The 42,350-nt window shown below is 69.4% G+C and carries 42 protein-coding genes and 3 tRNA genes; 27 read left to right on the top strand and 18 right to left on the bottom strand.

From position 1 onward, the window contains the following. The first annotated feature begins 291 nt into the window (after nucleotides 1–291). A complete protein-coding gene (locus ACFQV6_RS41920) occupies nucleotides 292–705 on the top strand; it encodes a DUF3151 domain-containing protein (RefSeq protein ID WP_378033307.1) in 414 nt (137 codons plus the stop codon). 161 nt (nucleotides 706–866) lie between these two features. Here ACFQV6_RS41920 and ACFQV6_RS41925 read toward each other — a convergent pair whose 3' ends face one another. The 3 genes from ACFQV6_RS41925 to ACFQV6_RS41935 all read right to left on the bottom strand — a co-directional run bounded on the left by ACFQV6_RS41925 (nucleotide 867) and on the right by ACFQV6_RS41935 (nucleotide 4,683). After that, nucleotides 867–2,351 (bottom strand): cobalamin biosynthesis protein CobQ, encoded by a 1,485-nt coding sequence (locus tag ACFQV6_RS41925; protein WP_378033308.1) that lies wholly within the window; start codon nucleotides 2,349–2,351, stop codon nucleotides 867–869. A 92-nt stretch (nucleotides 2,352–2,443) separates the two neighbouring features. Then, complete coding sequence (locus ACFQV6_RS41930) at nucleotides 2,444–3,388, bottom strand: diacylglycerol kinase family protein (protein WP_378033309.1); 945 nt, start codon at nucleotides 3,386–3,388, stop codon at nucleotides 2,444–2,446. Between the two features lie 2 nt (nucleotides 3,389–3,390). Beyond that, entirely contained in the window at nucleotides 3,391–4,683 is a 1,293-nt protein-coding gene (locus ACFQV6_RS41935; RefSeq protein ID WP_378033344.1) for an adenylosuccinate synthase, read from the bottom strand. Between the two features lie 92 nt (nucleotides 4,684–4,775). On the opposite strand from ACFQV6_RS41935, the gene purD reads away from it, so the two are divergent. Continuing rightward, a complete protein-coding gene (purD, locus tag ACFQV6_RS41940; protein WP_378033310.1) occupies nucleotides 4,776–6,017 on the top strand; it encodes a phosphoribosylamine--glycine ligase in 1,242 nt (413 codons plus the stop codon). 347 nt (nucleotides 6,018–6,364) lie between these two features. Here the strand turns inward: purD and ACFQV6_RS41945 are convergent, their stop codons facing one another. Beyond that, nucleotides 6,365–6,817 carry an SCP2 sterol-binding domain-containing protein gene (locus tag ACFQV6_RS41945; RefSeq protein ID WP_378033311.1) on the bottom strand — a complete coding sequence of 151 codons (453 nt, stop codon included), beginning with the start codon at nucleotides 6,815–6,817 and terminating at the stop codon, nucleotides 6,365–6,367. A 121-nt stretch (nucleotides 6,818–6,938) separates the two neighbouring features. On the opposite strand from ACFQV6_RS41945, the gene purB reads away from it, so the two are divergent. Continuing rightward, nucleotides 6,939–8,705: an adenylosuccinate lyase gene (purB, locus tag ACFQV6_RS41950; protein ID WP_378033312.1), complete on the top strand. Its 1,767-nt coding sequence runs from the start codon at nucleotides 6,939–6,941 to the stop codon at nucleotides 8,703–8,705. Nucleotides 8,706–8,840: 135 nt separating this feature from the next. On the opposite strand, the gene ACFQV6_RS41955 is transcribed toward purB, so the two are convergent. Then, nucleotides 8,841–9,518, bottom strand: a complete 678-nt coding sequence (locus tag ACFQV6_RS41955; protein ID WP_378033313.1) for a S1 family peptidase — start codon at nucleotides 9,516–9,518, stop codon at nucleotides 8,841–8,843. A gap of 287 nt (nucleotides 9,519–9,805) precedes the next feature. On the opposite strand from ACFQV6_RS41955, the gene purS reads away from it, so the two are divergent. The 3 genes from purS to purL are packed head-to-tail and all read left to right on the top strand — an operon-like array spanning nucleotide 9,806 to nucleotide 13,343. Further along, nucleotides 9,806–10,063, top strand: coding sequence for a phosphoribosylformylglycinamidine synthase subunit PurS (gene purS / locus ACFQV6_RS41960; RefSeq protein ID WP_378033314.1), 258 nt, complete (start codon nucleotides 9,806–9,808; stop codon nucleotides 10,061–10,063). Continuing rightward, nucleotides 10,060–10,773 carry a phosphoribosylformylglycinamidine synthase subunit PurQ gene (gene purQ, locus ACFQV6_RS41965; protein ID WP_378033345.1) on the top strand — a complete coding sequence of 238 codons (714 nt, stop codon included), beginning with the start codon at nucleotides 10,060–10,062 and terminating at the stop codon, nucleotides 10,771–10,773. Before purS ends, purQ begins: the two co-directional genes overlap by 4 nt. Then, the gene (gene purL, locus ACFQV6_RS41970; protein WP_378033315.1) at nucleotides 10,770–13,343 is read left to right on the top strand and encodes a phosphoribosylformylglycinamidine synthase subunit PurL; all 2,574 of its coding nucleotides are present in this window, start codon (nucleotides 10,770–10,772) and stop codon (nucleotides 13,341–13,343) included. Before purQ ends, purL begins: the two co-directional genes overlap by 4 nt. A gap of 183 nt (nucleotides 13,344–13,526) precedes the next feature. On the opposite strand, the gene ACFQV6_RS41975 is transcribed toward purL, so the two are convergent. Beyond that, nucleotides 13,527–15,188: a carboxypeptidase-like regulatory domain-containing protein gene (locus ACFQV6_RS41975; RefSeq protein ID WP_378033316.1), complete on the bottom strand. Its 1,662-nt coding sequence runs from the start codon at nucleotides 15,186–15,188 to the stop codon at nucleotides 13,527–13,529. 313 nt (nucleotides 15,189–15,501) lie between these two features. Between ACFQV6_RS41975 and ACFQV6_RS41980 the strand changes: the two genes are divergently transcribed. The 5 genes from ACFQV6_RS41980 (at nucleotide 15,502) to amcA (ending at nucleotide 20,259) form a co-directional block, all read left to right on the top strand. Further along, entirely contained in the window at nucleotides 15,502–15,861 is a 360-nt protein-coding gene (locus ACFQV6_RS41980; RefSeq protein ID WP_378033317.1) for a sterol carrier family protein, read from the top strand. A 120-nt stretch (nucleotides 15,862–15,981) separates the two neighbouring features. After that, entirely contained in the window at nucleotides 15,982–17,592 is a 1,611-nt protein-coding gene (purF, locus tag ACFQV6_RS41985) for an amidophosphoribosyltransferase (RefSeq protein WP_378033318.1), read from the top strand. 34 nt (nucleotides 17,593–17,626) lie between these two features. Next, a complete protein-coding gene (gene purM, locus ACFQV6_RS41990; protein ID WP_378033319.1) occupies nucleotides 17,627–18,781 on the top strand; it encodes a phosphoribosylformylglycinamidine cyclo-ligase in 1,155 nt (384 codons plus the stop codon). A 178-nt stretch (nucleotides 18,782–18,959) separates the two neighbouring features. Further along, a complete protein-coding gene (gene amcB, locus ACFQV6_RS41995) occupies nucleotides 18,960–20,063 on the top strand; it encodes a cyclophane-forming radical SAM peptide maturase AmcB (RefSeq protein ID WP_378033346.1) in 1,104 nt (367 codons plus the stop codon). Further along, nucleotides 20,032–20,259 (top strand): multiple cyclophane-containing RiPP AmcA, encoded by a 228-nt coding sequence (amcA, locus tag ACFQV6_RS42000; RefSeq protein WP_378033320.1) that lies wholly within the window; start codon nucleotides 20,032–20,034, stop codon nucleotides 20,257–20,259. The genes amcB and amcA overlap by 32 nt, the downstream gene beginning before the upstream one ends. Before the next feature lie 127 nt (nucleotides 20,260–20,386). On the opposite strand, the gene ACFQV6_RS42005 is transcribed toward amcA, so the two are convergent. Further along, complete coding sequence (locus tag ACFQV6_RS42005; protein ID WP_378033321.1) at nucleotides 20,387–20,605, bottom strand: DUF3073 domain-containing protein; 219 nt, start codon at nucleotides 20,603–20,605, stop codon at nucleotides 20,387–20,389. Between the two features lie 190 nt (nucleotides 20,606–20,795). Next, the gene (locus ACFQV6_RS42010; protein ID WP_378033322.1) at nucleotides 20,796–21,875 is read right to left on the bottom strand and encodes a Glu/Leu/Phe/Val dehydrogenase; all 1,080 of its coding nucleotides are present in this window, start codon (nucleotides 21,873–21,875) and stop codon (nucleotides 20,796–20,798) included. A gap of 244 nt (nucleotides 21,876–22,119) precedes the next feature. On the opposite strand from ACFQV6_RS42010, the gene ACFQV6_RS42015 reads away from it, so the two are divergent. Continuing rightward, on the top strand, nucleotides 22,120–22,959 hold the full coding sequence (locus ACFQV6_RS42015; protein WP_378033323.1) for a hypothetical protein: 840 nt from the start codon (nucleotides 22,120–22,122) through the stop codon (nucleotides 22,957–22,959). Between the two features lie 282 nt (nucleotides 22,960–23,241). Next, entirely contained in the window at nucleotides 23,242–23,451 is a 210-nt protein-coding gene (locus tag ACFQV6_RS42020) for a BldC family transcriptional regulator (protein ID WP_014687221.1), read from the top strand. A gap of 196 nt (nucleotides 23,452–23,647) precedes the next feature. Here the strand turns inward: ACFQV6_RS42020 and ACFQV6_RS42025 are convergent, their stop codons facing one another. Next, complete coding sequence (locus tag ACFQV6_RS42025) at nucleotides 23,648–24,019, bottom strand: PPOX class F420-dependent oxidoreductase (protein WP_378033324.1); 372 nt, start codon at nucleotides 24,017–24,019, stop codon at nucleotides 23,648–23,650. 19 nt (nucleotides 24,020–24,038) lie between these two features. Here ACFQV6_RS42025 and ACFQV6_RS42030 point away from each other — a divergent pair, with 19 nt between their 5' ends. From ACFQV6_RS42030 to ACFQV6_RS42045, 4 genes are all read left to right on the top strand, one after another. Then, entirely contained in the window at nucleotides 24,039–24,836 is a 798-nt protein-coding gene (locus ACFQV6_RS42030) for a class I SAM-dependent methyltransferase (RefSeq protein ID WP_378033325.1), read from the top strand. 19 nt (nucleotides 24,837–24,855) lie between these two features. Next, complete coding sequence (locus ACFQV6_RS42035) at nucleotides 24,856–25,422, top strand: RNA 2'-phosphotransferase (RefSeq protein WP_378033326.1); 567 nt, start codon at nucleotides 24,856–24,858, stop codon at nucleotides 25,420–25,422. Nucleotides 25,423–25,504: 82 nt separating this feature from the next. Beyond that, on the top strand, nucleotides 25,505–26,101 hold the full coding sequence (locus ACFQV6_RS42040) for a hypothetical protein (RefSeq protein WP_378033327.1): 597 nt from the start codon (nucleotides 25,505–25,507) through the stop codon (nucleotides 26,099–26,101). 49 nt (nucleotides 26,102–26,150) lie between these two features. Next, nucleotides 26,151–27,404, top strand: coding sequence for a PrsW family intramembrane metalloprotease (locus ACFQV6_RS42045; RefSeq protein ID WP_378033328.1), 1,254 nt, complete (start codon nucleotides 26,151–26,153; stop codon nucleotides 27,402–27,404). On the opposite strand, the gene ACFQV6_RS42050 is transcribed toward ACFQV6_RS42045, so the two are convergent. Further along, the gene (locus tag ACFQV6_RS42050; protein WP_378033329.1) at nucleotides 27,405–27,653 is read right to left on the bottom strand and encodes a hypothetical protein; all 249 of its coding nucleotides are present in this window, start codon (nucleotides 27,651–27,653) and stop codon (nucleotides 27,405–27,407) included. 199 nt (nucleotides 27,654–27,852) lie between these two features. On the opposite strand from ACFQV6_RS42050, the gene ACFQV6_RS42055 reads away from it, so the two are divergent. The 3 genes from ACFQV6_RS42055 to ACFQV6_RS42065 are packed head-to-tail and all read left to right on the top strand — an operon-like array spanning nucleotide 27,853 to nucleotide 29,341. Further along, complete coding sequence (locus ACFQV6_RS42055) at nucleotides 27,853–28,203, top strand: hotdog fold thioesterase (RefSeq protein WP_378033347.1); 351 nt, start codon at nucleotides 27,853–27,855, stop codon at nucleotides 28,201–28,203. Nucleotides 28,204–28,253: 50 nt separating this feature from the next. Then, nucleotides 28,254–28,643, top strand: coding sequence for a hypothetical protein (locus ACFQV6_RS42060; protein WP_378033330.1), 390 nt, complete (start codon nucleotides 28,254–28,256; stop codon nucleotides 28,641–28,643). A 23-nt stretch (nucleotides 28,644–28,666) separates the two neighbouring features. Next, complete coding sequence (locus tag ACFQV6_RS42065) at nucleotides 28,667–29,341, top strand: DUF2786 domain-containing protein (protein WP_378033331.1); 675 nt, start codon at nucleotides 28,667–28,669, stop codon at nucleotides 29,339–29,341. Nucleotides 29,342–29,345: 4 nt separating this feature from the next. On the opposite strand, the gene ACFQV6_RS42070 is transcribed toward ACFQV6_RS42065, so the two are convergent. Then, nucleotides 29,346–29,654, bottom strand: a complete 309-nt coding sequence (locus tag ACFQV6_RS42070) for a hypothetical protein (protein WP_378033332.1) — start codon at nucleotides 29,652–29,654, stop codon at nucleotides 29,346–29,348. Nucleotides 29,655–29,881: 227 nt separating this feature from the next. Between ACFQV6_RS42070 and ACFQV6_RS42075 the strand changes: the two genes are divergently transcribed. From ACFQV6_RS42075 to ACFQV6_RS42085, 3 genes are all read left to right on the top strand, one after another. Next, nucleotides 29,882–30,301, top strand: a complete 420-nt coding sequence (locus tag ACFQV6_RS42075) for a DUF2510 domain-containing protein (protein ID WP_378033333.1) — start codon at nucleotides 29,882–29,884, stop codon at nucleotides 30,299–30,301. 43 nt (nucleotides 30,302–30,344) lie between these two features. After that, on the top strand, nucleotides 30,345–30,839 hold the full coding sequence (locus ACFQV6_RS42080; RefSeq protein ID WP_378033334.1) for a permease-like cell division protein FtsX: 495 nt from the start codon (nucleotides 30,345–30,347) through the stop codon (nucleotides 30,837–30,839). Nucleotides 30,840–31,022: 183 nt separating this feature from the next. After that, a complete protein-coding gene (locus ACFQV6_RS42085) occupies nucleotides 31,023–31,778 on the top strand; it encodes a DUF899 domain-containing protein (RefSeq protein WP_378033335.1) in 756 nt (251 codons plus the stop codon). Nucleotides 31,779–31,939: 161 nt separating this feature from the next. Here the strand turns inward: ACFQV6_RS42085 and ACFQV6_RS42090 are convergent. The 7 genes from ACFQV6_RS42090 to ACFQV6_RS42120 all read right to left on the bottom strand — a co-directional run bounded on the left by ACFQV6_RS42090 (nucleotide 31,940) and on the right by ACFQV6_RS42120 (nucleotide 36,954). Beyond that, nucleotides 31,940–32,016, bottom strand: a tRNA-Phe gene (locus ACFQV6_RS42090). Between the two features lie 14 nt (nucleotides 32,017–32,030). Then, nucleotides 32,031–32,104 (bottom strand) — tRNA-Asp (locus tag ACFQV6_RS42095). A 61-nt stretch (nucleotides 32,105–32,165) separates the two neighbouring features. Then, nucleotides 32,166–32,238, bottom strand: a tRNA-Glu gene (locus tag ACFQV6_RS42100). Between the two features lie 177 nt (nucleotides 32,239–32,415). Continuing rightward, the gene (locus tag ACFQV6_RS42105; RefSeq protein WP_378033336.1) at nucleotides 32,416–33,471 is read right to left on the bottom strand and encodes a MerR family transcriptional regulator; all 1,056 of its coding nucleotides are present in this window, start codon (nucleotides 33,469–33,471) and stop codon (nucleotides 32,416–32,418) included. Beyond that, a complete protein-coding gene (gene idi, locus ACFQV6_RS42110) occupies nucleotides 33,461–34,087 on the bottom strand; it encodes an isopentenyl-diphosphate Delta-isomerase (protein WP_378033337.1) in 627 nt (208 codons plus the stop codon). Before idi ends, ACFQV6_RS42105 begins: the two co-directional genes overlap by 11 nt. A 146-nt stretch (nucleotides 34,088–34,233) precedes the next feature. Beyond that, nucleotides 34,234–35,718, bottom strand: coding sequence for a phytoene desaturase family protein (crtI, locus tag ACFQV6_RS42115; RefSeq protein ID WP_378033338.1), 1,485 nt, complete (start codon nucleotides 35,716–35,718; stop codon nucleotides 34,234–34,236). A 57-nt stretch (nucleotides 35,719–35,775) separates the two neighbouring features. Beyond that, entirely contained in the window at nucleotides 35,776–36,954 is a 1,179-nt protein-coding gene (locus ACFQV6_RS42120) for a polyprenyl synthetase family protein (protein WP_378033339.1), read from the bottom strand. An 82-nt stretch (nucleotides 36,955–37,036) separates the two neighbouring features. Between ACFQV6_RS42120 and ACFQV6_RS42125 the strand changes: the two genes are divergently transcribed. The 4 genes from ACFQV6_RS42125 (at nucleotide 37,037) to ACFQV6_RS42140 (ending at nucleotide 41,958) form a co-directional block, all read left to right on the top strand. Next, nucleotides 37,037–37,924 carry a phytoene/squalene synthase family protein gene (locus tag ACFQV6_RS42125; RefSeq protein WP_378033340.1) on the top strand — a complete coding sequence of 296 codons (888 nt, stop codon included), beginning with the start codon at nucleotides 37,037–37,039 and terminating at the stop codon, nucleotides 37,922–37,924. Continuing rightward, complete coding sequence (locus ACFQV6_RS42130; RefSeq protein ID WP_378033341.1) at nucleotides 37,924–39,246, top strand: cryptochrome/photolyase family protein; 1,323 nt, start codon at nucleotides 37,924–37,926, stop codon at nucleotides 39,244–39,246. The genes ACFQV6_RS42125 and ACFQV6_RS42130 overlap by 1 nt, the downstream gene beginning before the upstream one ends. Before the next feature lie 375 nt (nucleotides 39,247–39,621). Then, nucleotides 39,622–40,983, top strand: coding sequence for a dihydrolipoyl dehydrogenase family protein (locus tag ACFQV6_RS42135; RefSeq protein ID WP_378033342.1), 1,362 nt, complete (start codon nucleotides 39,622–39,624; stop codon nucleotides 40,981–40,983). A 105-nt stretch (nucleotides 40,984–41,088) separates the two neighbouring features. Continuing rightward, a complete protein-coding gene (locus ACFQV6_RS42140) occupies nucleotides 41,089–41,958 on the top strand; it encodes a Rieske 2Fe-2S domain-containing protein (RefSeq protein WP_378033343.1) in 870 nt (289 codons plus the stop codon). Nucleotides 41,959–42,350: the final 392 nt, after the last annotated feature.

Raw genomic sequence — 42,350 nt, forward strand, 5'->3', positions numbered from 1 at the left:
CCCCGCCCCGCCCCCCGCTGCGCCTCGCCCCGCCGCGCCCCCCCGCCGCGCCCTGCCCGCTGCGCCCCGCCGCGATCTTGTGAAGTTGTTCGGCAGCGGTGTGCCCGAACTCCTCAAGGTCGCGGGTGGGGTTGAGCTTGGCGGCGCTCCTCCTGCCCCCACTCCGCGATCTTGAGGAGTTGAGGGTCAGCGGTGCACCACAGGGTCACAAGGTCGAGGGGTGGGAGGCGAGAACGGGCGAAAGGGCGGGCCAATCGGAATGAACGTCGGGTGGGCGGGTTGAATGGGGGCATGCAGAACCTCCTTCCCGAGCCACCGGCCACCCTCCTGCCCGCCGACGCCGGAGCGGACAAGGCGCTCGCCGAGGCCACCACGATCGAGGCCGTCAAGGCTGTGGCCGCCGACTACCCGTCGTACAGCGCGGTCTGGGCGCCTCTGGCCACCGACGCTCTGGCCACGGGTGAGCCGGTCACCGCGTACGCCTACGCCCGCACCGGGTACCACCGCGGCCTGGACGCACTGCGCCGCAACGGCTGGAAGGGACACGGCCCGGTCCCGTGGGCCCACGAGCCCAACCGGGGGTTCCTCCGCTGCCTGCACGCCCTGGCCCTGGCGGCCGCGGCGATCGGTGAGGCCGACGAGGCCGCCCGGTGCACGCAGTTCCTGCGCGACAGCGACCCGGCCGCCGCCGACGCCCTGAGCTGAGCGCAACGCTCAAGCCGAGCGCAACGCTCAAGCCGAAGCGAACGACCGCACCCTGAGCGCACACCACGTGCCCGCCTGACCCGACTCCACGCGCCGGCATGCATTCGTCATCGCGTGGAGTCGGACCGCGCGCCGGAATCACACGTCGGACCCGGTGAGGGTCAGAGTCCCTCGGCCACCGCGGCGGCGATCTTGAGCCAGGCGTCCTTGGTATTGGTGGAGAGCTCGCCGTAGCGGATGGGTTCGCCCGAGTCGATCAGCTTCTCGTACGGGGCGAGGAGCACGGCCCGGGTGCGCGCGGCGAAGTGCTGCTCGATCGCCGGCAGGTCGATGTCCTTGCGGGTCGGTGGGATGGTCACCACCGTGACGGCTTCGCGGACCAGGCGGCGGCGGCCGGACTGTTCCAGGTGGTCGAGCATGCGGGCGGCGGGTTCGGCGGAGTCGTTGCGTGCCGACATGGTGATCACCAGTTGGTCGGTGGCGTCCATGGCGGCCTGCCAGTTCTCGGCGCGGACGTTGTTGCCGGTGTCGACGAAGATGAGCTTGTAGAAGCGGCTCACCACGTCGCGGATCTCGGCGAACGCTCCGGCGGTGAGCATCTCGCCGGCGGTGGCGGACTCGTCCGAGGCGAGGACGTCGAACATGCCTTCGCCCTGTGCGCGTACGTATTGGGAGAGATCGCCGACGCGGCCCTGCGCGCCCTGGAAGAGGTGCAGGTCGCGCATCATGTCGCGGACCGTGCGGGCGTGGAAGTCCTGCTGGGCGCGCATCCCGAGGGTGCCCTGGGTCTCGTTGTTGTCCCAGGCCAGCACGTAGCCGCCGCGCTTCTGGCCGAACGTCATCGCGAGCAGCAGCACGGCGACGGTCTTGCCCGCGCCGCCCTTGGGGTTGACTACGGTCACCTGGCGCAGGCCGCCGAAGTTGCGGCGGACCATCTCGACGTCCTGCTTGTACTCCAGTTCGCGTTTGCCGGGCGCGAGCTTGACCAGGCCGAGGGTGCTCTTCTTCAGGATCGCCCGTGCGCCCATGGTGGCGTTCTGCTGGGCGGGACGGGCCAGCCGGCGCCGAGCGAACTCCTCGGCCGTCGGGGTGCCGTCAGCGATCCAGTCCAGCTCCTTGAACGGGTCCTCCGTGCCGCCGGCCGGAATCGGCTGCTCAGCAGTGGGCGGATCGGAAGGAACCGGAGGAAAAGGAGCAACAGGCGGCGCGACGGGAACGGGAGCAGGAGAAGGCGGCCGCCGCAACGGCTGCGCCCACGGCGAATCAGCCGCGGTGTACCCGGAAGGCTGACCTTGCTCAACAACGGGCCAGGCCTGCGTAGGCGCCTCGAGCGCAACCGGCTCAGGAGACACGGGCGCGGGAGGCGCAACAGGAGCAGCCTGTGCCGGAACATGGACACCCGGCGGCAACCCATGACCAGGATTCCGGAACACCCCCGGCTCGACCTGCACCGGCGAAACCGACGGCGGCGGACCCGGAACCGAGGGCGGAACGGAAGGCGGGAACGGCGCCGGAACCGAAGGCGGAAGCTGCACAGGCCGCCCATGCACCGCAGGCTCATCCTCAGCCCAGAACGGCTCCACATCCCTTACCGGTCCGGAATCGGCCTTCGGGACGTGGACGCCATCAGCGTTCTCGTCCTCCACGGATGCCAAGGATGCGACCTCTCATCAGCAACGGATCATGAGCAAACGGATCGACAAAAAATCAGACAGCCAATCCAGAGTTGCACAGCGGCTCAGCCGGCGTACACCGCCCAAGCCCCCTGCTCGGTCCACCAGCTTCGCTTACGGCTGGTGGAACCCGCCACTCCGTCGTCGAGGAACTGCAACTCGGCCTCGCGGGGCAACACCGACACCGCACGTCCGCGGGCGCGGCGCACTTCCACCCGTACCCTCGTGCCCTTGAAACGCTGCTTGACCACGACCGGGACCGCGACCGCGACCTCGACCCGCCCGTCGGTGGGATCGCCGTCGGCGAGCAGCCGCAGGCCGTCGAACTCGGCGTAACCGGCCGCGTTGCCCACCACGCAGGCCAGGATCGGCTCCTCGCCGTCGGACAGCAGCGCGTTGTCGACCTCGACCCGGCCGCGCCACGGCACCGCCTGGCCCTCGTCGTTGGCGCCGCCCAGCAGCGCGCCGTCGAGGGTGACCGAACCGCCGTCGTTGCGCAGCAGGTCGAGGCGGCGGACCGTGCCGTTCATCACAGCCGCGGCCACGTCGGCGGGAGTGCGCGGGAGGCCCAGCTGAGCGGCCAGGTCCGCCGTGTTGCCCGGGTCCAGCGGCAGGATCGCGAGTGGTGGCAGGTCGGGCACGGTCCGGCTGGCGGCGAGGTCGGCGGGACGTTTGCTGGGCGGTGGCGCGTACCGGCGGACCAGCCGGCGCACGACGGCGCGCAACTGACCGTCGGTGGCCGTCGCCACCACCAGCCTGGTGTCCTCCCGCAGGGACGGCCAGGTCAGGCCGTCCGGCCGGGGCGGGCCGTCGAACCTGGCCAGGGCCGCGTCGATCTCCTGATCGGAAGCGGCCATCACCGTCTCCACCTGCGCACCGGCGGCACGCAGCGCGTCGGCGCAGGCCAGAACCGGGGTGCGCGGGGTGCACGCGGTGTTGCACCCGCCGCAGCCGGAGCCGCACGAGTCGCCCGACCCCTCGGCCAGGCTGAGGAGCACGACGTCGACCACGGTCAGGCCCCGCCGAGCACCGAGTGGCGCTCGATGACCGCCTCGCGGCCCGGTCCGACGCCGACGATCGAGACGCGGGCGCCGATCCGCTGCTCGACGAACTCGACGAAGTTCTGTGCGTCCTTCGGCAGGTCCTCGAACTTGCGGCAGCCGGAGATGTCTTCCTTCCAGCCGGGCAGGGTCTCGTAGACCGGTGTCGCGTGGTGGAAATCGGTCTGGTTGATCGGCATCTCGTCGTGGCGGACGCCGTTCACGTCATACGCCACGCAGACCGGGATCTCGTCGAGACCGTCGTAGTTGTCCAGTTTGGTCAGCGCGAAGTCGGTGACGCCGTTGATGCGCTGCGCGTACCGCCCGATCACCAGGTCGAGCCAGCCGATGCGGCGGGGGCGGCCGGTGGTCGTCCCGTACTCGTGGCCGACCTCGCGCAGGTAGTCGCCGTACTTGTCGTGCAGCTCGGTCGGGAACGGTCCCTCACCGACGCGCGAGGTGAACGCCTTGAGCACCGCGACCACCCGGTCGATGCGGGTCGGCGGGATGCCGGCGCCGGTGCAGGCGCCACCGGACGTCGCGTTCGAGCTGGTCACGAACGGGTAGGTGCCGTGGTCCACGTCGAGCAGGGTGGCCTGGCCGGCCTCGCAGAGCACCACCTTGCCGTTGTCGATGGCCTGGGAGAGCTCCAGGGCGGTGTCCGCCACATAGGGCCGGAGCCGGTCGACGTAGGAGAGCAGCTCCTGAACGACCTCCTCGCCCTTCACCGCGCTGCGGTTGTAGATCTTCGACAGCACCTGGTTCTTGAAGGCCAGCGCCGCCGTCACCTTCTGCCGCAGGATCGACTCGTCGAACAGGTCCTGGACCCGGATGCCGATCCGGTTCATCTTGTCCGCGTAGGTCGGGCCGATGCCGCGACCGGTCGTACCGATCCGCCGCGCGCCCAGGAACCGCTCGCTCACCTTGTCCAGCGATCGGTTGTAGGCCGCGATGACGTGCGCGTTCGCACTGATCCGCAGGCGCGACGTGTCGATGCCGCGCGCCTCAAGACCGTCGATCTCCTGGAACAGCACGTTGAGGTCGACGACCACACCGTTGCCGATCACCGGCACGACACCGGGGGAGAGAATTCCACTCGGAAGGAGGTGCAACGCGTACTTCTCACCGTCGATGACGACGGTGTGCCCCGCGTTGTTGCCGCCGTTGAACTTGACCACGTAGTCCAGCCGGTCACCCAGCAGGTCCGTGGCCTTGCCCTTGCCCTCGTCGCCCCACTGGGCGCCGACCAACACGATCACCGGCACTTCGGTAATGCCTTTCCCGAACGGGTCGTACCTGGAGGAGTCCGGGTACTGCCGAAGTTTACGCGACTGCACCGCAGGTAGGATGGGCCGTCGTGCGCGTACTTCTGATCGGCTCCGGTGGGCGCGAGCACGCGCTTGCCGTCGGCCTCTCCGCCGACCCGTCCGTCGACTTCCTGGCCGCCGCGCCCGGTAACCCGGGCATTGCCCAGGTCGCCGAGCTGCACGAGGTCAAGGTCACCGATCCCGCCGCGGTCGCGGCGCTTGCCGTCGAGCTGAGCGCCGACCTGGTGGTGGTGGGCCCGGAGGCCCCGCTCGTGGCGGGCGTCGCCGACGCCGTGCGCGCCAAGGGCATCGCCTGCTTCGGTCCCAGCGCGGCCGCCGCCAAGCTGGAGGGCTCCAAGGCGTTCGCCAAGGAGGTCATGTCGGCCGCCGGGGTGCCGACCGCCCGCTCCTTCGCCTGCACCGACATGGCCGCCGTCCGCTCCGCGCTCGACGAGCTGGGCACGCCCTACGTGGTCAAGAACGACGGCCTGGCCGCCGGTAAGGGCGTCGTCGTCACCGACGATCTCGAGGAGGCCCTGATCCACGCCGAGGCGTGCGGTTCGGTCGTCATCGAGGAATACCTGTCCGGCCCCGAGGTCTCGCTCTTCGTCGTCACCGACGGCACCGCCGCCGCCCCGCTGATGCCGGCCCAGGACTTCAAGCGCCTCTCGGACGGCGACGAGGGTCCGAACACCGGCGGCATGGGCGCCTACGCGCCGCTGGACTGGGCGCCCGGCGACCTGGTCGAGCGCGTGCTGCGGGAGACCGTCGAGCCCACTCTCGCCGAGATGCGCCGGCGTGGGACCCCGTTCGCGGGTCTGCTCTACGTCGGTCTCGCGCTCACCCCGGACGGCCCCAAGGTCATCGAGTTCAACGCCCGCTTCGGCGACCCCGAGACCCAGGTCGTGCTGGCCCTGCTGGACACGCCACTGGCCGGTCTCCTGAACGCCGCGGCCACCGGCACGCTCGCCTCGCACCCTGCGCTGACCTGGAAGGACGGCTCAGCGATCACGATCGTGATGGCTAGCCACAACTATCCCGGCGTTCCGCGTACCGGCGACGTCATCGAGGGCGCCGAGCGTCCGGGCGTGATCCACGCGGGCACGGCCCGCAACCCCGATGGTGCGCTGATCTCGGCGGGTGGGCGCGTGCTGAGCGTGACCGCCACCGGCGCGGATCTTCCGGGTGCCCGCGAGGCCGCATATGCGCTGGTCAAAGACGTGCGCCTGGACGGTGCCCAATACCGCACGGACATCGCCCTGCGAGCCGTCGAGGGGAAGATCAAAATCTAGATCCAGGGCAAGATCAAGATCCACAGGCGTTTCTTGTACGCGGGACGGCATCTCCGCCGTGATCACGGGTCCCCGCCGTTCGGTCCGAGATCCGGTTGCCCACTCCCGGCCGTAGATCCGCTGCCGGGCCGGTACGCCGGCAGCGGTAGCGGTGGGGGCGCCGGTGGGCCGGCAGCGGTTGCGGTGGGCGCGCCGGTGGGCCGGCAGCGGTTGCGGTGGGCGCGCCGGTGGGCCGGCAGCGGTTGCGGTGGGCGCGCCGCTCACGCCACCCGCGTCCACGCCTGGCCCCGCTGTGAGCTGTTGAGTTCCGCAGCAGGGCCAGGCGTTTCAGACTTCGGGGGTGCGCGTCAGGACTTCGGGATGTCGAAGAGCTTGGCGATGCTCGCGGCGAGGGAGAGGTCGCCCTTCGCCTTGATCTTGCCGGTCATGAACAGCATCATCGGGTTTCCGTCGCCGGCGACGGTCTTGAGGAACGTGACCGCGTCCATGGTCATGGCCAGCTTCGGCTCGCGGGCCGGCTGGTTGGTGACCGTGCAGGCGCCGTTCTCGATGACGGTCTCGTACGTGTCGCTCGCGCCGCCGGCGCCACCCGTGATGATCCAGTGGATGACGGCCGAGGTGTTGCCGGCCCGGTCCGCGCGGAAGAGCGAGGGCATCCGGTTGAAGACCTCGTCGAGGATCTTCGTCCGCGAGTCCGACGCCATGACTTCAGCAATCTTCGAGTCTGGCGTGGACTTGACGAGCTGAGCGAACTCCTTCGGGCCGATCGACGAGAGCGCCTCGGGGTTGAAATCAGTCATCAGTGGACCTTTCGGGATGAGCGTCGAACCTACTCGCCGGTAACGTTAGCGAGAATGCCCCTTCTTCGTGCAGTGTGCCACTCTCAAACAGTTGTTGGACGGTCGGGCTAGGCTCCCCAGCATGTCTTTGACAGGCGCTGATCCGGGCGGCACAGCCGCGTTGCGAGCCCTCGCCCACCCGGTCCGCCTGCGGATCATGTCGCTGCTCACCGGCGCCGACCTGACCGCCGCCGACGTGGCCCGTGCACTCGGCATCACCCACGCGAATGCCAGCTATCACCTGCGCACCCTGCTGGCCGCCGGGCAGATCGTCGCGGCCGGCGAGAAGAAGATCCGAGGTGGGGTCGCCAAGCGCTACCGCCGCGTGGTGGCCGTGAATGACGGGTCGTTCAGCAGCGAGGAGAGCCGGCACCCTGCGTCACCGGCTGCCGGAGGACGACACGGGGACCATGAAAGAATCGGTGCCGTGACCATCCCGAACGTGCTTGCCTCCCGTTACGCCTCCGCCGACCTCGTCACCCTCTGGTCCCCGGAGGAGAAGATCCGGATGGAGCGGCGGCTGTGGCTCGCCGTCCTGAAGGCTCAGCGTGATCTCGGTGTCGCGGTGCCGGGCGGCGTCGTCGAGGCGTACGAGGCGGTGGTGGACCGGGTCGACCTGGAGTCCATCGCGGCCCGTGAGCGGATCACCCGGCACGACGTGAAGGCGCGCATCGAGGAGTTCAGCGAGCTCGCCGGGTTCGAGCAGATCCACAAAGGCATGACCTCGCGCGACCTGACGGAGAACGTCGAGCAGCTCCAGATCCGGGCCTCGCTGGAGCTGGTGCGCAACCGCGTGGTGGCCACGCTGGCCCGGCTCGCGGCGCTCGCCGTGGAGCACTCCGACGTCGTCATGACCGGCCGGTCGCACAACGTCGCGGCGCAGGCGACCACGCTGGGCAAGCGGTTCGCCTCGGCCGCGGAGGAGCTGCTCATCGCGTACGAGCGGCTCGACGACCTGATCGGGCGCTACCCGCTGCGCGGCATCAAGGGCCCGGTCGGCACCGCCGCCGACCAGCTGGACCTGCTGGACGCCTCGTTCGAGCGGCTCGCACAGCTCGAGGCGAAGGTGGCCGAGCACCTCGGCTTCGCCCGCGTGCTGACGAGCGTCGGCCAGGTCTACCCGCGCTCGCTCGACTTCGACGTGGTCTCCGCGCTGGCGCAGGTCGTCGCCGGCCCGTCGTCGCTGGCCACCACGATCCGTCTGATGGTCGGCCAGGAGCTGGTGACCGAGGGCTTCAAGCCGGGCCAGGTCGGCTCGTCGGCGATGCCGCACAAGATGAACACCCGGTCGTCGGAACGGGTCAACGGCCTCGCGGTGATCGTCCGGGGTTACCTGTCGATGGTCGGCGAGCTCGCCGGCGACCAGTGGAACGAGGGTGACGTCTCCTGCTCGGTGGTGCGCCGGGTCGCCCTGCCGGACGCGTTCTTCGCCGCCGACGGCCTGTTCCAGACGTTCCTCACCGTGCTCGACGAGTTCGGGGCGTACCCCGCGGTGATCTCCCGCGAGCTGGACCGCTTCCTGCCGTTCCTGGCCACCACGAAGGTGCTCGTCGCCTCGGTGCGCAAGGGCGTGGGCCGGGAGGTCGCCCACGAGGTGATCAAGGAGCACTCGGTCGCCGTGGCGCTCGCGATGCGGGAGAAGGGCGCGGCCGTCAACGATCTCTTCGACCGGCTCGCGGCCGACGGGCGGCTGCAACTGTCCCGGGCCGAGATCGACACGCTGGTCGCCGACCGGGCCGCCTTCGTCGGTGCGGCACCCGCGCAGGTCACCGCCGTGGCGGACCGGATCGCCCAGATCGTGGCCCGGCATCCGCAGGCCGCGGGTTACTCGCCCGCGCCGATCCTCTGAGAGCCCCGGACAAGGCCGATCCTCTGAGAGCCCCGGACAAGGCCGATCCTCTGAGAGCCCCCGGATCAAGCTCCGGACATGGTGGCGCCCGCCCGTTCCGTGCGAGGGAAGCGGGCGGGCGCTGTACGGCGAGGATCAGACGCCGGCGACTGACGTGATCCAGGCCCGGTTGAAAGCCACGCTGCCGTAGTACTGGCGGCTCGTGCCGTCGGCCGTCGACGCGACGCCGACCTGGGCACCGTTGTAGACCTGCGGGCCACCGGAGTCACCGCGCCAGGCGTTGCCGTTGATCCGGGTGCTGCCGATCGCGCGTCCGCCGTACGCATCGGTCTGGTTCGTCGAAGTGACCTGCACGGTCGCGGTCTTCAGCGTTGTCGACGCCGAGCAGCCCGAGTAACAGGTCATGCCCCAGCCGTAGATCGAGTTGGTCGAGCCCACCGGCGGGTACGCGCTGGACAGCGGCATGTAGCTGGTGCTCACCGACTGGCTCAGGCGCATCAGGGCGAGGTCGTTGCGGGTGGACGTGGACGCCACGGTGCGCGTCACGCCGCCGGAGGTGCGGTTCACGCTACCGACGCGGACCGACATGGTGCCGCTGATGCAGTGCCGTGCGGTCAGCACGTAGTTGGCCGAGATGATCGTCCCGGAGCAGGTGAAGCTGCCGTTGCTGAGGACGGCTGCGGCCCACGGTGCTGAGGAGACCGTGCCTCCGCCGATGATGTAGGGGGTGATGTCGTCGTCGGCTTGGGCGGCGGCCGGCGCAACCAGGGTGGCTGCGAGGCCGGCCAGGGCGGCCAGGAATCGAATCCGCACGTCGGGTCCTTTCTGGGGATGGGTCGACGAGGTGGCGCCTAGTGAATCGAATGCGATGGATGCAACGTAGGGCATCCACGGCGTCCCGCCCACAACTCAATCGACACCTATCACGGTGTGATGACCCCATCGGATGCGGAGTGTCCGAAACGCACTGGTGTGCGAGATCCCGGGGAGATCCCCAGCTCAATGACTGTCGGGTCACCCTGCCGACACCGGGCCGTGGCTTGCCGGAAGGGCCCACCAGGTAGGCTTCGCGTGCTTACACCTATCAGTCAGGAGTGCCCGTGGCTCGCGTCGTGGTCGACGTCATGCTCAAGCCGGAGATCCTGGACCCGCAGGGTCAAGCGGTGGCGAACGCGCTGCCCCGGCTCGGCGTCACCGATGTCTCCTCTGTCCGCATCGGTCGCCGGATCGAGATCGATTTCGCTGGTGAACCCGACCTCGATCGGGCCCGCGAGATCGCCGACAAGCTGCTCGCCAACCCGGTGATCGAGGACTTCGAGGTCCGGATCGCCGAGGACGCCGCGGCGGAGGTCGCCTGACCATGCGGATCGGTGTTGTCACCTTCCCTGGTTCGCTGGATGACGGGGACGCCGCCCGCGCTGCCCGGATCGCCGGTGCGGAGTCGGTCCGGCTCTGGCACGGCGACCCGGACCTGCACGGGGTCGACGCCGTGGTCCTTCCCGGCGGCTTCTCGTACGGCGACTATCTGCGTTGCGGCGCCATCGCCCGGTTCGCCCCGGTGATGGAGTCGATCATCGACGCCGCACGTGGCGGCCTGCCCGTGCTCGGTATCTGCAACGGTTTCCAGGTTCTGTGCGAGGCGCACCTGCTGCCCGGCGCACTGACCCGTAACCAGCACCTGCACTTCCGCAACCGCGACCAGTGGCTGCGGGTCGAGGCCACGAACACTGCCTGGACCAACCGGTTCACCGCGGGCCAGGAGATCCTGATCCCGGTGAAGAACGGCGAGGGTTGTTTCGTCGCCGACCAGAAGACGCTCGACGGCCTGGAGGCCGAGGGCCGCGTGATCGCCCGTTACATCCGCGGCAACCCGAACGGTTCGCAGCGCGACATCGCCGGGATCACCAACGAGGCCGGCAACGTCGTCGGCATCATGCCGCACCCGGAACACGCCGTGGAGGCGCTGACCGGCCCGTCGCTCGACGGCCTCGGCTTCTTCACCTCCGTCCTGCAGGCCCTGGCCGGGGCGTCCGCGGACGGTCAGCTCGCAGGGGGACAACAGCGATGACCACGCAGCCGGAGACGGCCACCGCCGGGGCCGAGTCCCCGCGGGGCGTGCCCAACCAGCCGCCGGCGGCGGGGACCGCGCCGGCGAACAAGCCGAGCGGCTTCGCCGCCACCGACGTGCTGGTCAATGAGTTCGAGGACGGTCCGGACACGGTGCAGCGCGCGGCGTCCTCGCCGGACGAGCTGCAGCCGCACGCCGACCTGGGGCTCAAGGACGACGAGTATGCGAAGATCCGCGAGATCCTCGGCCGCCGTCCGACCGCGTCCGAGCTCGCGATGTACTCGATCATGTGGAGCGAGCACTGCTCCTACAAGTCGAGCAAGGTGCACCTGCGCCAGTTCGGCGAGAAGGTCCCGGCGAACACCCGGATGCTCGCCGGCATCGGTGAGAACGCCGGTGTCGTGCAGATCTCCGAGAAGATCGCGGTGACCTTCAAGGTCGAGTCGCACAACCACCCCAGCTACGTCGAGCCGTATCAGGGCGCGGCAACGGGTGTCGGTGGCATCGTCCGGGACATCCTGGCGATGGGTGCCCGGCCGATCGCGGTGATGGACCCGCTGCGCTTCGGTGCGGCCGACCACCCCGACACCGCCCGGGTGCTGCCCGGCGTCGTCGCCGGCATCGGGGGGTACGGCAACTGTCTCGGCCTGCCGAACATCGGTGGCGAGATCGTCTTCGACCCGTGCTACCAGGGCAACCCGCTGGTCAACGCGCTCAGCATCGGCGTGCTGCCGGTCGAGCGGCTGCAGAAGAAGGAAGCGACAGGCGTCGGCAACGTCGTCGTGCTGCTCGGCGCGCGTACCGGGCGGGACGGCATCGGCGGTGTCTCGGTGCTGGCGTCGGCCACCTTCGACGACGAGGCCGAACAGCGCCGCCCGTCGGTGCAGGTCGGCGACCCCTTCATGGAGAAGCTGCTGATCGAGAGCTGCCTGGAGCTGTACGACGCCGGTCTCGTCTCCGGCATCCAGGACCTCGGCGGCGCCGGCCTCACCTGCGCGCTCACTGAGACCGCCGCGGCCGCCGGCACCGGTATGCGGGTCTGGCTGGAGCGGGTTCCGCTGCGCGAGCCGTCGATGTCGCCCACCGAGATCCTGGCCAGCGAGTCGCAGGAGCGGATGCTCCTGATCGTCACCCCGGAGAACCTGGACAAGGTGCTGGCCGTCGCCGAGAAGTGGGGCGTCTGGGCCACCGCGATCGGCGAGGTCACCCCCGCCGCCGCGGACGGCACCCCGGGCCGCCTGCTGATCACCTGGAACGACCACGTGGTGGTCGACGTGCCGCCGGGGTCGCTCGCCGACGACGGACCGGTCTACTCCCGGCCGCTGCGCGAGCCCGGTGACCTGATCCTGCTCCAGGCCGATCGGGCGGAGACGCTGCCGCGGCCGTCGACCGGTGACGAGCTGCGCGCCACGGTCCTGCGGATGATCGCCTCGCCGAACCTGTGCGACAAGACCTGGGTGACCGAGCAGTACGACAGGTACGTCCTCGGCAACACCGTGCTGGCCCAGCCGGAGGACGCCGGTGTGCTGCGGATCGACGAGGAGACCAACCTCGGCGTGGCGCTCTCGGTCGACGGCAACGGCCGGTTCGCCCGCCTCGACCCGTATGAGGGTGCGAGGCTGGCGCTCGCGGAGGCGTACCGGAACGTGGCCGTCACCGGCGCCGAGCCGGTTGCGGTGACCGACTGCCTGAACTTCGGCTCGCCCGAGGACCCGGCCGTGATGTGGCAGTTCGCCGAGGCCGTGCGCGGTCTCGCGGACGGCTGCCTGCAGCTGGGCACCCCGGTGACCGGCGGCAACGTCAGCTTCTACAACCAGACAGGTGCCGCGGCGATCCACCCCACCCCGGTGGTCGGTGTGCTCGGCATCTTCGACGACGTGACCCGCCGCATCCCGATGGGCTTCGCGCCGCCCGCCACGACCGGCGGCGACCTGCTCCTGCTGCTCGGCGAGACCCGTCAGGAACTGTCCGGTTCGGAGTGGGCCTGGGTGACACACGGCCACCTCGGCGGTCGTCCGCCCAAGGTCGACCTCGCGGCCGAGCAGGCGCTCGGCGCGCTGATGGCCCGGGCCTCGAAGGCCGGTCTGGTCAGCGCCGCCCACGACCTCTCCGACGGCGGCCTGTCCCAGGTCCTGGTGGAGAGCTGCCTGCGGCGTGAGGTCGGCGCCAAGGTGACCTTCCCGGAGGACGGCACCTCGCCGTTCGTCCACCTCTTCAGCGAGTCGGCGGGCCGTGCGCTCGTCGCGGTGCCGCGCGGGCACGAGAAGGCGTTCACCGCTCTCGCGGCGGAGTTCGGCGTCCCGTGCACCGCGATCGGTGTCACCTCCGAGGAGCCGGCGCTGGAGGTGGAGGGCCAGTTCACCATCGCGCTGACCGAACTGCGTGAGGCCTTCTCGGCGACGATGCGCGATCTCTTCGGCGGGACGGCGGAGCTGGTCAACCGGCACGCCGACACCGAAGCTCAGGACGCACCGGCAGCCGGGGGCGGGGTTGTCGCCGACGGCGAGGTCCGCTCGGTGACGCTGGAGCTGACCGACCCGAAGAAGCCGGGTGGCCCGATCGGGTCCTGATCGACAGGTTCTCGAAGCCGGCCGGTGTCCGCACCGGCCGGCTTCAGTCTTTCCACCCACCTGACTCTGACTCACAGGCGAGTTCTGGCTCACAAGCGAGCCTGACTCACAGGCGAAAGCTCCAGACGTGAGAAGGGCCCCGCGCGAACCTTCGCGCGGGGCCCTTCTCAGTGCTGTCGGGGCTCAGTCGTCCCAGTTGTTGCGGTTCGGCCGCTGGCCGGGCTGTCCGTTCGGAGGACCGTAGTACTCGTCCTGGTCGCCGTAACCGCCCTGCTGCTGCTGGTCGTACCCGCCGTACGCCCCGCCCTGCTGCTGGTCGTAGCCACCGGGCGCCGCGGGCTGACCCGGCTGAGCCGGCGGCTGACCGCCGTACCCGTTGCCGTACTGCGGGGCGCCGCCGTAGCCGCCCTGATCGCCGTAGCCCGCCTGCTGCTGGTCGTACCCGCCGTACGCCCCGCCCTGCTGGTCGTAACCACCCTGCGGGCCGTACCCGTCGTTCTGGCCGCCCCAGCCGCCCTGGTCGGCGTAGCCGCCCTGCGGAGCGCCACCGTAACCGGCACCACCCTGCTCGGGCTGGTAGAGGTTGGTGTGCTCGTCGTAGCGCTGCGGCTGCTGTGGTTGCTCCGGCTGGTACAGGTTGGTGTGCTCGTCGTAGCGCTGGTCGTTGCCGTAACCGGCGCCCTGAGCGCCGTAGCCGCCCTGCTGGGGCACGCCACCCTGCTGCACACCGCCGTACGGCGGCTGACCGGCGCCGTAACCGTCCTGGTCGCCCCACTGATCGTTCGCACCGGCGAAGCCGCCCTGTGCGGGGGCGGGAGCACCGTACGGGTCGGGGAACTCGTCCTCGACCGGGCGGTGGATCATCGTCGGAGCGTCGCTGATGCCACCGGGCATCCGGCCGGCCGGGGCGATCATCGTGGCGTCGCCGCCACGGCCCGCACCCACCGGAGAGGCGACCCGCGTGGCGTCGAACTGACCGCCGCCGACGGGCATCGGGCTCGGACCGCCGAAGCCGGTGCTCGCCGCGTCGTCGTCACCGCCGGCCTCGCTGTTGCGGCGGCGCAGCCAGACCAGTGCGAAGGCGCCGATACCGGCCGCGACCAGCAGGACACCCATGATGATCAGGAGCCAGTTGGTGCCGCCCTCGGCGTCGCTCGCCGCGTTGTTCGCGTCCAGCCCGCCGGCGGGCTCGCTGGCCTCGTCGGTGGGCTCAGCTTCGTCGGTCACTTCTTCTTCAGTCGGCGTGGCACTTGCCGATACAGAAGCCGAGGGTGACGCGGAAGGGCTCTCGGAAGCGAGCTTCTTCAGCGTGATCTGTGCGGTCGCCGAACGGCCGGCGGAACCCTGCACGTTCACCGTCTTCGCCTGGAAGCCGTCCTTCACCGCGCCGACGGTGATGTTGCCGGGCGCGATGGGCTGGTTGTCCGAGGAGGTGAAGGCGTAGAGACCCTCGCCGTTGGTCTGCGTGCGGTACTGGTGGCCGGCGCTGTCGGTCATGGCCACGTCGACACCGGACAGCCGGTCGCCGTCGCTGCTCTTGATCCGGCCGGAGACCTGGCGCACCGTCTGCGGCGCGTCCGGGCCCTTGACGGTGACCGTCTCGGTGGCCGTGGCGGTCTCGTTGTTCAGCGTGGCGGTCACCGTGATGGTGACCGACCGGCTCTCGCCCGCGTTCACGTCCGGCGCGGTCAGCGTGGCCGAGAAGTTCTCCGACTGCTGGATCTCGCGGACCGGGCTGCAGTCGCCGCCGGTGCACCGCATACCGGTGACCCGGATGGATGCCCGGTTGTTGCCCTGCTCGCCCTCACCACCGTCAGGCCCGGGGTTACTAACGGTGTATTGCACCGTTACAGTATTTCCAGAGGTAACCTCGGCTGCGGACAGTGAGTTGATGGCTACGTTCGGTGGGGCTGCCAGGGCAGCCGTCTGCACGCCGGCCACCAGGCCGGCGACCAGCGCCAGGAACGCACCGGCCTGAGTCGCCCGGGCTCGTAGGTGCGTCGTCAACGTCCACCGCCTTCCGGTCGCGGTCCCCGGATTCGGCGACCGGTGATCCCGCGACTTTGATACACCGTCGGCCACTATGCCTTGCCACACGTCTTTCGCGCGACCCAGGGCGGTGTGCCGTTGTTGGCAGACCGGGTCGTATCGTCCCGACGTGTCCCCTGCGCACAATAAATCCGAGTCGGTGTCCGAGGCGTTGGACGCGCTGGACCGGGGTGTCGAACCCGAGCGTCCGGTGCTGCGTGACGCCGTCCGAGCCCTGCTGACCGAGTTGTCCCGACGAGCGCCTGGCCGTTCGGTGGAGGTCCGTATTCCACCTTTCGGTGCGATTCAGTGTGTTGCGGGTCCGCGACATACCCGCGGCACACCGGCCAATGTGGTCGAAACGGATCCGATGACCTGGCTGCTGGTGGCCACCGGGCGCCTGGACTGGAACGAGGCGGTCGGCGACGGCCGCATCCGGGCGAGTGGTGTCCGAACCGATCTGAGCGAGTACCTGCCGCTGAGCGGATGACGAGCCAGGGGCCGGTACCCGTGGGCTCGCGTACACTGGGCGATCGGAGCGGACCAGCGAGTTCGAGCAGATCAGCGCTTCGAGCCGTTTATGCAGATCCGACAACGAGGGAGCAACCAGGTGCCCCGAGGCGACGGCCGGTTGACCGACGATCTCGACCCCCAGGAACGTGGCCCCCAGGACGCCTGCGGTGTCTTCGGAGTCTGGGCCCCCGAGGAAGAGGTGTCCAAGCTCACCTACTTCGGGCTCTACGCACTGCAGCACCGCGGCCAGGAGGCCGCCGGTATTGCGGTGAGTGACGGTTCCGGCGTGGTGGTCTACAAGGACATCGGCCTGGTCTCCCAGGTCTTCGACGAGCCGACGCTGGCGAGCCTTCGTGGCCACCTGGCGATCGGCCACGCACGGTATTCCACCACCGGTGGGTCCAACTGGGAGAATGCGCAGCCCACGATCCGGGCCACCCCGGCCGGCACCACGATCGCGCTGGCCCACAACGGCAATCTGGTCAACACTGCCGAGCTGGCCAAGGAGGTCGCCGAGCGCGGCCTCGAGGTGGGCGACTCGACCTCCGACACCGCCCTGGTCACCACGCTGCTCGCCAGCCGGCCCGACCTCTCGGTCGAGGCCGCCGCGCTCGAGCTGCTGCCGACCCTGCGCGGCGCGTTCAGCTTCGTCTTCATGGACGAGAACACGCTTTATGCGGCTCGTGACGCGCAGGGCGTGCGCCCGCTCGTCCTGGGCCGGATGGAGCGTGGCTGGGTGGTCGCCAGCGAGACCGCCGCGCTCGACATCACCGGTGCCAGCTTCGTCCGCGAGGTGGAGCCCGGCGAGATCATCGCCATCGACGAGCACGGCCTGCGCTCCAGCCGGTTCGCCGCGCCGGAGCCCAAGGGCTGCCTCTTCGAGTATGTGTATCTCGCCCGGCCGGACACCACGATCGCCGGCCGCAACATCTACTCCGCTCGGGTCGAGGTCGGCCGCAAGCTGGCCAAGGAGCACCCCGTCGAGGCCGACCTGGTGATCGGTGTGCCCGAGTCGGGCATCCCGGCCGCCATCGGTTACGCCGAGGCCTCCGGGATCCCCTACAGCGCCGGCTTCATGAAGAACGCGTATGTCGGCCGCACCTTCATCCAGCCGTCGCAGACGATCCGGCAGCTCGGCATCCGGCTGAAGCTGAACCCGCTTCGCGAGGTGGTCCGCGGCAAGCGGATCGTGGTGATCGACGACTCGATCGTCCGCGGCAACACCCAGCGGGCCCAGATCCGGATGCTGCGTGAGGCCGGCGCCCTGGAGATCCACGTCCGGATCTCCTCGCCGCCGGTGAAGTGGCCGTGTTTCTACGGCATCGACTTCGCCACCCGCGCCGAGCTGATCGCCAACGGCCTGGAGATCGACGGCATCCGCCGCTCGATCGGGGCCGACAGCCTGGGTTATGTTTCCCTGGACAATCTGGTCCAGGCGACGGAGCAGCCGAAGACCCGGCTCTGCATGGCCTGCTTCGACGGGCAGTACCCGATCGAGTTGCCGGCCGGGGATCTGATCGGTAAGCACGTGCTGGAGGGCGTGGGCCGTCGTGCCGCCATGCCGGGTGCCTCGGCCGAGGCGGCCACGGCGGCGGTCGCCGAGCTCGAGTCCGATTACGAGGCCCGCGAGTATGCGGACGACGACCGGTCCACGCCGGTTCCGCTTGTCGCCAGCCCCGGCGGCGCGGCGGCGCTGCACCACCCGTGACTTTGTTGTTCCAAGAACCGCTAAGGGGAGAACCGTGACGCACGTGTCCGAGCGCAGCAGTGCCGGATCCAACGGCGCCGAAGGCGCTGACCGCCAGCTGTGGACGGCGGGTTCCGGCCGTGGCGCCCCGCGCAAGCGGTCCGCCACGTATGCGGACGCGGGCGTCTCGATCCACGCCGGTGACCGTGCGGTCGAGCTGCTCAAGTCGAAGGTCAAGAAGACCACCCGTCCCGAGGTGATCGGTGACCTGGGCGGCTTCTCCGGCCTGTTCCGGCTGAACACCCAGAAGTACAAGAGCCCGATCCTGGCCTCGTCGACCGACGGCGTCGGCACCAAGCTGGTGATCGCCCAGCAGCTCGACATCCACGACACGATCGGCATCGACCTGGTCGCCATGGTCGTCGACGACCTCGTGGCCTGCGGTGCCGAGCCGCTGTTCCTGCTCGACTACATCGCCTGCGGCGAGGTCGTCCCGGACAAGGTCGCCGAGATCGGCGCCGGCATCGCCGACGGCTGCCGGTACGCGGGTTGTGCCCTGCTCGGTGGCGAGACCGCCGAGCACCCCGGCGTCCTGCGCCCCGACGAGTACGACGTCTCCGCCACCGGTGTCGGTGTGGTGGAGGAGAGCGAGATCCTCGGCCGCGAGCGGGTCGAGGTCGGCGACGCGGTGATCGCGATGCGCTCGTCCGGCCTGCACTCGAACGGATATTCGCTGGTGCGCCACGTGCTGCTCGGCGCCGGCCGGATGCGCCTGGACACCGTTGTCGACGACTTCGGCACCCAGCGGACCCTCGGTGAGGAGCTGCTGACCCCCACCAAGATCTACGCCAAGGACTGCCTCGGCCTGATCGAGGAGACCGACGTCCGGGCGTTCTCGCACGTCACCGGCGGCGGTATCCCCGGCAACCTGGTCCGCATCCTGCCGGACCACGTGGACGCCGTGGTGGACCGTTCCACCTGGCGCCCGCAGCCGATCTTCGACCTGATCCAGGCGAAGGGCCGCATCGAGGACTCCGAGATGGAGGCCACGTTCAACATGGGCGTCGGCATGTTCGCGATCGTCTCGTCGGACGACGCCGACCGTGCCATGGCCTACCTGACCGGCCGTGGCGTCGAGGCCTGGCAGGTCGGCGAGGTCATCGAGGGCTCCGGTGAGGTTCAGATGATGGGTTCCTACACCCGCGGCTGATCCGATGCTCGGCAAAAAGTGATTCTGGTTCGCGATAGAGCCCACGTGAAATGATCCGCGTGTGTCGATGTCCGGCACATGCGGATCTTTCGCATTCCGGGGTGGACCGCGAGGCCTAGCCTGACCTGAGTCACAACCAGGACGGGAGTGTGGTGACATGACGACTGCGTGGAGTGGGATGCGGGGCATCTCGCCGATGCCCAGCTACGTCGTCCTTCAGCCCACTACCCTCTGCAACCTCGCCTGCGAGTACTGCTACCTGCCGTTTCGCCGGGAGAACCGGAAGATGCCGGTGGAGGTGGCCCAGGCTGTCGCGGACGGGGTGGCGGGCTTCAGCCGTACCGGAAGGTTCTCGGTCGTGTGGCACGGAGGCGAGCCGCTCGCCGCGGGTCTCACCCACATGGCCGCGCTCTTCGCGCCGTTCGGCTCCGCCGTCGAGCATCATGTGCAGACGAACGCGACGCTCATCGACGACGCCTGGTGCGAGTTCTTCCTCGCGCACGACGTGCGGGTCAGCGTCAGCGTGGACGGCCCCCGGGCGCGCAACGGCGACCGGGTTGACCGGGGCGGCAAGCCCGCCTACGACCAGATCCTGAAGGGCGTCGAAGCGCTGCGACGACACGGCATACCGTTCTCCACACTCTGCGTGGTGGGCGATCCGCGACCCGGCGTGGCGACCGAGCTGTACGAGTACTTCCTCGAACTCGGTTGTGAGGTGCTCGGTATCAACGTGGAGGAGCTGGAGGGTGTCAACACCCGGCTCAACCGGCACGACCCGGCCGCGGTGAGCGCGTTCTGGGCCGAGCTGGTCGCGGCCTGGCGGCGGGACCCCCGGATCCACCTGCGCGAGGTCGAGTGGACCCTGCGGTACGCGGCAGCGGTCCTCGACGGCACCGCGGACGAGCTGCTGCCCCGGCAGCTGGACCCGATACCGACCGTCGCCCACGACGGCTCGGTGGTGCTGCTCTCACCCGAGCTGGCCGGCTTCCACGACCCCCGCTACGGCGACTTCAGCAGCGGCAACGTCCTCAGCACCCCCCTGCCGGAGATCCTGGCCGGAGCCGCGGACAATGCCTGGATCGGCGAGTTCCTGCGCGGCATCGAGGCCTGCCGCGAGACCTGCCCCTATTTCGGCTTCTGTGGTGGCGCCCACGCGGCAAACCGCTACTTCGAACACGGCCGGTTCGACGTCACCGAGACGGACCACTGCCGTAACAGCAAGATTCGCCTATTGGAGGGAGTGCTGGACCATGCCCGAGATCACGAAGCCACGGCTGTCTGACGGCCTGGAGACGGATCCGGTGACGGCACGGGTGCACGGTGCTCGAGCCGGACTGGCCGCGCTCATCGCGGAGGCCGAGGTGGCCAGGGAGAAACGCGCCGAGCAGGCACCACAGGACGAAGGCTCGGCGGTCTGCGCCTGGAACCACTTCGAGAACATCCCGACGTTCTACAACTGGAACAACCGGCCCCGCTGAAGACGGGGCTCGGTCGAAGCCCACGCGGACAACGCCGCGTGGGCTTCAGTGCAACCGTAGGAATGTTGATGACCACGACGACACACGTGAGCACGCGGGTCAAACCGCGTGCTCTGTGCGAAACGGGTCAGAGCCGCCTTGGTGGCGACCAGGAATCCTGGTCGTCCTCAGCGTCGTCGTCCTCATCATCATCGACGAACTCTTCGTTGTCGTCGGTGAAGTGATGGTCGGACTTACCGGCACCCGCCAGTTCGCGCTGCAAGGCGGTGAGGTCGGTGTTCGGGGAGTGATACTTCAACTCCCGGGCCACCTTCGTCTGCTTGGCCTTAGCACGGCCGCGCCCCATGGCTCGACCCCCTCGCACAGAATTCGGGGCAGCCCGAAGGCGGGCCCCGATGACGTCAGGCATCTCTCGTGGGTCTTACGGTACATGGACGAGGCCGCGTTCGGCACCTCGGGTTGCGTGTGACACTGCCGCGCGTCGCGGTTCGTTCATTCCGAGGCCGCGCGGCAGCTATCAAACCGGCTTAACCGCCTCAGTTGAGGTAGATCGCCCGAAGACGGCCGACCTCGGCCATACGGCGCTCGGCAAGCCGGTCGGCGGCGACCGCCGGTGGCACGCCCTCGTCGCCGGCGAGGTGGAGGATCCGCCCGGTGGTGGCGAAGATCCCCGTCGCCCGCAGCTTGGCCCGCTCGAAGTCGAAGCCCTGGATCTCGTCGGCCACCTGGATCACGCCGCCGGCGTTCAGCACGTAGTCGGGGACGTAGAGGATGCCGCGATCCTGCAGCAGCTTGCCGATGCCGGGGTGGGCGAGCTGGTTGTTGGCGCCGCCGGCCACCACCGTGGCGGTCAGGACCGGCACGGTGTCGTCGTTCAGCGCGCCACCGAGGGCGCACGGCGCGTACACGTCGATGTCGGAAGTGATCAGCGTGTCGGTGTCGGCCACCAGGTGGATCTCGGGGTGGGTGGTGCGTGCCCACTCCAGGGCCACCGGGCTGACGTCGGTGGCGGCCACCGTGGCGCCGTCGGCGAGCAGGTGACCGGCGAGGAACTTGCCCACCTTGCCCAGGCCCGCGATCCCGACGGTGCGGCCACGCAGCGACGGGCTGCCCCAGGTGTGCTCGGCGGCGGCGCGCATGCCCTGGAAGACGCCCCAGGCGGTCAGCTCGGACGAGTCGCCGGCTCCGCCGTTCTGCCGGCTACGGCCTGTCACGTACCGGGTCTCCCGGGCCACCACGTCCATGTCCGGTACGTAGGTGCCGACGTCACAGGCGGTGTAGTAGCGGCCGTTCAGCGACTCGACGAACCGCCCGTACGCCCGCAGGAGCGCCTCGCTCTTGTCCCGGACCGGGTCGCCCCAGATCACCGCTTTGCCGCCGCCCAGGTCAAGCCCCGCGATCGCGTTCTTGTACGCCATGCCGCGGGACAGCTTGAGCACGTCGGCGAGGGCTGCTTCCTCGTTCTCGTACGGGTAGAAACGGGTCCCGCCGAGGGCGGGGCCGAGCGCGGTCGAGTAGATGCCGATGATGGCTTTGAGACCGGTGGCCCGGTCCTGGCAGAAGACGACCTGTTCGTGCCCGTTGGCGTCGTTGCCGTCGGTGTCGAACACACCCATCGTTGCTCTCCTGATCTGCTTGCGTGGCCTTCGTGGGGCCTGCGAACGCCGGCGGGGTGGGCCGGACAAATGAAATCTTTTCAACCTGGCGCCGGGCCGGGAGTTGCCGGCCGTGGGCCGGCGTCAGGCGCTGCCACCCTGGCCACGTTGAAAGACTTCATTGCGAGCGTAGTCGCGCGAATGCCATGGCGATTACGCCCGCGCGGGAAGTTCCACACGGCCGAATTCGTGAAAGGATCGCGCCGTGCCGTCACTGTTCGCGTCGTACCTACGGGTTTACGAACCGCTGACCGCCTTCGACCGCGACAGGCAGCTCTTCTGGCGTCAGTACGCGAGCGAGGGCCGCGATCTGGGCCTCGTCGAAGGACCCGTCCGTCAGCGCACCGCCGTGCTGGAGGCCCTGGGCGCCGGTTGGACCAGGCTGCCCGACCTGCCGGACGAGGCGTATGTGCTGGAGTGGGGCGACTCCGTCCTGGTCTGCCCGTGGAACCTGCGCCTGCGGGTCGCCGAGGCGGCCCTGAACGCTCGCGACGGTGTGCCCGCGGTGCTCGCCGACGCCTTCGTCCCGCCGGTGCTGGCCGGTCAGGCCAAGGCCGTGGTGGAGGACTGGCGCAGCGGCGCCAAGGTTCTGGAGCACGGTGTCCCGCGGGTGCACGAGCAGACCTCCACCTGGGGTGTGCCGCTGCGGTGGTTCGCCTTCGTGGACCTGGAGGAGCGGGAGATCTCCCTGTCCGGCCGGCGCCGCGTCCTGCGCTACCGGACCGAGATCTCCAAGGCCCGGCGGCGGGCCCACCGTGCCGTCTCCGTGCTGCGCAAGGCGCTCGGCGACGCCCCGATCACCGAGGCGGTGGAGGAGGGAACGCGCTGGCTGGAGGAGTTCCACCCGCGTTCGGTGATCGAACTCGACTACGGCGGCCTCGTCAACCTCCTTCCGGAGGACAACCTGACCGAGGACGATTCCCCCGGATTGGTGGCAGCCGGACTTTCGGCACTTTCTCGCGGTGACGCTGAGTCAGCTAGCGAGGCGTACGAGAAGTTGGTCGCGCGGTGGCGTGTTGTCCAGCTTTTGGAGCGAAGCAACTGACCTGGGGAAATGGGACAGACACACACGTATCCCAGCCCGAGAGAGCGCTTCCGAAGCGAACACTCTTCGTAATCGGCGAGGGCCGAAGGGTGATAATCGGACTAAACGCGGCACTATCTGGCGTAGAAAACGCGCAAAAATCGGGCATGCTTCATCCGTCTATCTGGGGACGTTCGTCCGTTCGGCCCATGTCGGACATCGGGGACTAGCCGGACCATGAGAGACGCACCGGCCGGCGGGACCCCGGCCGATGTTTTTTAGGCACCTGTGGAGGAGTGACCGATGGCATCGCGTACGCACGATCCTGAGCCGCTACTAACGCCGGCCGAGGTGGCGTCGATGTTCCGTGTCGACCCGAAGACCGTTACTCGGTGGGCGAAGGCGGGCAAGCTCAGCGCAATTCGCACGCTGGGTGGCCACCGTCGCTACCGGGAGTCGGAGGTCCGCGCCCTGCTGCAGGGGCAGATCCCCACGCAGCGCCAGGGCGACTGACCACGAGTCGACCGCAATATCGTTGCAAGGGGCGAGCGCTGGGGAAGGCGATCGCCCCTTCTTCGTTTCGAACCCACCTACCTATCCGAAGAAACGATCAAGACGGCGCCGGGTGATCCCGGCGCCGTCTTTGTCATCCGAAAGGATCATGCAGGCATCCGAAAGGATCATCCGGGCGCTCGACCGGATCACGCGGTCAGGCAACGAGCACGGCGACGGTGCCGTCGACACCGCGGCGCAGACGGCTGCCGAGCATCGTCAGGTGACCGACCAGCCCGTACTTCTTCTTGATGCCCGCGCCGACGCGCAGCCGGTCGGCGTGATCGCCGATCCGGGCGGTGGCCTCGATCGCCTCGCCGGACGGGGTGCCGCGCATGTCGCACGGTGCCACCGTGACCCGGCCGCTGTTGCGGATCCGCTTGAGCTTTCCGCTCCCGGCGACGGTCCAGAAGGCGAGGCCGGCGCCGTCGGGGACGACCCACAAGGGTGTCGCCACCGCACGGCCGTCCCGGCGGAACGTGGTGAGCAGGACGTACTTCTCCGACCCGAGTTGCTGCAGTGCGGCCATGTACTCAAGAGTAGTGACCATGGGAAATCCGGCGATCGGTGACGCCTTCGGCGAAATGATCAGGGACGCGTACGCGGTGCGCACCGGGATCGGACCGAGGCCATTGGCCGGCGGACGACTGCCCCGCCCCGTGATCGAGGTGATCGAGCGGGACGACGGGCTGATCAACGGAGCGCCCGCCGACCACTACCTGGACGAGCCGGGCGCCTGGCAGCCGTGGGACCGCCGTGCGCTCGCTCTCTGCCGGGGCCGGGTGCTCGACATCGGCGTGGGTGCCGGCCGCGCCGCGATCGAGCTGCAGCGGCGGGGCATCGCGGTGACCGGGCTGGACACCTCGGCCGGCGCGATCGAGGTCTCCCGCAAGCGAGGGCTGCGTGACACCGTGTTGAACACGGTCGACGAGTTCTCCCGGGCCAGCGTCCGGTACGACACATTCCTGCTGCTCGGCAACAACCTCGGCCTGCTGGAGAGCGCGGAGCGGGCACCAGTGTTCCTGGCCGCCCTGGCCGGACTCGCCAACCCGGGTGCCCGGCTGGTGGCGCAGGGCGCGGATCCGTACGGCACGCGGGACCCGCTGCACGTGGCGTACCACGAGCGGAACCGGGAGCGGGGACGGCTCGGTGGGCAGCTGCGGCTGCGGCTGCGGTACCGCGAGCTCGCCACCGACTGGTTCGACTACCTGAACTGTTCGGTGGCCGAGCTGGAAGGCCTGGTGGCGGGCACCGCGTGGCGGTTGAAATCGATCGACGAGCGAGAGCGGCCGTACTACGTTGCGGTCATGGAGTACTCATCCAACCGCCCCACCCACCACCCATGAACGGAATGAAACCAGCCTCATGACCCCACTCACCCGCGACCAGGTGCGCCTCAGCAAGCGGCTCTCCCTGGTTCTGCGGCACCGGCCCGAGGTGGCCGGTCTCTCGCTCGACGCGAACGGCTGGACGCCCGTCGCGACGCTGCTCACCGCCCTCGGCATCAGCCGGGCGGAGCTTGACGTCGTGGTGGCGGGCAACGACAAGGCCAGGTTCGCGGTTTCCACCGCCCCGGACGGCGCGGATCTGATCCGTGCCAGTCAGGGCCACTCCCGGCGGGTCGCTGTCGATCTCGACCTGCCGCCTGTCGATCCGCCCCGTGAGCTCTTCCACGGGACGCCCCGGGCGAACCTGGCATCGATTCAGCGGGACGGTCTTCGCCCGCGGAGCCGGCACCATGTGCACCTCTCGATCGACGTGCCGACCGCGCTCGTGGTGGGCCGCCGCCGATCGACAGATGTCGTCGTTCTCGCGGTGGCTTCGGGGGTGATGGCGGACGAGGGACACGTCTTCCACCGCAGCGACAACGGGGTATGGCTGACCACTGTCGTGCCGTCATCGCATATTTCGGTAAAACGGACAAATCCGTAATCTGCCAGGTTGATCGACCATCCACTGTGGGCGGTGACGGGTTCTCCGGACAGCAGCCCTGAACCGCCGTTAGCTTGGACGGATGGGGAGGGTTACACGGAGTCAGCTCACCGATCTCCCCAGTGCTCTCGGTCTGCCCGTCGCGCTTCTTATCGCACTGATCCTTGCCGGTCTCGCCTTCGGCCTGCCGGTGCTGGATCGGTCCGTGCCGGCCGAGCGTGCTGTGCCGTCCGGTGAGCCGTACGAGGTGGGCGCGGGCGTCACTGTCGTCCCGCCGCCCGGAGCGACGCTCGACCTGACCGGAACCCGGCCGGGGAAGGAGCGGGGCACCGCCCTGTTCCGGTTCGGCCCGGTGCAGTACGCGATCTCCGTACAGCCCTTCGACGGTGACCTGACCGCGGCCGCCGTACGCCTGCGCCAGCGGATCACCGGCACTTCCGGTCACCAGGTCACCGGTACGCAGCTCGCCGCCGCCACCGCGGGAGGGCTGGCCGGTCTACAGGGGGGATATACGGCCGGCGATCGTGACGGCCGGTACACCGTCTTCGTCGCGCACGGCTTCACCATCGAGATCATCGTGAGCGGCGCCGACCAGGACCTCGGGCGGACCCTGCCGGCGATCGACGCGAGCACCCGCACCCTGCGCTTCGACACCCGCCGCCCCGAAGGCCACCGGTGACCGATCAGCCGCCGGTGAGCGGAGGGCCCCCGATGACGGGCAGCCGTCCGTGAGCGACCCGGTGCGCCCCGGCGTCCGCCAGCCCGCCGCGCTCACCCGCCGGCCCGCCTTCTGGGTGGTGGCCGCCCTGCTGGCCGCCGGCGCCGTGCGTATCGCCCAGATCACCGGCCGGTTCCTCGACGTGTACCCGCTCGCCACGATCACCGCGATCCTGCTCTTCGCGCTGCTCGCCGTACCCTTCTGGCTCTTCGTCTCGGAACTCGACTTCCTCGAGCGCGAGCCGGCCAGCCTGCGGGTGGTCGCGTTCGCCTGGGGCGGCCTGGTCGCCACCTCGGTGTCGATTCCGGGCAGCAACGCGCTGGAGAACCTGATCGCGAAGCTCGGTTCGCCGCATCTCGCGGCGGAGTGGGGTGCCGCGCTGGCCGGGCCGACGGTCGAGGAGATCGCCAAGACGCTCGGTGTCATCGCCATCGTGCTGATCGCCCGGCCGCAGGTGAACAGCGTGCTCGACGGCGTGGTCTACGGCGCGCTCGTCGGCCTCGGCTTCCAGATCGTCGAGGACGTGGTCTTCGCCGTCGGCGCGGTGTCGCTGGCCGGGGGAGGTGATCAGATTCAGCCGGTGGTCACCACGTTCCTGGTACGCGGCTTCCTGGCCGGGGTGTGGAGCCACACCCTCTTCGGTGCCCTGGCCGGCGCCGGAATCGGTTACCTCGTGGTCAACCCGGACCGCACCCGGCGGCACCGGATCGCGATGGCCGGGCTCGCCCTCGCCGGTGCGTGGGCCTCGCACGTGCTGTGGAACTCGCCGCTCTTCCGCGACGGCTTGGGCAACGGTGCGCTCGCGCTGCTCGCGGTGCTGGTCTTCAAGGGCCTGCCGCCACTGCTCCTGATCCTGTACCTGGTCCGGCGGGCGCACGACCGGGAGGCCGCCTACTACGTGGGGAAGCTGGCGGAGCTGCGTGACCCGGCGCTGATCACCGACGGCGAACTGCTGGTGCTCGGCTCGGGATCACGCCGCGCCGCGGCCCGGCGGCATGCCGCGGCGAGGGCGGGCCGGCGTGCCCGGTCGGCGGTACGCCGTCTGCAACGTGCACAGGCCCGGCTCGCGGTCGAACTGAGCCGGGCCACGGAACCGGAGGTCCGGCACCATGCGGAGGTGCGCAAGCACCGTGCCGTGCTGGAACAACTCGGACATCCGGAGGCGGTGGAGGGCGACCGGACCTGGCGGCACACCGTCTCCACCGTCGGTACGACAGCCGTGGCGATCGGCGTCCTCTGGGTCGCCCTATCTCTTATCAACTAACTACACGGTCGGCGGCAGCCCGCCGTCACCGTCGACGATCAGGTCCGGCGTACCGTCCTCGTCCAGGTCGACCATGGTGATGTCGACCTTGCCGTCGCCGTCGGTGTCGAACTGGTACAGGTCGGGCTTGCCGTCGCCGTCGGTGTCCGAGACCCAGACATCCGGCTTGCCGTCACCGTTCGCGTCGCTGGTCACCAGGTCGACACGGTCGGACCCGCGAGTCTCGATGATCTCCTGCGGCTCGCTCACGATGCCTCCTTCTCCGGCCGGTCGATCCGGCCCGACAGTCCGTCAGTACCCGAATGATCGCCCGGTCAGTCAATAGAGCTGTGACGGTTGTCGCTGGTCCGGACGCGAGGCGCCGGTAACGTACGCCGACGTGGATATCGCGGAAGACGGTACTCAGCACCTGTTCACCAGCAGCGGTGGCGGTGCGCTCGCCGAACGGATGGGCATCGTGATCACCGAGGCCTCCGACGAGCGGGTGGTCGGCACGATGCCGGTCGAGGGCAACACCCAGCCGTACGGGCTGCTGCACGGCGGTGCCTCCTGCGTGCTCGCCGAGACGCTCGGTTCGGTGGGCGCGGTCCTGCACGGTCAGACCGTGGACCGGCCGTTCGCGGTCGGCGTCGACATCAACGCCACCCACCACAAGGCCGCCCGATCGGGTCTGGTGACCGGAATCGCAGTGCCGGTGCACCGGGGGCGTGCGGTGGCGACGTACGAGGTGGTCATCGAGGACGAGAGCGGCGATCGGGTCTGCACCGCACGGATCACCTGTCTACTCCGTGGTGCTTGAATTCCCTCGTCGGTGAGCGTTCCTTGACGGTTGGACGTACCTTTTCTGACGTGACCGAAGTACCACAGGACGCGTTCGAAGACGCGGCGCAGATCCTGCGCTCCGCCCTCACCGGCGACAGCGCCGCCGTCGCCGACACCTTCGACGCGGTCGTCGACAGGGACGGCGTCGTCGGCGCGTGGGACGTTGCCTGGTGCCTCGCGGCGACCATGGTCGGTCAGATTCCGCCCGGCGGCGCCTGGACGCTGGAGTTCCCGGGCATCGACGACGCTCGTTACGACAAGCGCTGGGTCGCCCGGTTCGTCAGCGCCTACGTCAACGGGGACTTCCCCACCGGCGAGGCGCTCTTCGGAGCCGCGATCGCCGACGGCCGGCTCCCCGACTGCCTGCTCGCGCTCGCCGGCTCCACGGTCGCGACCCTGCGCCATCGGGCAGCGTGACACGGCTTTGCGCGTACCCCCTCATGTCTGACGCCCTGCTGGCCCGCGTGCGTAAGTTGCTCGCTATGGCCGAGGACCCGGCCTGCACGCCCGGCGAAGCCGAGGCGTTCACCGCGAAGGCCGCCGACCTGATCGCGAAATACGGCGTCGACCAGGCGATGCTCGCCGCCCTCGACCCGGCGGCCGACCCGGTCGGGGACCGGGTCGTCACGATCGACCCGCCCTACTCCCGCGACAAGGCCGGGCTGCTCGCTGCCGTCGCCGCGCCGATGCGCTGCCGGGTGGTGCACCTCGAACGCCGCAGCCTCGCCCGCAGCCACCTTTTCGGACATGCCGCCGACCTGGAGCGGGTCGAGCTGCTCTTCACCTCACTGCTCGTCCAAGTGGCACACGGCCTGGTGGCGAGCCCCGTGCCGGCGGGCGAGCACCCCGCTGCCTATCGGCGTTCCTGGCTGGTCGGTTACAGCCAGGCGGTCAGCGCCCGTCTGTGGGCGGCCGAACGAACCGCCGCCGCGGAGACCCCCGGCGCCGAACTGGTCCTGGTGGATCGCACCGACCTCGTCGAGCGCCGGCGGGACGACACCTACCCACAATTGGCCAAGATGCCGCCGCGCCGGTTGCGGGGCAGCGGCCGGACACGCGGTTACCGCGCGGGTCAGGTCGCCGATCTGGGCGGCTCCGCGGTCACCGGCTCGTGAGCGGTCATTGGTGCTTGAGGTAGAGCGCCTTCGTGTACTGCGCGGCTGCGGCATTGTTGTACATCACTGCCTGCGACATGAAGAACCCGTTGTCGGCGATCGCCCGGGTCGCCTGCGAGGTGCCTGACCAGCGGATGTCCGCCTCCGCTTCGGAAAGTCCCCGCGCCTTGAACTGCCGGCGCATCGCAATCCGGCCGCCGCGGAAAGCATCTGCCGCCTCCTCGGCGTGACGCATGCAGAACATCGCTTTGTCCATCAGCGCCTCCCCAAGGGTGTAGGCCGCCTGCTCCGCCTCGTTCGTGAAGGTCTGCACGACTCGCCTCCTCGATTTCCAGAGGTCAAAGGTTTCCAGAGGTCAAAAGGATTCCCGGGCCAGTGACCGATCCCGATAACACTCTGATAGACCGGGCGGCGGCCTACAAGAGGTGGGCGCTGTCGCAGAACGGCAGTCTGCCGGGTGGGCACATTCAAAACCCTTTCGGCGTACGAGTGAAGCGTTTTTACTCAACCGAGCCGGACGGCACCCGATCAAACGCCACGATGAGCGAGACGACAGTCCCGGCCGGCTGGTACGCCGACCCGGCGGGCAATCGAGGGCAGCGCTGGTGGGACGGCTTGCGGTGGACGGGACATGTCCTGCCGGCGGCTGTGGTTTCCGCGTACCCCGAGCCCTTTGGTATGTCGATCGCACCGCAACCGTTGCCGGAGCGCAACCGAACCTGGGGTTTCTCCGGGCCGAACCCGGCCGCCTTCCTCGCGCTGATCCTCGGCCTTGCCGGCCTGGTCGCGAATCCGCTGCTGCTGCCGTCAGCGGGTGCCCTGATCTGGGGCGTTGTCGGCGTGCGGCGCGCCTCCGGCCCGGCGACCGGGCGTGCCATGGCGGTGAGCGGCATCGTGCTGGGCCTGGTGGGTCTGGCCGCCTTCTATTCAGGACTGATCGTCGTCCAACTCGGACATTGAAGCGGATCCCGGCGTTGCCAGTCGCTGATATAGCTTTTGGATCATGACTCACGGGGACCCGGACGGCGACGCGCCACCACCATCGGAGCCGTCGCGACGTCTGCGAATGATGCTGGCGGTGACCGCGGCGGCGCTCGTGATCGGTGCTGCCGCGTCCACCTCGGTGCTGCTTCTTGCCGGATATCGGTACGTTCCGGACCGGAAGTTCGAAGTCGCGGTCTTCTTGGAGCCGGACATCTCGGCCGAGGACAAGGCGGTCATCCGGGCGGAGCTCGACGAGTTCCCGGACGGGGGTGCTGTTCGGCTGGAAACTCGCGACGAGGCGCTGGCCAGGGTGAAGGAGACTTGGAAGCATCAGCCGGATCGGGTCGAGGGCATCCAGTTGGAAAGCATGTCCGAGTCGTTTCGCCTGATTTCGGTGGCTCGTGAGTTCGACTGCGGTCCCGTTCCGGAGATTCGTGAGCTTGCCGGTGTGGAGCGGGTGTGGATCGCGATGCGGCCTGCCGGGGGCCGGTACGGGGCGGAGCTCAGCTGCTGAGTTCGGCGTTTCCGCGCCTCCGGGCCTCCGCCTTTGCGTTTTCGCCTTGGTAGCTGCACACGTTGGCGTTGTGTGCGCTTTCACCCACGTCAGTGGCCCTCTCCGCGCACACGGAACGCCAACGTGTGCGCTCGTGGTGGGGTCGGCCGATGATTTTTCGGGGGCGTGTGGGTCCTTAGTGGTATGACGGAGAGCAATCTGCCTGAGATCGTGTCGCGTGAGCAGTGGCTGGCCGCGCGACGAGAGCTGCTGACCAGCGAGAAAGAGGCGGTGCGCGCCAAGGACGCGCTGAACGCCGAGCGCCGGCGGCTGCCGATGACGCGCGTCGACGAGGAGTACCGGTTCGAGGGTCCGGACGGTTCCGTGAGCCTGCTGGACCTGTTCGACGGCCGGCGCCAGCTGATCGTGCAGCACTTCATGTTCAACCCGGAGTGGGAGGACGGCTGCGGCAGCTGCACGGCCGCCGTCGACGAACTCTCCGACGGCCTGCTGCGAAACCTGCGAGCGCGCAGCACCGTGTACGCCGTCGTGGCCCGTGCCCCGCTGCCGAAGCTGGAGGCGTACCGGGCGAAGCGCGGCTGGACGATCCCGTTCTACTCGTCGTACGGCTCACGCTTCAACTACGACTTTCACGTCACCCTGGACGAGTCGGTGACACCGGTCCAGTTCAACTATCGCGGCCCGGACGAGCTGCGCGAGGCCGGCTTCGCATGGATCCTCGACTCCGACTCGCAGCCGATGGAACAGCCGGGCATGAGTTGCTTCCTCCGGGACGGCGACCAGGTCTTCCACACGTATTCGACGTTCGCCCGGGGAACCGAACAGGTCGGCGGCGCGTACGGGCTCCTGGACATGACGGCCCTGGGCCGCCAGGAGGACTGGGAGGAACCGAAGGGCCGCTCAGACACTTCCCGCGACGCCATCCCCGACTTCAGCTGACGCCATCCGCGCACCGATCGGCGCTTTCGCGCGACGGGTCCGATGCGGGCGTAACGAACCTTGCGTGTGGTTAACGTCGAGGCGGCGAAACAGGCCCGGAAAGCAGAACGCCCACCGTGCTTTTCAGCAGGTGGACGACGCTCAAAGCCCGGCGAGAGGCTTGGTGGCCAGGGGCGGGGTCGAACCGCCGACCTTCCGATTTTCAGTCGGACGCTCGTACCAACTGAGCTACCTGGCCGTGAGACTTTCTTGCGGTCCTGACGGGACTTGAACCCGCGACCTCCGCCTTGACAGGGCGGCGAGCACTCCAACTGCTCCACAGGACCTTGCTTGTAACTGTCGTACCTTACTCCGGCTCGCCAGCAACTCTAGCTGCTAACTTACCAGTACCCCCAACGGGATTCGAACCCGTGCTACCGCCTTGAAAGGGCGGCGTCCTAGGCCACTAGACGATGAGGGCAAGAACTCCGCCATCATTGCACATCCCGCTGGCTGCGTGATCGGCAACGTTTGGTGGCCTTCGCCCCAACCGCGCCCCGTTGAGGCCTGCAAAGCATATGTGATCCACCGAGCGGTCTCCAAATCGGTACCCCTCTTTTGGGTGCCGAGTCTGTGAGCTGCGAAAACGCGGACTCGCTCATCCGGCGGCGCCGGCGGTGGCCACGCGGACTGCGTCGGCCAGACCGGCGAGGGGGGTCACCTCGGGGGGCAGTCCGTGGAGGGGCCAGCCAGGACCGGCTGCGGCGACTACGAGAGGGGGATGAGGTACGCGGAGCAGCCGCTCCAACTGACCGACGTCCCCGGTGGCCGGCAGCTGTGACCAGAGCACCACCACTGCCGGGCCGGTACGGTCGACCGCGTCCAGCAGCGCCCGGACCGGCACCCGCGCCCCGAACAGCCTGGTCGGTACCCCGCCTTCGGCCAGCGCCGCGGCCAGCGCCTCGAGCGGCAGGGTGTGCTGCTCCTCGTCGGCTGCGGCGAGCAGGACGCGGGGGACCCGGTCCCGTGGTGGGCGGGGCACCGTGGCGAGGACCTCGGTGACGGTGCGCGAGAGCAGGTGTTCGACCTCGATGAAGCGCTCGGTGACCTCGTACCGCTCCCCGATACCGATCAGCACCGGCATGATCACTTGGTTCCAGGTGGGGATCACGCCCCGCTCGGTGATCGCTTCCGAGGTGATGTGCCGCATGGACGGTGCGTCCAACCGCATGGCGGCGCGGGCGAGCCCACGGGCCGCCGGATCCGCTCGCACACCGAGCGCGATGGTCTGCCCTCCGCCTGCCGGAGCATCCCCCGCGAAGACGAAGCCCTCCGAGCCCGCAGAAACAGCCGAGCCCGCAGAAACAGCCGAGCCCGCGGAAACAGCCGAGCCCACGGGAGCAGCGGAATCGGCCGTAGCAGCCGAGCCCAGAGAATCGGCGGAACCGTCAGAGGCGGCCGGTTCGGGCGAAGCGGCAGTGGCCTCAGGCGTCCGGCGTGCCCAAGCAGCAGCCTCCGCCGGCGCCACCCCCTGCGCGGTGAGGCGCTGCATCACCTGCAGCCGAACCATGTCCTCGACGGTGTATCGCCGGTGGTGTCCCGGCTCGTGGCGGCTGGGGCCGAGCCCGTACCGCTGATGCCATGTGCGCAACGTGGTCACCGCGACGCCGAGACGGCGTGCTGCGGCGCCGGCGCTCAGGCCGTCATCTGCCACCCGACCGCTCCGGAACAGAAGAACCGGAACGCTCCAGAGCAGCGGAACCAGAAGGTGGGGAGGGCAAAGGGGATGGGGAAGAAAGGTACGAGCTGAGCCGCTCCGCCACACCGGAGAGCCAGGGCGCGTACGTCTCCGGCTCACTCTCCAACCGCTGCCGCAAATCCGGCAGTCCCGTCCACCGCAGCCGTGCCACCTCGGCCGGATCCGGCTGGAACTCGGTGCCGGTCGCGATCTGCCCGAGCAGCACGTGGTCGTACTCCCGCTCGACCCGCCCGGTCATCGGGTCCTCGGCGAAGTACGTGTAGACCCCGACCTCGACCAGCCCCATCCCGGCCACGCCGAGTTCCTCCTTCAGGCGCCGCTGGGCAGCGACCGTCAGGTCCTCTCCCGGCCCGGGATGCCCGCAGCAGGTGTTACCCCAGCGCAGCGGGAAGCGGGTCTTCGTCGCCGCCCGCTGCTGGAGCAGCACCCGGCCCCGGTCGTCGCGGAGGAACACCGAGAAGGCACGGTGCAGCTGCCCGGGCGCCTCGTGCGCCTCCTGCACGGTGGCCGACCCGGCCGGCGTGCCGTCCTCGCCGACAAGCTCGACCAGGTGTGATTCGCGTGCCGTCACTCGGTGCCTCCGGCGATGCGGGAAACGAGGTGTGATTCGCGGGCGGTCACTGGGTGCCTCCGGCGATGCGGGAAACGAGGTGTGATTCGCGGGCGGTCACTGGGTGCCTCCGGCGATGCGGGGAACGAGGTGTGATTCGCGCGTGGTCACTGGGTGCCCCCGGTGATGCGGGAAGCGGCGAGCTTGCCGGAGATCAGAACCATCGGTACGCCTACGCCGGGCTGTGTCCCGGACCCGGTGAACACGACGTTGCCCAGGCTCGGGTGCAGGTTCGACGGCCGGAACGGGCCGGTCTGCGAGAAGCTGTGCGCCGCCGCGAACGGGGTGCCGGCCGCCATCCCGTCGTCGGCCCAGTCGGCCGGCGTGATGATCCGCTGCACTTCGACGCCGTCCCGGAAGCCGATGTATCCACGCTTTTCGAGAACCTGGAGCAGCTCGTCGGCGTAACGCTTGCCCAGGCCGCCGCGCCAGTTCATCGGTCCGGACTCCAGGTTCGGGGTGGGCGCCAGCACGTAGTACGTCTGTTTGCCGTCGGGTGCCGCCGTCGGGTCGGTGTGCGTCGGGTTCGTGACGAGCAGGGACGGATCGCTCATCAGCAGGCCCTTGTTGATCACCTCGTCGAAGGTGCCCTTCCACGCGTGCCCGAAGTGGATGTTGTGGTGGGCGATCTTCGAATAGCTCCGGTCCGATCCGATGTGAAGGACCACGCATGACGGTGAGTAGCTCAGCGGCCGTTGCCAGCGGCGCGGCGGAAGCAGGTCGCGGTAGGCAACAGGAAGGTCCGGGTTGAGTACGACCACGTCAGCCGGGATGTGCTCGCCGTCGGCCGTCATCACGCCGGTGGCGCGGCCGTGTGCCGTGGTCACCCGGTCGACGGTGGTGTCATAACGGAAGGTGACACCGTGTTTCTCGGCGGCGCCCGCCATCGCTTTCGGGACGGCGTGCATGCCGCCGACCGGGAAGTACACCCCGGCCACCGAGTCGAGGTACGCGATGACCGCGTAGATGGCCAGCGCGTCGTGCGGTGCCAGTCCCGCGTACATCGCCTGGAACGAGAAGATCCGCTGGGTTCGGGGGTCCCGAAAGAACTGGTTGATCTTCGGTTGGAGCCGCCGGAACCCGCCCATGCCGAGCAGCTTCAGCAGGCTCAGGTTCATCAGGTCGACCGGGGTGTCCAGGTTCTTGTCGATGAAGTTGGCGCGCTCCAGCTGCCAGAGCCGCCGGGTGTAGTCGACGAACCGCAGGTAGCCGTCGGCCTCGCGGGGGCCGCAGACCCGGGCGACCTCGGCCGCCATCCGGGTGGTGTCGGTACGCACGTCGAGCGTCGACCCGTCCGGGTAGTACGCGCGGTAGGCGGGGTCGAGCGGGGTGAGCTCGAGCCAGTCGCTGAGTTTCTCGCCGACCGCGGCGAGTGGTTCGGCGATCAGTTCCGGCATGGTCAGCACTGTCGGCCCGGTGTCGAACTCGAAGCCGCCGGCCGACAGCCGACCGGCACGGCCGCCGGGTATCGGCTCCCGTTCGACGACGGTGACCTGGCGTCCGGCCGCGGCCAGGTGCAGCGCGCAGGCCAGGCCGCCGAGGCCGGCACCGACCACGACGACTCGGTCGGTGGATCCGGTCACGGTACGCACGTCAGGGCTCCAAAAATCGGGGGGTGATGGAGAAGATCGGGGGGTGGTGGAGGCTCATCATGCCGGGCGCTGTGTCGCGGTGGTCGCCAGCTCGGTGAGGGCGGCCCGCGCGTCCGGGCGGATCGGGGCGTCGGCCAGGGCGGCGACGCCTTCGTCGACCCGGGCCCGGATCATCTCCTCGACCCGGGCCGGCGCACCCGTCTCGGCGATGAGCCGGGCGCGCCGGGCGTAGGGGTTCAGCTCGCCGGAGCCCTCGGCGGGGTTGACGGCTCCGGCGAGGCCTGTGGTGGCGCCATCCTCAGACGAAATCGACGCAACTGATGCAACCGACGCGCCCGGCGCAATCGGCGCCGCCAGCTCCGCGAGCTGCGCCTCGCTCGCCATCTGCTGCGCCAGCATCATCAAGGTCGTCGGCTTCCCGGTACGCAGGTCGTCCGCCGCCGGCTTCCCGGTCACCGCCGGGTCCCCGTAGACCCCGAGCAGGTCGTCGCGCAGCTGGAAGGCCTCGCCGACCGCCAGCCCGTACGTCCGGAACGCCTCCTCCAGCCGGGAGTCGCCGCCGGCCAGGGCGAGCCCGAACCCGAGCGGCCACTGCACCGTGTAGCTGGCGGTCTTGTGCCGGGCCACGAGCAGCGCCCGCTCCACCGACCAGGACCGCGGGTCGGTCTCGCCGAGCACGTCGAGATATTGCCCGGCGATCGCCTCGATCCGCATCCGGTCGTAGCGGCCGCGGACCTCGAGCAGGACCGACGGCGACAGCGGGGTGCGTGCCAGCAGCTGGTCGGCCCAGACCAGGCAGAGGTCGCCGACCAGGATCGCCGCCGAGTCACCGAACCGGGTGCCGTGATGGGCGGCGAAGAGCCGGTGTGCGGTGGGCCGGCCGCGCCGGGTGGCGGAGCCGTCCATCAGGTCGTCGTGCACCAGCGCGAACGTGTGCATGAGTTCGAGCGCGCCGAGAGCGGGTAGAACCTGTTCGACCGGCTCGGCGGAGCCGGCGACACCGCGCCAGCCCCAGTAGGCGAAGGTCGGCCGGATCCGCTTGCCACCGGCCATGACCAGGTCGCGTGCGGTGCGCGCGAAGCCACCGAGGGCGGGGTCGACGGCGTCGAGGGCGGCGATCTGACAGGCGAGGAAGTCGGCCAGCGTCCCCTCGACAGCGCCGATCAGGGCTCGCTGCGAGACCAGCTGGCGGGGGATCGTTTCAACACGATTTCCCTCGAGGGTGTGATTGGCCACGCTGAGTACCGTACCCTAACTTCTTGAAGTTGCGTCGATTCGTGCGTCGATTTCATCGGCATCGATTTATCGGAGGCCCGGGATGGATACCGATCTAGCAGCCGCTTATGCGCGCTGCCGTGAACTACATCGAGAGCACGGGCGGACGTACTACCTCGCGACCCGGTTGCTACCGGCATGGAAGCGACGACATGTGCACGCTCTCTATGGATTCACCCGATATGCGGACGAGATTGTCGATCGCACCGAGTCTCGGCCCGCCGCGGAGCGCGCCGCGCTGCTGACCGCGTGGTCCGAGCAGTTCCTCGCCGGCCTGCGGGGCGAGCCCACCGACGACGAACTGCTGCCCGCGGTGCTGCACACCATCGCGGTCTTCGACCTCGACCTCGAGGACTTCGAGAAGTTCCTGCGCAGCATGGCGATGGACATCACGGTCACCAGCTACCGCACCTACGACGACCTCCTGGACTACATGGAGGGCTCGGCCGCGGTGATCGGCACGATGATGCTGCCCATCCTCGGCACCTCCGACCGGGCCGCGGCCCGCGAGCCGGCCCGTCAGCTCGGCTTCGCCTTCCAGCTGACCAACTTCATCCGCGACGTCGCCGAGGATCTGGAGCGCGGCCGCGTCTACCTGCCCCAGGAGCACCTCGACGAGCACGGTGTCACGGCGGAGATGCTGCGGGCGCGCGTCGCCACGCCCGAGGTGAAAGCGCTGATCAGAGCCGAGACGGACCGGGCCCGCGAGCACTACACGGCCGCCGCTCCCGGCATCCCGCTGCTGGAGCCCGCCTCGCAGGCGTGCATGCGCACCGCATATCAGCTCTACGGCGGCATCCTGGCCGAGATCGAGGCGGCCGACTACGACGTCTTCGCCCGCCGGGCCACCGTGCCGAACCGCCGCCGCGCCGCCGTCGCCGTGCGCAGCCTGCTCACCCGGCCGGGCACACCGATCGAACTGGCGGCCTGATGCGCACCTCGGTGGTCCTGCTCACCCGTGACCTCCGGGTGCACGACAACCCGGCGCTCGCGGCCGCCTGCACCGCCGACCGGGTCGTCCCGCTCTACGTGCTCGATCCGAAACTGGCGAACCTCTCCCCGAACCGGTCGCGCTTCCTGCACCAGAGCCTCGCCGACCTCCGTGGTGAGCTGCGCGGCCGCGGCGGCGATCTGGTGGTGCGCACCGGTGACCCGGTGGCCGAGGCGATCCGGGTGGCGCGGGAGACGGGCGCGGAGACGATCGGTGCCGCCGCGGACGTCAGTGGATACGCCCGCCGGCGCGAGGGCCGCCTGCGGGACGAGTGTGAGCAGCACCGGATCGGGTTCGGCCTCTTCCCGGGCGTGACGGTGGTCGAGCCCGGGACTGTGCGACCGGGTGGGGGCGGCGAGTCGTACCGCGTCTTCTCGCCCTATCACCGGGCCTGGGCGGCGGCGACCTGGCGGCAGCAGGCAGCCACCCCGGAGAGGATCACCCTGCCGGACGGCATCGAGCCCGGGCAGCTGCCGGCCATTCCCGACGGGGAGTCACCGCACGCCGCCGAGGGGGGCGAAAGCATCGGCAAGCGCCGGCTGGCTGCCTGGTTGCGGCAGATTCAGGGGTACGAGGACGCGCACAACGACATGCCCGGCGACGGAACGAGCAGGCTCAGCCCGTACCTCAGATGGGGTTGTCTCTCGCCCTTGACCGTCGCCGAAGCAGCCAAGTCTCAGGACGCCGGCGCCTTCGTCCGGCAACTCTGCTGGCGCGACTTCTACTACCAGGTGACGAACGTCTTCCCGAAGCTGTCGACCGAGGCCTACCGATCGTCGGGCGACCGGGACTGGCGTTACGACTACGACGCGCTCGAGCACTGGCAGGACGGACTCACCGGGGTGCCGGTCGTCGACGCCGGCATGCGGCAACTGCGCGCCGAGGGGTGGATGCACAACCGGGCCCGGCTGATCACCGCCGCGTTCCTCACCAAACACCTCGGTGTGGACTGGCGGCTCGGCGTGAAGTGGTTCTTCCGCTGGCTGCTCGACGGCGACGTGCCGAACAACTCCGGCAACTGGCAGTGGGTGGCCGGCACCGGCAACGACACCCGGCCCTACCGCCGTTTCAACCCTATTAGGCAAGCGCTCCGCTTCGATCCCGAAGGCGTGTACGTTCGGCGCTACGTACCGGAATTGAAAGGCGTCGACGGTGCCGCCGTGCACCAGCCTTGGCGTCTGCCCGATCCGGTGCGCCGTGGCCTCGATTACCCCGCACCGCTGGAATCGCACCGGGACGAGGCGGTCTGGCTGCGGCCGTGAACTCCGCCCGGGCATGCCTCGTGCCCGGTCCGGACGGGGAGGGAGCGGGACCCGCCGGCGGTTGCGTCCGTCAAAACGTCAACCGGCGGGTTCCGCGTACCTCACGAAAGTGAGCCTTTGTCAACGTGGTGAGGGCCTCGGTGGCCGGGGCCGCACAACGGCCCGGCAGCTTCAGGCCCGATGCCAGGTTGAAAATTGCTCAGTGAAGGTGCGGTGGCGGCCATGAGGATGGAGGGGGCACCAGCCATGCCCCCGCCATCGCCCCCTCATGGCCGCCCTTCCTGGGTGTACCCGCTTACCGCACCGTCAGGAATCGTCCGCGGCGCACGCCACATGAGACTTTCTCGGCCGCGACTCAGTGGTTAGCTGAACCCCATGGGTGATACACGGCAAGTGGACGTGGTGGTCGTCGGCCTCGGTGTCGGCGGCGAGGAGGTCGCGGGCCGGCTGGCAGCGGCCGGATTGAACGTGGTCGGCATCGAGCACACCCTGGTCGGCGGCGAATGTCCGTACTGGGGCTGCATTCCCACCAAGATCATGGTCCGCGCGGGCAGTGCGCTCGCCGAGGCGCGGCGCATCCCCGGCTTGGCCGGCACCTCGACGGTGACCCCGGATTGGTCACCGGTCGCCAAACGCGTCCGGGACGAGGCAACCGACGACTGGAACGACAAGGTCGCCGTGGATCGCTTCACCAGCAAGGGCGGGACCTTCGTGCGTGGCCGGGCTGCGATCACCGGACCGGGCCGGGTGCGGGTGGGAGAGCAGGGGTACGAGGCAACGCGCGCGATCGTTCTCGGAACAGGCACCGTGGCCGTGATCCCGCCGATCGACGGTCTCGCCGGCACGCCGTACTGGACCAACCGCGACGCGGTCGAGGTGGCCACCCTGCCGGAGTCGCTGCTCGTGCTCGGCGGCGGGGCGATCGGCTGTGAGTTCGCGCAGGTCTTCGCCCGGTTCGGCGTCCAGGTGACGATCATCGAGGGCTCGGACCGGGTGCTCGCCATGGAGGAGCCGGAATCCTCCGAGGTCGCCGCGAAGGTGATGACCGCCGACGGCGTGCGGATCCACACCGGCGTCCGCGCCACGAACGTCACCCACGATGGCGGCTTCACCGTCACCCTCTCCGACGGCACCAGCCTCACCGGCGAGAAGCTGCTCGTCGCCACCGGCCGGGCCGCCCGCCTCCAGGACCTCGGCGTCGAGCACCTCGGTCTCGACCCGAAGGCGCGCTTCGTCACCACGGACGAGCGGATGCGCGCGGCGGACGGCGTGTGGGCGGTCGGTGACGTGACCGGAAACGGCAACTTCACCCACATGGCCATGTACGAGGCCGACATCGCGGTGCGCGACATCCTCGGCCAGGGCGGTCCCGGTGCCGACTACCGGGCCCGGCCGCGGGTCACCTTCCTCGACCCGGAGATCGGCGCCGTCGGACTCACCGAGCAGCAGGCCAGGGACGCCGGTCTGAACGTACGGGTGGGTCACGTGCCGCTGTCGTCCACGTCGCGGGGCTTCATCCACGGGCCCGGGAACGAGGGGTTCATCAAGGTGGTCGCCGATCAGGAACGCGGAGTGCTCGTGGGTGCCACCACTGCTGGTCCGGCCGGCGGGGAGATGATCGGTGCGCTGTCGGTCGCTGTGCACGCCGAGGTGCCGCTCGGCACTCTGCTCAGCACGATCTGGGCTTACCCGACGTTCCATCGCGGGATCGGGGACGCGCTCAAAGCCCTGGCCTGACCCTTCTGGGCTGACACCCCTGCTATCCGGTACGTGGAGCCTCGGTTCCGCGTACCGGAAAAGGGGTTGGGGTTTGGGGTGCACCTGGGTGGGAAACGCCCACCTATGTTGCGGCAGACAATCACACGTATCGAGCAGGCCGGTGCGCTCGACGGCGCCGGCGACAAAATTCAGGCGGCGGTCACCAGCGCGATCCGGCCGCGAACACTGCGCGACCTCCTACACGGCACCTGGATGGGGCACCCGCTCCACCCGGTCCTCGTGCAGGTGCCGGTCGGCGCCTTCATCTCCGCTGCGGTCCTCGATTTGATGCCCGAGCAGTTCGTGCCGGGTGCCAAGAAAGCCGCCACCGTGCTGATCGCTACCGGAGTCGCCGCGGTACCGCCGGCTGCGCTCGCCGGCTGGGTCGACTGGTCGGAGATGACCAAGGACCGGCGGCGGGTCGGACTCGTTCATGCCGCTACCAACCTGCTCGCGACCGGCCTCTACGCGAGCTCGCTGGTGGCACGGCTGTCGGGGCGGCACGCGCGGGGACGGGCGCTGGCCCTGGCCGGACTCTCGGTTGCCGGAGCTGGTGCCTATCTCGGGGGACATCTTTCGTACGCACAAGGCGGTGGCATCAGCCACGCGGCTCCGCAGGTGGCGCTGGTTCCTGAGGAGTGGACCGAGGTCGGCTCGCTGGCCAGCCTTCCGGAGGGCAAGCCCGCTGTGCGGAAGGCGGGGGATGTGCCGGTCCTGCTGTATCGGCAGGGGGATCGAGTCAGCGCCATGATCGAGCGGTGCTCGCACGAGGCCGGGCCCCTCGGTGAAGGGGACGTGGTCGGTACCGGTTCGGAGGCTTGTGTGGTGTGTCCCTGGCACGGGAGCACGTTCAGCCTGATCGACGGGCACGCCGTGCACGGGCCGGCCGCCAATGATCAGCCGGTCCTGCCGGTACGAGTCCGCGAGGGCTCGGTCGAGGTCCGCCGCCCATAGTCTGATGTTCCCCGCTGTTTCCCAGCGCTGAGCTGGGACGATGCGGAAGACTGGTACCCGGTTTGGAGTACCCGGAAATCAGCGGGTAATGTTTTGCGAGCCGGCAGGGAAACGGGCGAGCTCGCGGAGAGATCCGCAGCGGCCGTCCTGCCAAATCCTCGGAACCGAACCTACGGCCTCGCTGTGGGTGCGCGACGGGGATGTACTGGGCTAGATCGGCACCAACCGGGATCAACCGGTTGACACTGCCAGGAAGGCCAAGTAATGTAGAGCGAGTGCCCCGGCAAGACGGGCCGCGAACGCGGATCGTTTGAAGGTGTGTGGTTGTTCTTTGAGAACTCAACAGGGTGCTTGATAAGCCAGTGCCATTTATGGCAATACCCCGGCCTGTC

It is taken from the genome of Actinoplanes sp. GCM10030250 (genome assembly GCF_042666575.1).
In the GTDB taxonomy this organism is placed as follows: Bacteria; Actinomycetota; Actinomycetes; order Mycobacteriales; family Micromonosporaceae; genus Actinoplanes.

Excerpts from the sequence above, each read along its gene's own strand:
- ACFQV6_RS42130 (WP_378033341.1), top strand. The coding sequence starts at position 37,924 with ATGCGCACCTCGGTGGTCCTGCTCACCCGTGACCTCCGGGTGCACGAC.
- ACFQV6_RS42075 (WP_378033333.1), top strand. The coding sequence starts at position 29,882 with ATGAGCGAGACGACAGTCCCGGCCGGCTGGTACGCCGACCCGGCGGGC.
- purL (WP_378033315.1), top strand. The coding sequence starts at position 10,770 with ATGACCACGCAGCCGGAGACGGCCACCGCCGGGGCCGAGTCCCCGCGG.
- ACFQV6_RS42005 (WP_378033321.1), bottom strand. The coding sequence starts at position 20,605 with ATGGGGCGCGGCCGTGCTAAGGCCAAGCAGACGAAGGTGGCCCGGGAG.
- ACFQV6_RS42035 (WP_378033326.1), top strand. The coding sequence starts at position 24,856 with ATGACCCCACTCACCCGCGACCAGGTGCGCCTCAGCAAGCGGCTCTCC.
- ACFQV6_RS42140 (WP_378033343.1), top strand. The coding sequence starts at position 41,089 with ATGTTGCGGCAGACAATCACACGTATCGAGCAGGCCGGTGCGCTCGAC.
- ACFQV6_RS41945 (WP_378033311.1), bottom strand. The coding sequence starts at position 6,817 with ATGACTGATTTCAACCCCGAGGCGCTCTCGTCGATCGGCCCGAAGGAG.
- ACFQV6_RS41920 (WP_378033307.1), top strand. The coding sequence starts at position 292 with ATGCAGAACCTCCTTCCCGAGCCACCGGCCACCCTCCTGCCCGCCGAC.
- ACFQV6_RS42125 (WP_378033340.1), top strand. The coding sequence starts at position 37,037 with ATGGATACCGATCTAGCAGCCGCTTATGCGCGCTGCCGTGAACTACAT.
- ACFQV6_RS42080 (WP_378033334.1), top strand. The coding sequence starts at position 30,345 with ATGACTCACGGGGACCCGGACGGCGACGCGCCACCACCATCGGAGCCG.
- ACFQV6_RS42010 (WP_378033322.1), bottom strand. The coding sequence starts at position 21,875 with ATGGGTGTGTTCGACACCGACGGCAACGACGCCAACGGGCACGAACAG.
- ACFQV6_RS42020 (WP_014687221.1), top strand. The coding sequence starts at position 23,242 with ATGGCATCGCGTACGCACGATCCTGAGCCGCTACTAACGCCGGCCGAG.
- ACFQV6_RS42030 (WP_378033325.1), top strand. The coding sequence starts at position 24,039 with ATGGGAAATCCGGCGATCGGTGACGCCTTCGGCGAAATGATCAGGGAC.
- ACFQV6_RS42065 (WP_378033331.1), top strand. The coding sequence starts at position 28,667 with ATGTCTGACGCCCTGCTGGCCCGCGTGCGTAAGTTGCTCGCTATGGCC.
- ACFQV6_RS42025 (WP_378033324.1), bottom strand. The coding sequence starts at position 24,019 with ATGGCCGCACTGCAGCAACTCGGGTCGGAGAAGTACGTCCTGCTCACC.
- ACFQV6_RS42055 (WP_378033347.1), top strand. The coding sequence starts at position 27,853 with ATGGGCATCGTGATCACCGAGGCCTCCGACGAGCGGGTGGTCGGCACG.
- purB (WP_378033312.1), top strand. The coding sequence starts at position 6,939 with ATGTCTTTGACAGGCGCTGATCCGGGCGGCACAGCCGCGTTGCGAGCC.
- amcB (WP_378033346.1), top strand. The coding sequence starts at position 18,960 with ATGCGGGGCATCTCGCCGATGCCCAGCTACGTCGTCCTTCAGCCCACT.
- ACFQV6_RS42085 (WP_378033335.1), top strand. The coding sequence starts at position 31,023 with ATGACGGAGAGCAATCTGCCTGAGATCGTGTCGCGTGAGCAGTGGCTG.
- ACFQV6_RS42040 (WP_378033327.1), top strand. The coding sequence starts at position 25,505 with ATGGGGAGGGTTACACGGAGTCAGCTCACCGATCTCCCCAGTGCTCTC.
- amcA (WP_378033320.1), top strand. The coding sequence starts at position 20,032 with ATGCCCGAGATCACGAAGCCACGGCTGTCTGACGGCCTGGAGACGGAT.
- ACFQV6_RS42135 (WP_378033342.1), top strand. The coding sequence starts at position 39,622 with ATGGGTGATACACGGCAAGTGGACGTGGTGGTCGTCGGCCTCGGTGTC.